Below are 51,413 nucleotides of genomic sequence, written 5' to 3'. Positions count from 1 at the left end.
TGACATGATACAGCAAAGATGCAGGATTGAATCAAAAAGTTGAAGTTGGAGCGTTTTACTTCAATAATAGTAGAACGTGGTTTAAAAAGATAGCCGTTGTATTATTAAGCGCTTACTTTTATGTAAAGATTATATTACCGCAAAATAGTGAAGTGCATCCTTTATGGCTTCTACTTTCTCCGGTGTAGGATGCTTTCTGGCCTGTTTCAATTTTTCAACTGCATTGGGAGCATCATACATAGGCAGTCCTAAACTTCTCTTTACCTCTGCAATATAAGCGGTATGAACCTTAAAACCATACTTTTCAAGAATATATTCCTTGATTCTCTTGTAGGTAACACGTTCTTTTGGCTTATATTGCTCCGCTCTCTGGACAATTTTATCCACTGGAATCTTGCCTTCGCCCTTGCCAAACTCCACGTCAATGTGGATATAACTATCTGGTTTTTTGTGGGATAAAAGAACTACCGTCTCCACATGCGGTGAAAGTTACTTCTTATACTAAATAGCGAAATCGTCATCTTTTGCGAAAAGGTTTATACCCCTCTTATGGGGATAGCCTTTACCCCCACTTCTGTATCACTTATCTGTGATTCTGTTCTTTAAATCCATATCATTCATCCAGTCTTGAAAAACTGAATAATTTTTTACATCTTCTCCAGCAGCCTTTATTCTATCCTCTGCTTTCTTTTGTTGTGCTACACTCATAGCTTCAGATGCTTTCTTTGCTGTTTCCATGATATGTATTAACTCATTTCCAAAAACACTCTGTATCTGCTGATCTTTCGCTTCAATACGCCCCACGCCATTCAAAATCTCTGTATTATTCCATACTTCTCTTTGCCCTTTATGATAAAGAGTAACAAGTATTACTCCCATCATATTTGTTAAAGTACCATAGGTCTTTTCATCTTCGTAACAAAAAGTGTAACTACCTATCCCTCTATGAAAAATCGCATGCGGTTTCAAATCTGCAAAATTGCTCGCACCAACAGATAATTCTTTTATGTCATCAAAAAAGAAAATGTGATTTTCTATTTTCCCTAAATCATTACGTTTTCCTCGCAGGAATTCATTCATTATTTTTTCAGATTCAATCAAACATTCCAACGCATCTATGCCAACCACTGAATTCTCAACAAAATCTAAAATATCCAAATAAAGACTTCTCCAATTAACAGAAGTTATAAAGTAAGCCAAATTCTCATCGTAGTCAAAAATAGTTTTCTCCTTTTTTAAATAAGGATGAAATATTTTGTTAGCAAACCAAGTTTCTTTTTCACTAAATAAATCCTCGCAATCTCCACACAACATGTACAACTTCTCGCTATCCTATATGGTTTTGTTAGGGTTCTCTGTACTCCGAATATTACCTATTGCTGTTTTCTTTAATGTCCTTACAGCCATCTTTGGCACTGTATGGCTCAATTCCAATTCTGCTTCATTTCCACACAATGCACATTTTGTTAAGTTATACATTTAAATCACCTCTAAGCATACTCGCACATTTATCATACCATATCCAACATCTTTCACTATCATAGAAGATTAAGTAAAAGCCAACCAGAAATTGTGACTCCTATTAGTATCCTTTCTTAGTAGCACGTCATCAGTTAGCCTTTATCAATGTTTCTTCATTAAATATTCAGTAGCAAAACACTTCTTTTGAATTCTTATTAATTATATCAGATATGTCGAATCCAATTACATCCGATATCCTCGACATGGTTCTTTTGAGTTCCTTTTCTATTTCATCTATGTGTTGAACTTTGAGTGCAAATGGTGCATCCGTCTCTAACAACACATGATCAATTGGTATAGCTTTTATCACTTCCATTCCCGATTTTGTTTTCAACATTCCCGGATTTATTGAAAAGTAGCATCCCAATTCAATCGCTTTTTCTAATTGTGGCATAGAACCTGTAAACCAATGAAATATATATTTATTACTCTTTTGTCTTTTGTATGTTCTTAAAATTTCAATTACCGTACTTGTCGATTTAAGTGAATGAATAGAAATCACTTTTTCACTGTATTGTTCACATAACTTAACAATCTCACTAAAAATATTTATTTGTAATTCTTTGGTCTGAATATATCCTTTACTAAAATCCAATCCCACCTCACCAATATAATGGCTTTTTTCAATGAGAGATTTAAATAACTGCATATCATCATAGCCACTAGATACTAATTGCGGATGCATCCCTAAACCAACATGAATATTTCTAGCATTCTTGCAAAATTGTATTTCTCTACTATATGCCTTCGGTGTAGTTCCAACCGCAAATAAATTCATATCAGAATTCTGTATTTCATTTATAAACTCTAGTATATTATCCATTAAATCTAAATGACAATGTGCATCATAAATCATTATTCTCATCCTCTTGTGCTAAATTATCCTGTATAAAAGCATCTACTTCTAATAATCCTCGTATATATGTATCAGCTAATTCTCTCAAATACTCATCATCCTGCGGTAATGGACCTGGCTTATGTATATAAAATAAAGCACGATTTCTATCCTGTTTTATTTTATCTATTGCATACTGGAAAGAGCGCAATTGAATTCCCATTCCTTCTGCATTTTTATTCTGCATTTCATAAATAGACGTTTCGGTATACACTGTTCCATCATCCCCAAACGCTTTATGCATTGCAGCTCTTCTAATTAAACAAGGAACACAATAACCACAATGTTGTTGACTGAGTTGTTTCCATCTTGCTTTTCCTGGTGAAGAACATGAGAATGATAATTTCATCGTCTCATAAAGAACATCCTTGTTTTTACATTCCCCTGCCATTTCTCCCTTTGTTTTATTCCAATAAGGATTTTTTACTGATAGATTTAACCCTAATCCCACTAATAATTCATTCCACAAAGAAAGATAAAATGGATGCGTTGTTCTTGTACTAAATGAACCTACTCTTGTTTCATCCAATGGTACATTCAAAGCAATCAGACCATTTTCCGGAACTAACAGTTCATTGATATTATCCATGCCAGTCATTGCAAAAAGGGCATAACCGATAAATAGAAATGATCTACTCCTTGTATTGTTATCATTACCACCTGCCGGAATATAATCACGTGGAAACACCATCCACAAATCTAACCATGTATGTAAAACATCTGGATATAACAAGTCAAATTTATTCACAATATTTTTTTGAGCATTTTTAGTAAGTCCTTCTCCAGCATGACTTATTAACAAGGTATTTTTCTTATTCTCCATCAAATTAATGGTACTTATAAGACTATCCATTCCACCAGAGAATAATGATACTTCATCATATTTATTTGATTTTTCTCTTACTTCCTCCAAATTATTAAACTGCCATGCTCTACTCGACAACGTAATTTTCCATAAATCTCCTGTAAGAAATTTTAACATACGTTCAACCGTACGAATCTGTGAGTCCCATATCTCTACATTTGATACCGGTATTTCTAGTTCAATTTCTCTCGTCCAAGAGTCCTGTCCATGCACCACTCTCTCAATTCGCGTATCAGCCATATAAACCATTGTTGCAAGCGACATGATATCAAATCCAATTTCAGAGGGATACACATTTTCTTCATATAATTTTTTCTTAATGTGGCTTAATCCATAGTTTAGTTCGCCATTAGAAAGCATAGGGACATCAACAATAACTGTGCCATCCATTTTCTGCGAATCTATATTTTCAATATCATAATTTGCTCTTAATTTATATCGACTCATTCATTTTCACCTGCACTTACCATAATTTCAAACGCTGCCTTATACACCCGGTCCACTATTCTTAAAGAATCACCTTGTCGAATATTTCCAGCCTTGATATCTAAATTGATAACAGCATCCGATACAGAACCCTTAACAAAATCCTTCATTTGAACAATTAATCTGTCTGATATAGCTCGTTCTTGCGGCAACAATATAATCTTGTTACCAATATCATTCGTGATTCTATTAAATATCGCATTTGCCATGGTGCGTTCCACAATCACCATAATCTGCTCTGAAGTCAAATCCTCAAATTTAATTGTAGCTATTTCTGGTGATTCTTCGATTGCGGAAATATAAGCCGACCTCGCAATGCCTTCATCTTGTGGTCCCCCATCTGGACAGATAAAGTCTGTAATAGCTATAAATGCGTCACTAGCTGTCTTATGTGAGAGATTCTCTATAGAAAGATACTGTTCAACAGCCCTTGCACCACCTGAAGCAAATACACCTGCAACATTTAATAATCTTGCAGAACTGCTTCTAGCAGCTCCCATTCTCTGTGTCGCATTTGAACTACCACCCAAAGAATTTCTTATGTAATTAGAGACACTTTTACGGCCTAAACTGCTATCCCGTCCTCCTGAATTTATATACCTCGTGAACTCTCCTCGTGGTGTTCTAAAGCGATCCACATCACCCACTGGTGGAATTTGACTACCATCGGGACCAAGTCCATTTTCATTTTGTGGATTTACATCTGGTTGCTCTAACCATGACGGTACCAAAGGTGTTCCACCTTTTTGTCCTCCATTATGTGTTGATGTTCCCATTTATTAATTACCTCACATCTTCTTTAAAGCTGCTTTAACAATTGCCGTCCCACTGCTTTTCAATTTATCAAAATATTGATTTACTCCTTTTCTTTCATCACAATCTTTTGGAATTGCTTTATCCCAGCCATGTATAATCCACACTCCAGCCTTATCTACAGGAATAGCATCTATAAAATCAACTAAACTTTTACGGAGTTCCGGCTTATTCTGTACCAATACAATCAAACCATCAATCCCTTTTGGTTTCATATCAAATTGCCCTTTTTCCATAATTTTTTGAGCAACAATTCCGAACACTTGATCTGATTCTTGATTTGTCAAATTTTTCAAATCTTCAACACGACCTACAATAATCATTTCATCTCTAAAAAGTAGCTCAACTATTTCTGATAGATCATTTTTAGAAGTTTTACCTGAAAAATAATCCATTTTTTCTTTACATGCATAATAATACGGTCTTAAGTCCTTATCTGTAATTTCTGGTTCTGTAGTAATCCACTTCCAAATCTTGTTTAAATCATACCATCGCTCTTTTGCTTCTACTGTTTTCTTATCTTCGACCATAGTTTTTATATCAGCTAGTATTTCAGGAACTTCATCCCATTTCCCTTCAGAATCCAAATGATTAGGTAATGCCTTATAAAAATCTGGTTCATAGTATTCTGCCAACATCATCTTTGCCAAAATCGCAAGTTCCAGTTCGTCTCCAAAGCCACGATTCTTAGCAATCTCATAACGTAACAAGAGCATATTTACAAACCTTTTTATCTTTCTAGGATTTCCATCTGTATTTTGTGCTAATAAATGGCATATTTGAGTGGCAATTAATACTTCCTTCGATGACTTTTCATAATCATTTCCAAGAATTTCTTTCACGTCATCAACCGTAAGACTTTCTACATTCCAAGGCTTTCTGATTCTAGATAATCCCTCTTCTCTCAGCTTTTTATAGTTTTCATTTTCATCTGGCAAAACAGAACCCACCATAAGAAGCATTATGTATATACACGCTTCTACCTCACCTAATGCTGGAATTCTAAACGGAACTTGAATCAACTTTTCCAAATACTTATTTGCAAAGGCCTCACCTGCATTAAACTTATTTTCATCTGTTGCATCGGGAAAATGTTTTTTAACCGCATAGCGAATCATTCCCTCGTCTGCTGCAATTACAAATGCTGTTTTTTCCGTAAACATAAACAGTCTTACAGCCTCTAACGTATTAATCGCCACATCAGGTAAACATCTGTCAAGATCATCAATTAAAACAATAAGTTTCTCAATAGCTGCATCTTCTAGCAGTTCGGCAAAATTTTCCTGAAACTCTGAAAATTCTTTATTACTTGATATGTCCTCTGTGATTTTTGCGTCACTTAAATAACCTCCAATAGATTCAATTGCTCCAGCAATTCCCTCTTCTGTAGTTACGGTTGATTTTAAAATATCCATTGTTGAAGATAATAACGTAAGCGGTGCTGTACCTGTCGCAATTCCTAAAGCGGTTTTACCCGCAGTCTTAGCAACAGTCATCCAATTAATATTTTTCCACAGTTTTTTTAATATTTCCCCAGACTTAACGCCAAGTTTCTCTTTCTTCTCAAGCTCTGAAATAATAGAACTCATCAAAGCTACTTTTGAGTCTTCAAATCCCTGATGTTTCCAACCGTTAAATCGGATACAAGAATACTTCTTTCCTGACACTGAAGAAGCCAGTTTCACTTCATTTTCTACCATTTCAAGAATGCTGGATTTACCAGCACCCCAGTCCCCATGAATACCGATAGAAATCGGTTGTTCTTTACTATCCTTAATAAGAGAAACTATTGTCTTTGCTATTGCTTCATTATTAAGTAAATCAACTTTGGTTTCATTATCAGATAAAATCATATCTTCAACCCCTTCATTAATTTCAATTCATATCCTCACTAATAACTGTAGCAAGTAACGGTTTGTATAATTATATATATTAAAAATACTCAACACCTTAATTTCTACATTATTTTACCATATTCCCATTTATTTTACCATCTTCAAAAGAACAAGAAAAAAGCCGATCAGGAATCGCAACTCCCAATCGGCATCTTTTCTTACTCTTCTTCATTTTTACATTCAATCTCCGTTCCGTCCAGGAACACCACCAACAATGTTCCATCCTCAAAAACCTTGATGTGGTCCAGTGTTTTCAGCATGAAGTCCGTATCCATCTCTGTCAGAGGTTCTGCTCCATCGGTGTATTCTATGAACTTCTCTGCCCGATAACCTTCCAATAGGTTCTCGCTCTGCAGCTGTTCTGTCCACTGCTCCATGAAATCCTCTCGGTTCTCCACCAATGCGTTCCAAGCCATCAGATAAGCCTTTATCAGCGTTTCTTCCTCCACATGGCGGTTGACACATCCCATGACTCCTTTGACCTTGTACCGTTCACTGCATTGCCATACCTTACGGTCAACACCCGTGCTGCTCCGCCAGCCTTTCCGTGCAAAAACCTTATTGCAGTCTCCGCAAATTATCTTGGATGCAAATGGATTGCTTTCCGGCCGGTGGGAATAGGAGTTTGTCCCATGCTCCTCCAGATACTTTTTCCTGCGTTTTATTTCAAGCTGTACACATTCCCATATCCGCTTTGAAATGATGGCATCATGGTCATCCTCCACATAAAACATCTGAATTTCCCCTTTGTTCTGCGTCCGTTTCTTGGTGAGGAAATCCACCGTATAACTTTTCTGCAGCAAGGCATCACCCTTGTATTTTTCATTTTCCAACATACTCATTAAGGTTGTGGACTGCCACTTCGTACCGCCATCCCAATTTTTCACGCCTTCTCGTTCAAAAATCCTCTTGATGTAATCGGTTGTTTTTCCGTCCAGGAATTCCTGATACAACCGAATTACAATCGGCTCCTGTGTCCTGTTGATTACCAGCTTCCCCGTTTCATCCGTATCGTAGCCAAGAAAACGCTTTGTACTCATTTTGTGTTTTCCTGTTTCAAACCTTCTACGGATTCCCCATGTGCAGTTCTCTGAAATGGACCGGCTCTCATCCTGTGCCAGTGAGGAAAGAATGGTCAGCAGCACTTCGCCCTTTGCATCGAGGGTATTGATATTTTCCTTTTCAAAAATAATCCCTATCCCTAAATCTTTCAATTCTCGCACATAGTTCAAGCAGTCCAGCGTATTTCTTGCGAATCGGGAAATGGACTTGGTAATAATCATGTCTATTTTCCCCGCCCTGCAATCAGCAATCATGCGGTTGAATTCATCCCTCTTTTTGGTATTGGTTCCCGAAATTCCTTCATCCGCATAAGTCCCTGCATATTCATAAAGAGGATTTTCGCTAATATAATTTGTGTAATAATTGACCTGATTCTCATAGCTTAATAACTGTTCTTCTTGGTCGGTTGACACTCGGCAGTACGCTGCCATCTTCAATTTCTGCACTGACTGTGCTGTTCCTGATTCCGCAGTCTAAATCTGCTTTGCTGGTATAACAGTAATGCTTCTTGCCATTTTTAACCACCTCCTCAATCACTGTCTGTTCCGTAATGTTCAAGCCTTGCAATTCGGCATCATCAATCCTTATCCCTTTGCATGCCTTGACTCCCTTTTCAATGTAGGTGCTGCAAAGCCATTGGATTTTCTTCTTGTAAACCTGTCTGCGCCGGAGCGTTTTTCCGCAGTAAGGGCAAATCAGCATTCCGCTTAAGGGATAGCGGTTTTGGAACTTCATTGTGTTGTCCTGTCCAATATTCCTGTCACGCTTTCTCTGCTCTCTGACCTTCTGTACCTGTTCCCACACCTCTGGCGATACAATTGGTTCGTGATTTTCCGAAATGTAATAACTCTGTACTTCCCCGTTGTTTTTCCTTGTATGGTTTCTTTTGTTTTCAGGGGTGTAATACTTCTGCAGATGAAAATCTCCTTTGTACTTTTCATTGCAAAGCATCCCATTGATGGTCCCGCTTTCCCATATTGTTCCCGTCACCGTTTTCACGCCCAGGTAATCAAGCAGCTCCCCAATCCTTGACGAACCGACATTCATCAAATAAAGGTCGAAAGTCAGACTGACAATTTCCGCTTCCTTTCTGTTCACAATCAAATCTCCATATTCGTTTTTGTCATAACCGAGGAAGCGGGATGTGGTAATCATCACTTCTCCTCTCTCAAACTTCTTCCGAATGGACCATTTATTGTTTTCACTCATGCTTCTGCTTTCTTCCTGTGCAAAAGAAGCGAGGACGGCAAGCATCATCTCACCGTCCCCTGATAGAGTGTTAATGTTCTGTTCTTCAAAAAAAATACCGACACCCAGTTCTTTCAGTTCCCTTGCGAACTTTAGAACGGTGACGGTATTTCTTGCAAACCATATGCAATAGATTTTCAAAGTGGGGTAACAATTTTATCCCTCACTTTTCACATTGAAAACCGAATCACATTGTATAATTTCATGTTCACAAACTCTCTAAGCGCCAATATGCAAGTTCACTTAAACTGAGTTCCCCATTAACATCTATTGCTTCATCTGGGACCCAGTATGCATCCCCCTCATGAGTAATATGATAATCTGCTCTATAATGCTCATCTCCACAGTCATACTTGGCTATTCTAATTTTCATCTCATCAATAACATATTTAGGGTTTACAACAGGATATCTCACTGTAACTAAAACACTAACATTGGTCGAAATATCTAATAGACTATTTTCAATATCATCTCTATAACTTAATCCACGCAATTTTTCTAATATTTTTCTATAGTACGCTCGTAATACACATTCATGATAAATCGGAGAATAATACTTTTTATTGTCACAAGAAAATAATTCGCATGCTGCTGAGTATAACCAATACATCGTATCAATATCAATACTCAACCCATCAAAGTCTACTTTTTCATTTCCAATAATGTTTATGGTACTACTATTATGAATCACAGTATTTCTCAATTTTCTAAATATACGATATATTTCTTTAAAGATTATTTCTTTATCACTATTCACCGGCAGTGCTTTGTATCTCCTAAGAAAATTCACGCCTTGTAAATGGGGATAAACTAAATCTATATGTGTGTCCAACATTGAAAATATTGTCATAATTTGTATTGTAATAGGGATTTCTTTCTCACGACTTGAAAACCCTATATGCTCAGAAAAAGTTATTTGGACAGTTGATTTGTTCCCCTCTCCTAATGTAACTGGTCTTTGTTCAATTACTCTTTGATTTAACCCCTGAGCATTTAAAAATATTTGTGTTGCCTCAATAATATTAGGTATCATACAATCACCACCTTATTTTCAATTAATCCATCAACATCTTAACGCTTCATATTTTTGCGAAAAAGTATCCTTTCGCCAAAATGTATATTTCCCGTTCTCCAAAGCCTATCCCCTGGGGTAAACCTCCAGTTATATCATCACTCTACGGAAACAGAAACACACATCTATTTTATTCCCAAAATGGCGAAGTCCTTTGATTTATTGAGCTTTTCTTGACAGAAGGCAGACTGTTTCAAGAGTTGTCCCGGTTTCCAAGGGCAATTCTTTCACTTCCTGTCCGTTCACTGGCACTGGAAAATTAAACACAATGTTCCTGATCCAGTTGCCGTCCTCCTGCTTTTCCGGGTACAGATCAATCCGCTCAATGAACGCCTGCATAAATTCTTTCTGTTCAAATTCCGTAGCGGCTCCATACACCTCATCGAACATCAGTAGAAGTTGGTAGATATTATCACCGGAGATTTTCTTCTGCCGGATGCTCTGAATCTGGCTCTTTACTTCATCCATCTGCGCCTCGATTTCCTCTATCCTGCCATACTGCTCGTCATATCGCCGCTGTAAATCCAGAATTTTTCGGTCAAAGTGCGGATCGTTGATGTCCATTGTATCCATCTGCCGTTCCAGTCTTGTCTTAATGCCCAAAGTCTGTCGGAGCTGTGCCTGCAATGCAGCAAGCTGCTTCTCCAAATCCTCCGTGTCAACAGACGTGCCGATTTTCTCTTTAATCGCCTTTGAGAACTGCGAATCATTCACCATAGCGGATATGATTGCCGCCACCATGCGATTCATTTCCTGCTGTTCGATGTTCACACGGAAGGTGCATTTGTGGCCGGTAGCGCCCACAGTGTTTTTGCAATAGTAGTAATAGCGGGTCTTTTTGTCCTTGCTGTGCGCCTTGGCGATATTCCCGTACAGGCTCTTGCCGCAGCAGGGGCATTTGAGAATACCGGACAGGATGTGTGCGTGTTCCGGGTCATGTACTTTTTCCCGCTTAAAGGCGTTGATTTTCCGTTTCTCCTGGGCTAAATTCCAATCTTCCTCTGAAATGATGGCCTCATGCTGGCCCTCATAAACCGGAAATTCATCCTTCTCAACCACATGAAATTCATTTCTTGTGCCCAGCTTTTTTTCTGTTCTGCGTCTGCCGTAGGCGATCTTCCCCATATACACCGGATTGTCCAGAACATCCTTTACAAAGTTGGAAGAAAAGCTGGGAATCGTGCCATTTTGACGGAGCTTCTTTGTGTAGCCATGGTTATTCAAGTAATTCGCTACAGCAGACAACCCCTCGTTGGTGTGGATATAGCGGTCATAGATGATTCTGATAACCTCCACCTCGTCCTCTGCAATCACCAGATTTCCATTTTCAAGGCGATAACCATAAGGAGCAAAGCCACCGTTCCACTTTCCCTCACGGGCTTTCTGTTCCCGGCCCGCCATAGTCTGTGTGCGGATGTTCTCACGCTCAATTTCCGCAACAGCGGAGAGGATGGAGATCATCAGCTTGCCGGAGTCTTTGGAGGAGTCGATACCGTCCTCCACACAAATCAGATTTACACCGAAGTCCTGCATAAGCTGCAAGGAATTGAGGACATCAGCGGCGTTGCGACCGAAGCGGGACAGCTTAAAGACAAGCACATAGGATACCCCGTCTTTGCCCTCCTGAATGTCATTTAACATCCGCTGAAATTCTAAACGACCCTGTATATTTTTTCCAGAAAAGCCCTCGTCAGAATACTCAGCCGCTACAATCATATCCTCATATTCCGCATATTTACGCAGCTTATCTTTTTGGGCATCCAGACTGTATCCGTCCACCTGAATAGCTGTAGATACCCTCGTATAGATGTAACATTTAGTCCGTCTTTTCATGGCAGGAACTCCTTTCTCCGGCGTTTTCTATATCTGCCGGTAGCTTTACCAATCCCTCTTTGCGAATGTAATACTCCAGCAGTCGCAAGACATATTCCGGCGCATGACGATTGTCCAATTCCCATTCCGTCACTGTCCGATAGGGGATATTAAAATATTTGCAAAATTCCTTGCGGTTCATGCCGGTCAATTCCCGCAATTCTTTGATTTTGGTTTTGCAGTCCATCACATCATCTCCACAAACAAAAAAACACGTTGCGTAACTATTATAGCACAAGCACAATAATTACGCAACGTGTAAATTCTATCTTTAAGCGGCTTGACCGAAAATACCGGCTTCTTTCTTGTCAGGCTGTCCATCTGGAGAAAGGGGAGGTATGCCCTCCCGCTTCTCCAAAACCTGATTGCCATATTTCAACATCAATTTCGCCATTACATCAATACAGCGGTCAAATGCCGCATTATACTTCGGATTTTCATAAACTTTGCTCAATAGGCCGCTCCTTTCTCCCGCGACTTCCACGAGCATACACATCCAGCACTTCCTTCGGAATCCGCTCCAGCACCACCACAGCGTCCTCATAGTCCCGTCGCAGCTTCGCATCAGCAAGCTGCTTCAAGGTGCTTTTCTGATTGGCTTTATCCAGCGATTCCTCCAGCTGTGCGTTCTCATTTTTCAGCTTCTTGTTTTCCTTGGTGGTTTTCGTGAATGCTATCTGATACTTCTTCAAAGTGGTGTGCATCTGTTCCACCGCTGGGATATACTGATCCAGCAGTTTCTCAATCTCCGCTGCCTTGCTTTTCGCATTGAAGGCGTTGACGCCAGCCAAAACCTCCTCGATTTTGGCTTTCTGCTTACTCAGCCGGGTCATTTCCTTAAACACCCTCGGAGGGATATGGTCACGCCCGGTCTTGCTGGCGCTCTCACCACGCTCCAGATCGGGATATTTCCGTACCATGTGTTCCCAGAACTGATCCTGCCACCAAGTCATCTTTTTCCTGTTCCCAAGGATTTCCTTGGCACACAGCCGCCCATCCTCGGTCAGTGGGACAAAAGAAAGGTGCATATGGGGCGTTTTCTCGTCCATATGCACCGCTGCGGAAACAATGGTCTTGGGGTCTTGATGCTGCTGGATAAAGGTGACCGCTTCCTGGAAAAAGGCTTTGATTTCAGCCTTTTTCTTGCCTTGGAAGAACTCCGGTGAGGCGGTCACAAGAGCCTCCACCAGCCGCACACTGTCAGAGCGGGTGCGGCATCCGGCCTCCTTGATCTGCCGCTCTGCCTCCGCCCGGTATCTGTGTTTCGGTTCAATCAGATGGAAATTGAGGTGGCTGCGGCTGGGATCAATGTCCGGGTTGCTGGCGTACTTATCCTTCGTGCGCTCGTTGTGGGCTTCGATATTGGCAATCTCCGGGCCTTTATACTTTGCAAAGCGTAAAATAGCGTGCTGCGGTTTCATCATCGTTCGTCCCTCCTCTTTACCCAGACAATGTCATAGCCCAGCACATCAGCCAGCTCCTTGACCTCTTTATAGCGGATGCTCTCCCGTTGCAGCTTGGCGGACAGGTTGGAAACGCTGTCCGACCAGCCGTATTCGTCATGCAAAAGGTCAACAGCCTCCTGCATGGTATAACCGGCACGAATGATCTGTGCCTTGACTTCGTTGCGTACACTCATATTCAAATCCTCCATTTCTGAGATAACGAAACAGCGAAGCCAATGCGCTCAATGGCGTATCTGCTTCGCTGTATCGTGAAATATTTGCTTTTCATAAATTGCATTTTCCTTGGCCGGTATGATGCTCTGCCCATAAGTGCCACCTACCGACTTTCCTGTTTCATGTGACTTTGGTTGCAATCGTGCATTTCCCCATGATTCCAGAAATCTGTTGCACGATTCAGAGAAGCACGTTTCCGTGAACAGATTTCTGTATCGGGTCAAATAGTTTCCTGTTTTCATTTGACCTGATTTCCAGCACCCAAAACAGGGGACAGGCAGCACGAGAAAATCATACTATTGGTGTTTTGGGGTAAATCGCTGCGTACATACGTACACGAAGTTGGAGCGTGAATCAATCCCGCCATTCCTCCGGTACGTACGTTCCGAAACTTCAAAAAAACCGTTTATATTGGGTCTGGCGACCGCTTCAATCCCGTAGAAGCCCCATACCCGCCGCCCGGCGGCGTTGGTGATCTTGTTGCAGTATTCCAAATGGTACTTGCCCTGACTGGCAATCACCGCATCGCTGAAGCTGCGCCGTTTCAAGGCGGTCAAACTGTTTTCATCACACCACATCCCATAAATTTCATACAGCTCCTTGGAACTGATGCTGCTGTCCGCTTTCAGCCGGATATAACCCGCGGATTCCAGAAAATCATACACATTGTTGTTATCCCGCTTAACAGCCTCCCGGTTTTCCTTGGTGCGCTGGCTCTCTGTGAATTTGAAGTTGTTCGTTACCAGCCGCCGCAGACCCTCATATGCCCAAAGGAAGATGCCCTCTACCTCGGCCTTCATCTTCTCCGCAAGATCTGGATCGTCTTTCCTGTCCGCTGGCTTCGCCTTGGTGGTGAGAATGAGCTGACGGCGGTAAAAGCCATCGCTGCGGTCAAAAAGCGCTTGCAAATCGCCGTTGGAAAAGGCCAGCAGCCGGGCGGTCATCCATCCCTGATAGCTCTGCTTGCCTTTACGCTCCAAATCCATCTTGCCCTGGGCGGTAACGATGGATTTTACATAGTTGGTCTGCCGCAAGGCCTCCATCCGCATATCATCATCCACACACAGGAGGATATGCTCTAAATCGGCACGAGCAAAGCGGTTCTCAGAGATTTTCCCGATGCTGCCATCCTTCATATTGGAGCCGAACAAAGCAGACAGCACAGCGCCGATCTGGGACTTGCCCTCGCCGCCCTCGCCCTTAATCACCATCATCCGCTGCCCTTTGTTGCTGGGAATCAGGCAGTAACCGATGAACTCCTGCAGGGTGGGGATATCCTCTGGATAGAGCAAGCCATCCAGAAATGCAAGCCACTGAGAAGGGACAGGCGCACCAGTATTGTAGGCCACCGGCAACCGGCTTCGCACAATCTCTGGCCTGCCCTCGGTGAACGTACCATCCAGCTTCAAGGTGCCGTTGGTCAGATGGATGCGGTCTGCCTCCGGCGGGAAGTCATCCACATGAGCTGCCAGCTTCAATACCTCCAGAATGTTGGTGATCTTCCGGGGGATGTTGTTCACAGCGCAGCACTTCAATTCCTCATAAATCTCTCCACGCAGAGGAAGAACATCCGTCACTCTGCCGTCCGGCGTGAAGAAAGCGCCGTTGGCAAAGATGATTTTGCGATGGCTCAGAAACTCATCACAGAACAATGCCTCGTTGATATTGGTGCCGTCAAACCAGACGGGGCCATCAGCAAATTTCCGGTTCTTCATGGGTTCTCGCCTCCTTTTTCAGCCGCTCCAAGCGTTCTTCCAGTTTCTCAATCGTGCCGTCCCGATGGAGCATATCCACCGTTTTTACACGGATTTCCAGCTCTGCAAAGGCCAGAATATCCGCCAGATACTCGATACGGTCAAGCATCTGGCAAGCCTCCACAAAGTGATCGTCTAAGACTTCTTCCGGTGCTTTTGGTGCATACTGCACCTTCCAGCTCTCCAGAAGGTGCAGATAATCGCACAATACCCGCTGACAGTGCAGCTCCTCTTGTCGGAACGCCCTTGCCAGCGGGTATTTCGGTTTTGATAGCGCCGCCGCAGCGGGCGGCTTGTCCGGGTCAATGCCGAAGTCGTAAGCCAGCTTCTGTGCTGCCTCGTAGCTGCTCAGGCCAAACAGCCTTGCAACGAAGTCGATCACATCGCCGGTAGCTCCGCAGCCGAAGCAGTAGAAATAGCTCTCGTTCAGCTTCATGCTGGGATGACGGTCATCGTGGAAAGGGCAGCGTATCATGCCGCTACGTTCCACTTTCAAACCGTAGTGTTCGGCGGCTTGCCGTACCGTGACAGCCGCCTTAACTGTTTCAAATAGATTCATGCGTCATACCTCCGTATATTTTTTGACGGTTTCTGCCCGTCTGCCTGAATATACGGAGAAAATAGCTCTCAGCCGGAAAATCCGGCACTTTTGCAAAAAAGAAATTTTCGCCCGGATTTTTTTGCAAAAATGCAATGTCAAAATAGAACGTATGTTCTATTTCATCTTGATTTTATTCCAGTAATCGACTATAATATATTTGAGTTACCAAGTCACTTAGTCAATAACATTCTTTGTTGTTTATTTTTAGATGGAGGACCGGGAAAATGGACAGCTTATCTCAAAAAATTTACGACCAGGCATTGCGCTGCGGATTTGATAAATGCGGAATCATATCTATTTCTGCACTGGACGGATTTAAACAGTTATATCAACAAAGGCTTAATGATGTTCCGGTAAGCCAATATTTTTATAAAGGCGTTGGAAATTTAACAGAAACAAAGTCGAGATTTCCATGGTCCAAATCCATCGTAATTCTTGTATTTGACTATGGAAAGTATAGGTTCCCAGAATCTTTACAGGGAAAATACGGAAAAGCTTTTTTTCTGGAACCAGAGAAAAAAAGTAGGGAACGCTTCGATCTGGAACGCTTGGAAGTCTGGTTTTATGAAAATGGTATCCAAGCGAAAGGCGGAGAGCAGTTTGGCTCACTCAGCGTTGGCCCTCTCAGGTATATGGCAATGAAAGCCGGACTGGGTATTATCCGTAAAAATAATTTCTTTTATACGGAGAACGGCTCCTATAACAATTTATTTGCTTACGTGATTGATCAGGAGTGTGAACTTATCCATACATGCAGCGCTCCGCCTTGTTCTGAAAAATGTGATTTGTGTCGACGTGCTTGTAAGACGAAGGCTTTGGAAGCACCATACACAATGAATCCGTTTAAGTGTGTTTCTTTTCTGACTACATTTGGAAATAGCGATACACCGGAAGGACTTTCTGATGAGATGTATGAGCAGTGGGTATGCGGCTGCGATAATTGCCAGGATGCCTGTCCTTATAATCGGCGGCATGATTGGAAACACGGATTGCCATTAAACAAATTAGAAGAAATTGCTCCAGCAATTTTACCAGAGAACTATGAAAATCTGACGGACGAATTTCTCATCAAAAATGTCATTCCTAAAACTGCGAATCATTTGCAGGATAAAGATATCCCGGCATTAAGAAAGAATGCAGCCAGATCAGCAATAAATGCTCAAAGAGCTGGAGCCAAATAATCTTTTCTATGTTGCTAGTTTCAAACGAAGGGGACGAGAATGAAATACCTATCAACCTTTGAAGTTGCGAAGAAATGGGGGATTTCTCACCGGCGTGTGGCCATCCTCTGCAATGAAAACAGAATCCCCGGCGCACAGCGGGCGGGGAGCCGTTGGATTATCCCGGAAGACGCAGAAAAACCCGCCGACGCCCGGATCAAAAGCGGGAAATACAGAAAACTCAAGTCAGAGGAAGGAGGGACACCCTAAATGGAGAAAACCTTTTTGCCCGGTGACGTCCGCCAACGGCTTACCGATTTGATGAAAGACCAAAAGGTAACACAGACGGAACTTGCCAGAAAAATCGGCTGCGGAGACAGCGTTCTCAGCCGTTTCATCTCCGGGCAGACTGATAAACTCAGCAATGAAAATATCATTCGCATTGCCAGAGTGTTCAACGTGTCCACCGACTTCCTGCTGGGCATAACCAATGTTCCCGACCGGAAGAATTATGCCATTGACGAGTTGGGCTTATCCGCAGAAGCAGCACGCAATCTATTCACAGAAAAAGTCAATACAGCGGTGCTGAATCGGTTGCTGGAAAGCCCCCGCTTTGCGGAGCTGACCTACACGCTGGAGCAGTATTTCAATGACACCATTGCCGCCGGATTCGCCGCACAAAATCAAATGTATGCCACTCTCAGCGCATTGACCCGGAAAACGGTAAAATCCAAATCCGGAGAAAAAACTGCAAAGGACATCAGCCGCCTGCGGACATCTCCCTATCAGGCAGACCTTGCTACCATAGAAAATCAGTTTATGCTGGCGGTCAAAGAAATAAAAAAAGAAATCGGCCATGACTTTTCTGTCCAGCAGGCATTCACCAAGGAAATCGCCCAACAGATGTTTACGGAGCTGACGAAAGGGCAGGATATGGAGAATCCCCACATCACGCCGGAACAGATCACAGAAGCCGTTCTGGACAGCGTTTCCTGCATGGAGGAGGCTTCTTCAGATGTGTTGGAGAAATTCGGTCAGGCATTGACTGACCTGATATATGGTATAGCACAGGGAGCAAAACAGGAGAACAAGAATGAAGACCCGGAGCAATGAGCGGCTTTGCGCTCAGGCTCAAAAAGGGGACGAAAATGCCCGCAGCCTTCTTCTGGAAAAGAATTATGGTTTTATCTGCCAAACTGCTGCAGAACTATATCGGAGTATGAATCTGGGAGAAAGTGACCTTGGAATTGAGATGGATGATCTGACGCAGGAGGGCAGCATCGGCCTGCTGGATGCCATCTCACACTTTGACAGCAGCAAGGGCATTAAGTTTCTGACCTATGCTGCGCCCTCTATCAAAAACGCCATGACTGACCTGGTGCGCTCTGCCTTTGCACAGTATGAACAGCGAATGACCGACAAGAAAAACGGGCCGGGACTTCAGAAAGTCCGGCTGGATGAAATCCTGCCTGACGATGAACGGATGCTGAGGATCGAGGCCATTGCCAATTCCGCAGCCAAATCCCCGGAGCAGATTTACATTGACCGGGAGACAATGCAGGAGCTGTATGAGGGCTTGGGAAAACTCTCCGAGCGAGAGCAGGTATATCTCCTGTATCGCTATGGCTTTACAGACGATACGGAGCATACGCTGATTGGGACGGCAATCCATTTCAGCCTCCGGGAGAGCCGGGCAAAGAAGCTGGAGGAAGAAGCCATGGACAATCTCTGGCTGGAGCTGCCGTGGTGGTTTTAGGGCGTGACGCTGTGGCGGGACAAGGTGCTTCATCTGATGTACTGAATGGGTAAAATTTTTCTTCTGTGAGGTATTCAAAGGATATTTCCCTTTGCCGCCGCCTGCTCCGTTCCCGCCATGCGTTGATAGCCGCATAGCGTATCACGACTTTGCAAAAGCCGTTAAAAGTATACATGATGTGTTCCTTGTATGCTTTTGTGTAAGCCATAGAAAACTCCTCCTTTCTCCCACAAAGAGCATTGTGACTGGTTGATATTGCCTAAAAGCAAAGACAGGCGGGGCTGTCAATAGCGGACGTAGCCCGTTCATTTTACTGTGGACTAATATGTGTTGCATTTTTTTGCTTTCTTAATTCTGTTCCCACTAACACAATAGATAGCACAAACGCTGAAAAATCAGCAACAGGCCCCGCTAGCAATACTCCCATAATTCCGAAACGGAGCGGGAGCAGCAGGGTAAGCGGAATCAAGAAAAAGGTCTGCCTTGTTAATGCCAACAGAGCACCTTTTAACGCTTTTCCTATTGCGGTAAAAAAGCTGGAAGAAAGCAACTGCACACCATTTACCAACACCATGAAAAGATAGGTACGCATGAACAAAACAGCAAATTCAAAATACAGCTCGTCCCCGTCTCCGAATAGTGAAATGATAGATTGCGGGAAAAATTGAAATGCGATAAAAGCAATAATGGAAACAACGAGATTCCACTTTACTGCAAGCAGGTAAGCCTCCCGTACCCGATGATATTGCCTTGCTCCATAGTTGAAACCGATAATCGGCTGTGTCCCTTGCGAGATTCCTACAACAATCGCAAGGATTATGGCATTTGTTTTCATAACAATTCCGCAAGCTGCCAAGGGAATATCCGTTCCATATTTTGTTAATGCGCCGTAATAAGTCAACGAATTGTACTGAATGATTTGAATCACGGTAACTGCAATCTGATTTGAGCTGCTGCTTATCCCCATGCTGCAAATTTTCAGGCTTTCTTTAATGTCCAATAAAAACGACTCTTTTTCAAAATGGATTGTTTGGAAACGCCATAGATAACGGAGTGCGAGTATGAAAGAAAAAATTTGCCCAATAACCGTTGCCCAAGCTCCGCCGGCAATTCCCCAATCGCAAACAAAAATAAAAATGGGGTCAAGAATGGTATTGATAATAGCTCCCGCAACCATGCAGACCATTGAATACTTTGGTTTTCCATCTGCTCGAATCAAATTGCTCATACCATTCGTTACAATGAGAAACGGCATTCCAATCAATGTTATGCTGGCATACTGCTTTGCATATGGAAATACATCTGTCGTTGCCCCAAATGCCTTTAGGAGCAAAGACAGAAAAGTTTCTCCAACCAGCAAATAAATAATTCCGAAAATTCCCATCAGAACAATACCATTTCCCGCTGCTTTGGCGGCAGCTTTCGGCTCTTTGCGTCCAAGACAGAGGGAAACACGGGAAGCACTGCCAATTCCGACCAGTAGTGCAATGGCAAGGCAGATGGTAGAAAACGGGTAGGCAACATTGGTTGCTGCATTTCCCAAATAACCGACCCCTTGACCAATAAAAATCTGATCCACAATATTGTAGATTGAGCCGACAAGAGACGCCACAATACTGGGAACAGCAAAATTTTTCAACAGCTTTGAAATTTTTTCATAGCCTAGCGGATTTTCAGTCATTGAACTCCTCCCCCTTTCTCTCTATATGGAGTTCCGATGTGATATTTTTGCCCGCCTGTATTAAGAAATCCATAAAAAGATTCTGATCGGATTCGCTCATGCCCTGCAATAAAAGAGCTTCTGTCTTTTCGCATATCGTCTGTATCTCGTCAATAATAGACAATGCTCTTTCTGTAGGATACAATTTACATGTCCGCTTATCCTTATCATTGGGAGAGCGTGTAATCATTCCCTGCTTTTCCAATGTCGCAACCGTCCGTACAATATTGCTTGGATGAACATAGAACATATTCAACAAAGAATCTTGTAGAATACCGGGCGAACGACAGATTTTGATTAAGAACATATATTGACTGTTGTTGATTCCATAGGGGGCAAGCTGTTTGTCCAAATAGATTTTGTAAAATCGGTCTGTTACGGAAAGCCATTTTAATAGTTGCATAGATATATACCTCCAATCAGAAAGCATTATAGATCAATATGCTTGCGCACGCAAGTATTTTTTGAAAGTGCAAATATCAATACTTTTTTCGGTCAACAAATATTTCCAAATTAAGGTATTGAATCCTTATCATGTTTTTGCAGATAAGTATGAGAGGGATTCCGCAGTAGTCGGCATTGTGGGAATGTGTATAACTGGCTGGCTTATGGAGTTGTGGGTAACTCTGTTTGCAGAATGTGGGAAAGCTGCACTTTAGCTTTTCCATGTTCTGTGAACAGAGTTATCCATGACGGAATAGCCTGTTATGCACATTTCCATAATGCTTTTCTTTTGGTCTTGCTCTTTGATTCTTTTGTTCGGAATAGTGTGGTGCTGGCGGTCTATCTCTTATTTTCGATTTCTTGCTTCTTTACCGTACATGAGCACTGGTGCTGGGCACAAAACAGCAGAAAACCACTGAACAGGGGCTTTATGACAAAGGCGAGCGCCCCAATGCCCTCATCGACTGGCCGGTGGATGCCCTGGACTACGAGCTGGTGGACATCTTCAACTGGCAGGAAGAAGCCGCCGGAATGATCTCCCAGATGGAGTTTGTCCGCCGGGTGGATGTGCAGACAGAGACCATCGAGCGGTATGTCCGGGACGGAATGCTGGTGCCCGATCTGGTGGTGCCCATGAGTGAGCACCGGACCTTCAAGTATTTCAAGGAGGAAACTTTACAGAAGTATGCGGAACAGTACGGCTGGACGCTGATCGACGACTCCAACCGCAAGGATTTGTTTTTGGATATGGTGCGGCAGATGGATATGAGCTACTCCTACAAACCGGTACTCCTCAAGGCGGTGCTGCTGTTTGCCGATGACAAGGGCCGGGTAAAACTCAGCGACATTGTCACCTACTTCCGGGAGTTCTACGAGGCCCGTCGGGCTGCTGGTCTGGTGGTGGAGAAGGCCAACAGCATCTACGCCAAGGGCAGCTACACCGATGCCCAGGCTCAGCGGAATATCCTGTCCAACCCTTTCAAGCGGTTTGAGGATATGCAGATGCTCCATCACACCAAGACCCTGGGCGTGATCCAGGTGGACGAGTCCGTCTGGAAGAAGCTGACCCGGGAGGAAAAGCAGGAGATTGAGCGGATCTGCGATGAGAAGCTGAAAGACTATTACCGGCGGTTTGAGTAATGCAAAGAGAGGGAATGAGCGATGAATGTCATCTGCTATGTATGGCGACTCCTTCACCTACGGCTATGACCCACGGAGCTATTTCGGTGGACGCTATGATGCAGACAGCCGGTGGGATGACATCTTGGCTACGAAAATCAGCTGGATAATCTACCGAGAGGGAAGATTCCGCCCATCTCTCCCGCCTTTCTTACCGGTACAGATCTGCTGATTGCACGGCAGCCGATAATCCGGGATATACACATGGTCAGCCGCCATCTCAATTTTTGGGTGTTGAGATGGCGGCCTTTTTGTGCCGAGAGATTTGGTTGTTATTGCAAAGCTATGTTTTAGTGAGCAGATTATATATCCCTTTTGCTCCCTCCGGCGGCACGAGAAAATCCTGCGCTTCACTTCGGATTTCCTCTCACCGCCTACATACGGACAGGCAGATTTCGCTCATGCTTCATTCAGCTTTTGCGTATTCAATTCGGCAAAATCCGCCTGTCCTGCTGTCACTGGAAAGTGTCTGTGCGGCCACAAACGCAGCCCCTTTCCAGCGCCAGCGGGAGCAAAAGGTATAACACACTAGACTTTCCGTGGAAAGTCGTGTGCCAACAGGGATGCTCTCGCCCCTATTGGAAACCCAGAGCCAAAGGAGCTGCGCCCCTCTGGACACCCGCATATTTTCCTCGCAAATGGTACCCAAACTGTAAAAATGCAGTTTGACGCCCTTGCTCAGAAAATACAAAACCGCTGCAACTTCATCCTGCATGGGGATGAAATTGCAGCGGTTTTTCTTTGTTGCAGATATCACTTCTTAATATTCACTGCAACATTTTCTGTAATACCTTCTTCGCCGGGCGATGACCTCCGGAAAATCCAGATCATACCAGAGCACACCAGATGCCCCGACACGATGTACACGGCTGTCCAGGCCGCACTCAATATGCAATACGAGAACCTCGGAATCCATTGCAATCAGCTTTCTGACCCATTCGTCAAAAACCCTTGCCCGCATTGCCATAAAGTAAGCCAGCCATTTTGACTTTGATTTTCTTCCCAACTGTACCGCATTTTCCGCCCATATCTTTTCAGCAGTCCTATCCTCAAGAATAATCCCCATTTGGCTGACCTTTGCCTTGCCGTACAGCGGAATATATAAAGTTTTATTTACATGATCCATATTGTCACAGGTTAATCCTTTCAAAATCACGCATTGCCCTCTGCATGGACATCAAGGTAAGTGCGGCATACAAACTCGCTCCAAGCAAAAGAACGCATATCTGCAAGTCAATATATGCAAATCCGAACGCATTCAGAGCCTCCATCCCTGGAATATGAAACAGCGTCTCTGCAATTCCTACAACCAAAAAGGCCGCAACAATAAAGATAACAAAGGGCTTTGCCAGTCGATAGGCGGTTTTGAAAAAGCCTCCAACAAAAATCCCGTTGAACAGCCCCAGAATCAGCAGCACGAAGCCAAGGTAAACTAGATTGGCATTCATCAGCGGATTGCTCCTGTAAACCGCCGCTTCAGATAGTACAGTCATACGAATCAGAGTGACAGCGGCAGTCAGCGCAAAATAGCAAAGTTGGACAAATCCGCAAAAGAGGTATTTCGCTCTGACCACATCTGCCTTGGCCACTGGCAGGAGCGCCGTATAAGTGATATCGTTTGCTTCTCTCGCCGCCTGGAAAGACTGGAACAGGCCGAGGCATAGGAAAAAGGCGCTGACCAGGATGGGATAACCAGGAACAAACGCCATCAAGCCAAAGATAATAAAAAGATAGGAAAGCGGCGAAGCTGCCAGCTTCATTTCTTTCTTCAACAGTCGTATCATACGCTGGCACCCCTTTCCATTCGCAAAATCGCTTGCTCTATGGTTTCGCCTGCTTCACAGCAGTTTTTCCGAAAATCCTCTTTTGGGTAGTTGGCTACAAGTTTTCCATCCCGAATATACAGAATATCGTCAGCACATTTCTCAATATCCGAGGTAATATGGGTGGAAAACAGGATAGAAACGCCCCGCTTTTTTAATTCTTCAAATATGTCAAGCAACTCATCACGGGAGAAAGGGTCAAGGCCGCTGGTTGGCTCATCCAAAATGAGAATCTCCGATTTATGAGATAGCGCCAGCAGCAGATTAAACTTCACCCGCATCCCTTCGGAGAGCTCAGCGGGCATCTTGTTCTCGTCCAGCGCAAACAAGGAGAGATATTCCCGATAGGTTTCTTCGTTCCATGTGTCAAAGAACATCCTTGTAACAGCAACGATGTCTTTTATTTTTCTCTTTGGATAGTAGTTGACTGCTCCCGTAGAATACCCGATCTGCTGCTTGATCTGCTTCTCGTGCCGGGCAAATGGCAGCCCGAAGTAACGAATCTCGCCGCCATCCGGATGGACAAGGCCCAGCATAGATTTGATGGTTGTGGTCTTACCGGCTCCATTTCGGCCAATGAATCCCACAATCCGTCCAGCATTCAACTGAAAAGACAGGTCAGACAGGGTAAAAGAAGGATAGGTTTTTCTCAGATTATTGATCTCACACAGAGGCATCTAATCTACCTCCTGTTCCGTTTCAAATACGGCTGTGGCAAATTGTGAAAACATGGTTTTTGGAGGGATGGCAATCCCCCGTTTTTCATCCCCCAGAAGCACCAGTGTATCTCCCGGATGAATATCAAATACTTCTCGTGCCTGTTTCGGTATCACAATCTGCCCCTTTTCTCCCACTGTGGCCGTCCAGGCGTATTTTCCTTTTGGCTTACCCATTATATTTCCTCCTCAAAAGTATGATTTGTATAACAAATTATACTTTACAGTCATGGCAGTGTCAACAGGCAACATAGCGTTTTCTCCACATGACAGAGAGGGCGAAGACACCTCACAAAGCGTCTTCACCCTCTCTGTCATAATATTCATATTCTCAAATCATCCCAAAATGCTTTAGCGCATCCATAATCGCCGCTTCCTTCTCCGGCGGGCACTTTGGCACTTTCGCATTTTCCTTCTTGGATAGATTATAATTCTGTCCCACATCCAGCCCGCACTTCCGCTTGACCTGGGAGATATACAGGCTGGACACCTTCAACTCACTATGCTCCAGCACATACGCCTTGATCTGCTCATAGGTAGCGCCCTTCTGGAACCCGGACATATCCATACCCTCCAGAGAGAACTCCACACGAACCTTCTTCGAGTCGATTTCTCCCTTGGAAAGCAAGACAACTGTCTCAACATGCCCCGTCCCCGGAAACATATCCACACCAACAGCCTTTTCCACCTGATACCCTCTGCCCTGCAGCATCTCCAAATCTCTTACAAGGCTCGTGGGCTTGCAGCTAATATACACAATTCTTTCCACCCCAAAGTCTATAATCTTCTGCAGTGCCTTGGGATGAATCCCATCCCGGGGCGGGTCAAGGACAATCAGGTCCGGCTTGTCCTGAAGTTCATCTATCACTTTCAGCACGTCACCGGCAAGGAAGGAGCAGTTCTCCAGGCCGTTCAGCTGCGCGTTTACACGCGCAGCTTCCACGGCCTCTTCCACAATCTCCACGCCTGCTACCTTCTGCGCCACTGGCGCAAGGATCTGTGCAATGGTTCCGGTTCCGCTGTAAAGGTCAAAGATGACCTTATCCTTCGTCTCCCCGATATAATCCCGGGCTGTGCTGTAAAGCACCTCGGCTCCCAGTGAATTTGTCTGGAAGAAGGAAAAGGGGGAAATTTTGAAGCGCAGGCCGAGAAGCTCCTCATAGAAATAGTCTCTTCCCCAGAGAATCTCTGTTCTGTCATTCTGCACCACATCAGCCAGGCTGTCATTATAAGTGTGCAGAATACCGACAATTTCACCTTCCAGCTTCAGAGCACGCAGCTGTTCCGCCCAGGCTGCGTCTGTCTCCTGAATCTGACTGCTTTCACTTCCAGTCCCGCCGGGCAGCCTCTGTTCTCCGTCAGCCTTCTTCTCTTCCATTGCTCCGTCAGATGAGGATGCCTGTACCCGATTCACTCCCTGGCTTTCTCCCTGATTTTCATTTTGCTCTCCTTCCAACCTGGCCTGAAGAACAGAAGCTTTTTCTTCCTCCAGCTGGGTCGTTGTCACCAGGTCCACCAGGATCTCCCCGGTCTTCGCGCCTTTTCTCACCAGCAGATGGCGCAGATAGCCGGTGTGGCGCAGCCTGTGGTAAAAGGGAAGACCCTTTTCCTGAAAGTACTGGAGGGTGCAGGTCAGAATCTTCCGGTAATCCTCGTCCACGATCTGGCACTGATCGGTAGTGACAATATCATAAAATCCGCCCCTCTTGTGCATTCCCAGAGCCAGAGGTCCGTCTTTTACCTCATCACCGAATGAAAATTCCATCTTATTGCGGTAAGCAAATCGGCGGGGGCTCTCTTTCACGCCCTCAAAGACATAGGGCTTCTCTATGGCTCCGTCCAGCAGTTCCCGAAGCTGGCCCTCCTTCAGTCGGATCTGCTCTTCGTAGGGCAGATTCTGATAGGCGCAGCCGCCGCACTGGCCGAAATGCGGACAGGCGGGACTGACTTCCAGAGGCGAGGGCTCCAGCACTTCCAGAAGCTGGCCCTCGCCTGTTCCCTTGCGCAGCTTTTTCAGCCGGTAACGAATCTTCTGGCCCGGCAGCGTATTCTTTATGATAATGCGGCGGTCCTCCGCCCTGATAATTCCCCGGTTCGGAAACTCGGTCTTCTCAACGATTCCCTCGTAAATCTCTCCCTTTTTCATGAATACTCCTCTTCTTCAGATAAAGCGGGGCCCCGGGCTCCGCCTTCTTTTTACTTTCTTTTATTTTTTACTGCTTTCTGCTGTCTTTCTATGATCTTACTTTTCCATTTATCGTTCTGCTGCTTTTCCTCTCGACTCGAAATACATGTGCATCTCTAATTATCGTCCTTATCCTTCGGCCAGCGGAACAGAACCTGCCCCACGAGAGCCGCGCCGCCGAAAATAAGAATCAGCATAATCAGGTAGGCGTACAGGCTCACAGAACGGAATACAAACCGGATATTGGAAATGATGGATGCCAGAATGATGACGATTCCGAGAACGGTCAGGATCTTTGCCCCCACAGAGTCCACATTCAGGAACAGCCAGATGATTCCGGCGATAAAGGGCACTACCACAAGCCCGGCCCCGAAGCGGAAGCCCCAGAGGCTTAAGCCGAAATAGGTACTGACTGATACATTAGAAAGGAACCAGTATAATCCTGCCGCCAGCATCACCATGCCGATTACAAATTGTGCCAGCGGATTGCGCTGCTTTTTCAAATTTCTTTCCTCCTCTTTTTTCTGTCGGAACATGCGGGCATGTTCCGGCTGCCGCGCTCTAAAAAAGAGCGCCTCAAAACATTTCTTCGTCTTGAGGCACTCTTTTTGTCAGGTGCTACTCTTCTTCTCCATCCTCAAAAAAGTCGTCATCGAAATCATCATCGAAATCGTCTTCAAACTCATCCGGATAGGACGGAGTAAAGAAACGATACACAGCGTATGCGATTCCCGCGATAGCCGCTACAGCTCCGATTATCGCCAGAACCCAGAGCAGTGTATTCTTGCTCTTTTCATCCTCTTCTTTTTTGCGAAGCAGGTCGTTCAGCCGGGTGGCTGTTAAAAAATCTTCCATTTTATTCATGGCTCATACTTCCTTTCTGCGTCATGGGACATCCACGCCTGTTAATTGCTCATATTATATCACAAAGAGGACAAAATTACTATCATTTCCTAAATCTTTTTCAGTTTCGCGAAAGAAGCAAAGAGTTTTTTTACGCCGGCTGTGTCGAATTCGACCCGCACTTCGTAATCTTTCCTGCCCTCTGTAATCTCCAGCACGGTTCCTTCTCCGAACCTGAGATGACGCACCCGGTCTCCCACGCCGTAATCCAGATGATCGGCTTTTGACACGGTGACCGGTGAGGTCTCGAAAGGTTTGGAGCGCAGGCTTCTGCGGGCCTCCAGCACGGCTTCCCTGCGTTTCTCCCGGCGGCTCTCCCATTCTTCCTTTGCGCGCTGCCCCGGAGTCTCGTTTTTCACATCCAGATACTCTTCCGGAATCTCCCGAAGGAAACGGGAAACCTGATTATACTGTATTTCTCCCCGGACCATCCGCTGTCTGGCCGCCGTCAGCGTCAGCTCCTTTTTCGCGCGGGTGATTCCCACGTAGCAGAGACGGCGTTCTTCCTCGATCTCTTCTCTGGGATTTTCAGCCATGATGGACATGTAGCTGGGGAAAAGTCCTTCTTCCATGCCTGCCATATAGACGTAGGGGAATTCCAGTCCCTTGGCGCTGTGAAGGGTCATGAGCACCACATGGTTGCTCTCTTCTTCCAGATTGTCGATATCCGCCACCAGCGCGACTTCCTCCAGAAAGCCGCTTAAGGACGGCTCTTCCGCCGTATCGTCATAATCCTGGACCTTGCTGATAAGCTCGTTGATATTTTCAATTCTGGCCCTGGACTCCTCTGTGTTCTCAAGCTCCAGCTCCTTTACATAGCCTGTTTCTTCAATCACGGCCTCCAGGAGCTCATGGACGCTGATCTGCTCCTGCTTTGCCCGCAGAGTCTGAATCAGCACAGTAAAAGGCAGCACCTTGGAGCTTCCCCGGCCGATTCCGGGGATCTCATCCGCCTTCAGAAGGGCATCGTAAAAACTGATTCCATAAGCCGCCGCGTAATCTCCCACCCGGATGAGCGTGGTGGCTCCGATGCCCCGTTTCGGGACGTTGATGATGCGGCGCACCGCCAGCTCATCCCGGCCATTGTCAATGGTTTTCAGGTACGCCAGCAGATCCTTGATCTCCCTGCGGGCATAGAAGTTCACGCCGCCGATCAGCTTGTACGGTATGCCGGCATAAATCAGCTTCTCCTCAAAAAGGCGGGACTGGGCGTTGGTCCGGTAGAGGACCGCGTGATCCCGGTAATCTCCCTCTCCCTTCTGTACATGGCTGCGGATATTTCCGATGACATATTCCGCTTCTTCAAAACCGTTCTGGAACTGCCGGAAATGCACCGGAGCCCCCTCTCCGTTTTCCGTCCAGAGCCGCTTGTCCATGCGGCCTGCGTTATTCCGGATTACGTCATTGGCCGCGTTCAGGATATTTCCTGTGGAACGGTAGTTCTGCTCCAGCTTGATTACCTTTGCGTCCGGGAAAATCTTCTCAAAATTCAGGATGTTTCCGATATTGGCTCCCCGGAACCGGTAAATGGACTGATCGTCGTCGCCCACTACGCAGAGATTCCGGTATTTGGACGCCAGCAGACTCACCAGCCGGAACTGGGCCGTATTCGTGTCCTGATACTCGTCCACCATAATATAGCGGAAACGCTCCTGGTAACTGTCCAGCACCTCGGGGCAGTTCTGAAACAGCTCCACTGTCTTCATGATCAGATCGTCAAAATCCAGAGCGTTATTTTTCCGGAGCTGCGCCTGGTATTCCTTATATACCGCCGCAGTCCTCTGCTGCTGAAAATCCACTCCCGCGTTCAATTCCATCTCCGCCGGGCTTATCAGCTCATCCTTGGCCCTGGAGATGGCCCCAAGCAGTGTCCGCTCTTTGATGATTTTCGTATCTATATTCAGCTTCTTGCAGACATCCTTCATCACCGATTTCTGATCGTCTGTGTCATAGATGGAGAAAGACGTATCAAAACCCAGTCTGTCTATGTAACGGCGCAGGATGCGCACGCAGGTAGAATGAAAGGTGCTGACCCACACGCTCTCACTGCCCATCCCCACGATCTGGTCGATGCGCTCCCGCATTTCTCCGGCCGCCTTATTGGTAAAGGTGATGGCAAGAATATTCCAGGGATTTACCCCCTGCTCGATAAGATATGCGGCCCGGTGCGTAAGCACGCGGGTCTTTCCGGAGCCGGCTCCTGCCAAAATCAGAAGCGGCCCTTCTGTATGAAGCACCGCTTCCTGCTGCTCCGGATTTAAAGTAACCTGGTTTAGAGTATTACTGTCCATAATCCGTTGTCTCTTTCTAATCTATAATAATCATCTGCACTTTTTCAGTGCTTTTCCTCGAACGCAGCTTATACCAGCTTCCGTCCGCAGTTGGGGCAGAAATTGGCGCCGTTCGTCTTTGTGCCGCAGTCCGGGCAGAAGTTGGGCGCCGCGCTGCCGGAAGTCCCGCTCCCGGTTCCGCCTGCCGCTGCGGGAGCGGCCTGCAGTCCGCCGGCCACGTTCTGATTCTGGCCCATCTGCGCTGCCATCTGCTGACCCATAGCCATTCCCATGGCAAGGCCCGCCATATCCGCGGCCGTCCCGCCGCCCTGTCCGTTTGCCATGGCTTCGCCCATAGCCACCTGCTGGAAACGTCCCACGTCCCCAATCATGCTCTGGGCAGCCGCCTTCTCCGCCATCTTCTGTACCTCCGGCGGATAGTTGAAACTGGAGACGGCAAAGCTTGTGATGCCGATGCCTATTTTCTGCATCTCCATATCCAGATCTTCCTGAATTCCCCGTCCGATCTCCCTGGCATTGACCTGAAGATTGAACATATCCTTTCCTTCCTGGACGATCCATTTCATCAGAAGCTGATCCAGCATGGAAGTGATGCGTTCTTTCACCTCTTCTACCGTAAACTGCTGGCGGATGCCGGCTACCTTCTCAATCAGCGCGTCGTAATCCGCTGCCTTGCAGGTAAAGGTCCCGAAAGAACGGATGGGCATTCCGCCCGGAAGCCCCGGCGCCGGGATCAGAACCGGGCTTTTGGTTCCCCATTTCACCAGCACTTCCTTCGTATTGATAAACAGAACCTCAGCCCGCAGACCGCTGTTAAATCCAAATTTAAAGCCTTTCAGCGTAGACAGAAATGGAATGATATCGGACTCGATATCATAACTTCCCTCATCCCGGAAAATTCCCTCTACCTTGCCGTTATAGAGAAAAATGGCATCCTGTCCCGGCCGTATAATCAGCCGGCTGCCTTTTTTGATTTCTTTGTTGCTCCATTTCCAGAACAGCATGTCGTCCCGGAATTCCTGCCATTCGACTACGTTGGCAAACTGTCCTCCAAATAAACCCATGGAATCTCCTCCTCATTTTCCAGTTCTGTCTCTGACTCCGCAGTCCAGGCCGCAGTCCATACTCCGCCCAGATCCGCGTGTCTTCTTCCGCTTCCACCTTCACTGAACCAGTAGACCAGCGCCACGATCACCAGGACCGCCGCCGCGATCGCCGCAATTCTGGCCGGACTCTTGGGATAATCACCCTCCACCCGGCCGCTCTGGCCATTGATGAGCACATGGTACTGTTTTCCCTTATATGTATAGGCCGTCGTATAGACAGGCATCATCACATGTTTGTAAGTCTCATCCCGGTATTCCGTCCGAATCCGTATATCCCGCGCGTCGTCAAAGCGTCGCAGCACATCGCTTCTGGCCATTTCCGTCAGCTGCTGCTCCATAGTCTGAACTGCTTCCCTGTGGGCGTCGTCCAAATCCACTGTATAACATTCCGCTCCATAGCCGGAAAAATACTCCGGCGAATAGGAAGCCATCTGCCGGGTTCCGAAGACTCCCGCTCTTCTCAGAAGATCGCCGTCCAGCTTATGAGACGCCGGCACCAGCACATCGTCAAAGGCATGGCGCAACGCCCCGGAGGTAGGATACCAGTCTGTCACCACATGGTGAGTGGTCTTCCCGTCCGGCCCTTTTCGCGTCACTGTTCTGCGGCGTCCGCCCATAGCCGTATATCTGGCGTCCGCCTTTGCGTCAAAGGTCCAATAGGGCAGATAAATCCCCTGGAGACGCTCCCTCTGGTACAGATGCTTCAGTTCTCCGGGGGCCAGCCACCGTCCCTTCATCCATTGCCGGAACAGTTCTCCCACCCGGTCTTTGTCAATCTGAAACGGCAGCACACCGTCCGGAATAATGGCGTCCTCCTGCTTCTCCGCCAGCACATAGCTGGAACCGCAGTAAGGACACTCCACAGACGTGCTCGTGGGGTCCACCTCGATCTTCGCGCCGCAGCCCTTGCATTCCATGGTCTGGGTCGTCTTTTCCTCCGCCCGTATGGTCTGCATGGCATGCCTGGTCAGACTGTGCTCCACGATGCGCTCCTGCTCGTTCAGAATCGGAACCACCGTGTCACAGTTAGGACATTTCAGACTCTGGGTCTCCACATCAAACTCCATGACACCGCCGCAGTTTTCACAATAGTATATTTGATTGTCCATCTTGTCTCTTCCCGGTTATCTATAATCCCATTTTGGCCTTCAGGGCCGCCAGCTCATCGTCCACAGATGAAGAACTCTCATCCATATCATATTTCTTTGCCAGATCCTCAATGCTGTCTCCCCGGGCGTTCAGCTGAGACATGGCGTTCGCCTCGTCCAGCATCCGGTTGGCCTTTTCCTCCATACGATCAAAGGCAGCCATAGCCTCTCCTGCTCCGGAAATACTGGAGCCCATCTTATTCATCTTCTCCTGGGTCTTCGCCACCGCCACCTTGGCCTTAACCGCGTCGCGCTTCGCCTGCAGATTCTCCAGGTCTTTTGCCAGCTTATCGTGCATCTCCCGCATCTTCGCCGCGTTGGCCGCCGCCAGATCATAGGACTGCTTCAGGCTCTCCTGCTGCTTTACAAGCTGCGCCTTCTTTTCCAGAAACTGCCGCGCGTCATTGTCGTTTCCAGCCATCAAAGCCTTTTCCGCATACCGCTGCATTTTCGCAATGCCATCCGTACACTCGTCAAGCTCTCTCTTGGCTTTGGTCTCGGCCGCCATAACCGCAGCGGTCTCAGCCTTTACCTTTCCCAGATCGCTCTCAATATCCCGCAGATACTCATCGATCATCTTCTCCGGGTCTTCCGCACGATCCAGAAGCGCATTGATGTTTGCCGACATGATATCTCCAAACCTCTTTAAAATATTTGCCATTCTTTTCCTCCTTGTATGGACGGCTGACACTGCCGCCGGCACGTGTTTTCTTCGTCTTATTATATTACATTTCCACACCTCCGCACAAGAGGAAATACGCCTCTTTCCGGCTGCGGATAAATCCCCGTCTCCCTACCGCAGAATCTGCGAGCGGCTTGCTTCCCGGCTGGAATCTTTAAAGAAATTTAAATATTTGCCACTTGTCATATAGTTTTGAATACTATATAATGAATTACTAAGAGGTGAATGATTATGACCATTGACAGTCAAAATCTTCTGGAGAGTATTTTAAAGAGTCTGGATCGGATCGACTATATCCGCCCGGAAGACATTCCCGGCATTGATCTGTATATGGATCAGGTGACAACCTTTATGGACAGCCAGCTGAGTTCCTCCAGACGGTACGAAGACGATAAGATTCTTACGAAGACCATGATCAATAACTACGCAAAGAATCATCTGCTTCCGCCTCCGGAAAAGAAGAAATATTCCAGGGAGCATATGCTGCTTCTGATTTTCATTTATTATTTTAAAAGCATTCTGTCCATAAATGATATTCAGAGTCTCCTGGCTCCCTTGACGGAACGGTTTTTCCACACAGAGAACGATCTCCAGCTGGACCGCATTTACACAGAGGTATTCAGTCTGGAAAAAAGCCAGATCGAAATCCTGAAGGAGGATCTGATTCAGAAGTACCGGCTTTCGGAAAACACCTTTTCCGACGCTTCCGGGGAAGACAGGGAGTTCCTTCAGCTTTTCGCCTTTATCTGTATGCTGAGCTTTGACGTATACATGAAAAAGCAGGTAATCGAAAAACTGATCGATCAGTTCCCGGAACGGGACAAGCCCTCCAAAAAGAACCACAAAGAAAAAGAGGCCGAGTAATGACCGGTCTCTTTTCATTTTCTTCAGATTTCTCAGAACTTGCCGGACTTTCCGGACTCAAGCATCCCAAAAGCCTCAGCCTTTTTTGTTTCTCAATTGGAAAGCCTGTCCAGATATTTCATGTAGCTGGCTACCATGAGAGCGATTTTGAAGGTCATCGCGTCTTCAAATACACGGATATCCAGCCCTGTGGTCTTCTGCAGCTTTTCCAGACGATACACCAGCGTGTTCCGGTGGACAAAAAGCTGCCGGGCCGTCTCGGATACGTTCAGATTATTGTCAAAAAATTTCTCAATGGTGGTAAGAGTCTCTTCATCAAAAGTATCCGGCAGATTCTCTCCGAAAATCTCCCTCATGAACATCTCACAGAGGGGCTGGGGAAGCTGATAGATCAGCCGGCCGATTCCCAGCGTATGATAGGCGGTCACCGTCTTTTCCGGGTAGAAGATCCTTCCCACCTCCATGGCCATTTTTGCTTCCTTGTAGGACTTGGACACATCCTTAATCTGGCTCACCATGGTTCCGTATGCTACCCGTACCCGGTCTGCCTCATCTGTATTCAGCATTTTCGCCAGCATACCCGCGATCTCTTCCAGGGTCTCGTAAGTGTCCCGCTCCCCTACCGTCTTCACTACCACGATATTCTTCTGATCCACTGCTGTGATCACATCCTGGGACCGGGGCGCAAATACGCTCCGCACAGCCTCCAGCGCCAGAGCATCCTTTTCATCTCTGGTCTCCACCAGAAATACTACGCGCACGGCCTCCGTATCCATATGCAGCTTTTTGGCCTGGCTGTAGATATCCACCAGCAGCAGGTTGTCCAACAGCAGATTCTGAACAAAATTGTTCCGGTCAAAGCGTTCTTTATATGCCACGATCAGATTCTGGAGTTCGCTGACGGCTACCTTTCCAATCATGTAGGCATCTTCGCCGCTGCCCTTCGCCAGCAATATGTATGCAAGCGTCCCCTCATCATATACCTTGAAAAAATGACATCCCTGCAGGCTCTGTCCCTCCGCAGGGGACTGCGCAAAGATACGAACCATCTCCTGAGAAATATTCTCCGGCTCAAATGTCGAAGCCGCCGTGCTTCCGTCCGTCTCCAGCACGCAGAGATCGATTTTAGTAATGGAATGCAGTTCTTCCATTGTCATCTGAATTACCTGATTGGAAATCATGGTACTCCCTCCTCCAGCGCTTATTCTTATTTATTATAACACGCTTTCCTGAATAGTGACTACCGTTTTATTTACTTTTTAAAAATACATTACCTCTTACACTATTCTCTGTCGTTTAAATATGCTTCAAATTTTACAAATTATCCAGATACAAAAATGCCTGAGACATTCTTCCGTAAATGTCTCAGGCATTTCATTCGCAAAGCTGCTGACGGGAATCGGACCCGTGACCTCCGCACTACCAATGCGACGCTCTACCGACTGAGCCACAGCAGCATCTTGCGCAACGCGCTAGATTATATTAGCATTTATACCGGGAATTGTCAAGGATAAAATAAAAATTTTTTTGACAAATTTTTTACCCGCCGTTACTATTCCCGGCCGTCCGATTTTGCGTGTTGGAATTGTAATGTTTTTACTTTTTATATGGCTTCGCACTGGCAGAAGAGGGCCCTGGGTCCGGGAACTCCCGGACCCAGGGCCCTCTTTTTCCTGCTGCCTGTTATTCTATGGTCTCTCAATTTCTTCCGGTCGGCTTAATTGCTAGAAGCTGCCGCGGCATTTTCATTGACTCCCAGTGTGACGGAGACTGTCTGCTCCACATATTCCCCGTCAGACACTGCGCTGTAGGTTACATCCACGGTTTCTCCAGCACTGTAATAGGAAATCAGATCCTGCAGTCCCGACAGTGATGATACACTCGTACCGTCAAATTTTGTGATGATATAGCCCGTCTGCAGTCCTGCCGCTTCTGCCGCTGATCCTTCCGATACAGAGGTAATATACACGCCTCTGGGCATTCCGTAAGCCTCTGCCACCTCGCTGGTCACATCCTGGCCTGTGATTCCCAGATAGCCCTGCTGTCCTTCCGGAGCCTTCTCTGTACGGACCGTACGGTTCATCAGTTCTTCAATGATACCCTTCACATCATCTACAGGAATGGCATAGCCCATGCCCTCTACATTCGTGTCTGAGAACTTGGCGGAATTAATGCCCACCAGCTGCCCTGACATATTCAGAAGCGCGCCGCCGCTGTTGCCGGGGTTGATAGCCGCGTCTGTCTGAATCAGCTCATTTGTAACACCGTCGATAGTAACCGGCCGGTTCAGTGCGCTGACAATTCCTGTGGTGACAGACTGTCCGTAACCAAGCGCATTTCCGATGGCAATGACCTGCTCACCGACTTTCAGTTCTGAAGAGCTGCCGATTTCAATCTGCTTAATACTGGAAAGGGTGTCCGATGATAAATCGCTTAAATTCACGGAAACCACCGCTATGTCATGATCGGAATCTGCGCCCTTAAGCTGTGCTTCCGCGACCGTCTCATCCACAAAGCCCACGCTGATCGTCTGGGCCCCATCTACTACATGGTTATTGGTAACAATCAGAAGCTCTGTATCCGTCTGGCCAACGATGATGCCGCTTCCGCTGCTCTCACTCTCATATACCTGACTCTGGCCAAACCAGTTCTGCATCTCCTGCACACTCTGGTTGGTAATAGCCACCAGAGAAGGCATGGCCGCTTCCGCGATAGCAGATACATCCGAAGCGCTGCCGGAGGAAGAGGATTCTGCCGTATCGGAAGAAGATGCAGAAGTCTGTGCCACATTCAGCTCTGCCGTCTGGCTCTCCTCCGTTCCGCTGTCAAACTGATTAAATAAATAATTTGTACCCTGAAACGCCATGCTCGCCACTACACCAAAGGTAAGCGCCACTGCGATAATCTTTGCTCCTTTTCTTATTTTCAACATATCTAAGACCTCCTTAGGTTTATCTTTTTTCTTTTGATACTGTCATTATAAGAAAGGTCTGTGATGCAATTATGGCGTTTCTATGGAGAATTTGTGGTATTCCTGTGTTTTTTCTGTGTCCTTCCGGGCATACTGACTGAGAAAGGAGATTTTTCAGATGAGCAGAAACAAAGAACAGGCGAACGGAAGGAAAACAACGGTAATGTCCAGAGTAAAGGCGGATTCCGAAAATCAGGAAGTCATAGACGGATATGACTATCTTGGAAATTCCAGTTCAGCCACGGATTGTACCGGCCTGATTCCCAGCGCTCCAAAAAACCAGGCAGAACGGGATTCCTACGAAGAAATCTATCACTACCAGCCCAAGCCGTCCGGGAAGGATGAACGGCAATAACGCGTTTCATAAAAAAGGCGGGAGTCACCGGTTCCAAGGTGTCTCCCGCTTCTGCATTTTCTATAGCTTTTAAAACTTTTACAGTTTATACAGCTTTTCCAGCTTCCATAAATTTTTCAGTTATGCAGCCTATTCTTCCCCGGAGGCATCCTCCGCTGTCTCGTCAGAGGAAGAGGTGTCAATGGACGCTTCTTCTCCCTCTCCTGTGCCGGCCACATAATCAAAGAGAGTCTTCGCGTCCGCGTAGCGTCCGGTATCACTGCCCTGCATAATAGCCGCCACATAACTCTTTCCGTTAATCTCGGCAGAAGCCACCAGGCACTTCAAATCGTTGTAGCTTCCTGTCTTCAGGCCGTTGGCTCCTTCGTAATAACTGTCGCTGGAGGGCTGAAGCAGCTGATTTGTATTCCGGTAAGTCACATCCTTGTTGTCAAACAGCGCCCGGTAAGTAGACGCGCCGCACAGCCTCATGATGGTTTCATTTTCCATACAGGCTCTGGCAATCCGGACCATATCCCGGGCTGTCGTATACTGGTTGTCCGCCTGATCGCCGTCGGGAGTTACAAAGCTGGAATTTTCCAGATTCAGTTCTTCAGCCAGATCCGCTTCCGCCTGCATAAAGGCTTCTACCGCATCCGCTGTAGAGGCTTCTTCATTTCCCAGAATCTTGTGTCCCGCATAGTTTGCCAGCGCGTAGGCCGCGTCATTTCCCGATGGAACCAGCAGGGCTCCCAAAAACGTCTCTACTTTTCCGGAGGTTCCCACCTCCAGGCTGGCTGTAGACGCTCCCTCGCTGATCAGTTGAATCTCCTCGCCCGCGGTCATGGTCTCGTCCAGACTGCAGTACCGGAGCACCGTCAAAGCCGTCATCAGCTTGGCTGTGCTGGCCGGCGTCACCTGCTCCGTGCTGTTCTTTTCATACAGAATCAGATCGTCGTCGATGGAAAACAGGCAGACTGCCTCCGATTCCACAGACAGTTCCGGCATGCTCTCTGCCGTCTTCAGCTTTTTGGCCTCCTCTTCCGCAAGTCTCTGGGCTTCCGCTTCCGCCGCAGCCTGGGCTGCCGCAGCTTCTTCCTCTGCCTGCTTTTCCTGGGCCGCCTTTACTTCCCGGACCCGGGCCGCCTCCAGCTGCGTGCCGCGTCCCATCACGGCAAGCAGCATCAGCAGAACCAGAAGCTCCATCTCATACCGCACCGGAACAGGTACGTTCTTTCTCCTGGAGCGCTTCACAGTTCCCATCCTCTCCGCCTCCCGGAAATACCGGCAGAGCAGACAGAACAGAAAATATCCGATAAAAGTACCCAGAAGAGCCAGAATCACATCGTCAAGACGGCAGTCCACAGCCGGAAGAAACAGCTGAAATACCTCTATGAACAGAGCCGTTCCTCCGCAGAGGGCCAGCACCTTGGCAAAATGGCGGTACCTCCGGAACAAAAACGGAATCAGGAAACCGAGGGGCACATATTTGAGCGCCGCCCCCAGGACTGCTCCGAAGCCTTTGTCCAAAGCCAGATCTATCATTCCTTTTATGGGAATCAAATCCGTCCCCGGAAATGTGGGTTTGATGGAAAATTCAAGCGCCGGGGTGACGGACGATGAAAAAAGCGTCAGAAACCAGAACGCCAGCAGCAGGAATCCCGCCTCATGAAGAATGGGGACCCGCATCTGGCCGCGGTAATACATCAGCCAGATGAAAGCCCGGAATATCAGATATACGACAATTCCGGTCAGAAGATAAGGCGTAACGCTTCCAAAATAATTCGACAAAAAATTACCTCCTTTCCCTTTTTTCAGTATAACATGAATATGGAGAAAAGTGGATGCTATTTTGATAAAAATTTCTTTAATTTTCTTCGAATTCTCTGAAGTGCATTATCCACTGACTTGGGCGATTTATTCAGCCTGGAGGCCGTTTCCGTATAGCTCTCCCCGTCCAGATAGGAACGCAGGATTTTTTTCTCCATGGGACTCAGGAGCTGCCAAATCTCCTCCTTGAGTTTTTCCATATTCTCTCTGTCAATTAAAAGCTCTTCCGGACTTTTACCCTGGGGACCGTCGTCCTGAGCGTCCAGCTGGTCCGAAAGCTCCACATAGGTATTCAGCGGCACATGCTTCTGCCGTCCCGCCGCCTGCACCGCGCTGTACAGCTGCCGGGATATACACAGCTTCGCGAAAGCCTCAAAGGAGACCTCCTTCTCCGGCCTGTAATCCCGGATTGCCTTGAACAGTCCCAGCATTCCCTCCTGTATCAGATCATCGCTGTCTCCTCCGATCAGATAGAGGGTCCTTGCCTGATTTCTCACCTGACGCTTATATCGCTCGATCAGAGTGTCCATGCAGGAGGTCTCTCCCGCACGAATCCGCTCTACAAGCTCCTCGTCTGTCAGTTTCTCTAATCTGCACATCTGTCTCTTATTCTTTCATTCTCTGCCTGACTATCTCATAGGCCAGCACGCCTGCCGCCACAGAAGCATTCAGAGAATCGATATTTCCTTTCATGGGAATCGATGCCGTAAAGTCGCAGGCCTCCCGGACCAGACGGCTGACGCCTTCCCCCTCGTTGCCAATCACCAGGCCGATGGGGCCTGTCAGTTTCAGCTCATACATGGTCTCTCCGCCCATATCCGCGCATACGAACCAGAGGCCTTTTTCCTTCAGCTCCTTTATCGCCGCCGTCAGATTTGTTACCTTGGCCACCGGCGTATAGTTCAGCGCCCCGGCGGAAGCCCTTGCCACCACCGCCGTCAGCCCCGCTGCCCTGCGCTTGGGAATAATCACGCCGTGCGCGCCGGCCAGATTGGCCGTCCGGATGATAGCGCCCAGATTATGGGGATCTTCAATATTGTCCAGAAGAATCAGGAAAGGGTCTTCTCCCTTTTCCCTGGCCGTCTCCAGCATCTCCTCCACCGTGGCATAGGAATAGGCTGCCGCCTGGGCAATCACCCCCTGATGATGTCCGGTGGACGAAAGCTGATCCAGCCGCTCTTTCGTCACAAAATTGATGATGGTATCCTGTCTGCGGGCCTCCCGCTTGATATTGCTTATGCTTCCATCCTGGCATCCATCCAGAATATAAAGCTTGTCTATGGTCTTTCCGGAACGGAATGCCTCCAGCACCGCATTTCGTCCTTCTATAGTCTGTTCTTTATACCGCATGGTTCCTCCCTCAGTGTTCTGTTCCGGCCACGTCATCTTCCAGTCCCAGGCGGATCAGCTCAAGCATCCGCTCCGTCTGCCCGCTCAGATAAAGCCAGCCCATCAACGCTTCAAAACCTGTAGCTCTCCGGTAGTCTGTCATGGTGGCGTGCTTTGCCATGGTAGCGGAATTGGCATTGCGCCCCCGGCGGAATACGTGGAGCTCTTCCTCTGTCAGCGCTTCCCGAATCCGTTCCAGAGATTTTGACTGGGCGCCCGCATTGACCAGACCGCTGGCTTTTCTGTGAAGCCGGTTCACCTGCGCATTTCCCCGGCCGGCCAGCAGGGAGCGGATCACCAGCTCGTAAACCGCGTCCCCCACATAAGCCAGAGTCAGGGGCGAATAGGTCCGGATATCCATTTCCTCCAGACCGAAGCTCTCCCGTATCTCCGCCATCAGATCCTTTACGCTCTTTTCCATTTTACGCCCTCACGGGTATCTTCCAGAACAATACCCTTTTCCAGAAGCTCGGCGCGGATTTCATCCGCCCGGGCGAAATTTTTTTCCTTTCTGGCCTGCTGGCGCTCTGCGATCAAAGCTTCTACATCCGCATCCAGCAGTTCTTCCTTCTTCTCAATCACAAGACCCAGAATATCGCAGAGGGTCTTCAGACGCTCCAGGCATTTCTGAAGATATTCTTTTGAATTATCTGCTCCCGTATGGGTATTCAGATATTTTACCAGCTCAAAGATGGCGGAAATGGCGTCAGCCGTATTAAAATCGTCATCCATGGCCTCCTCAAACTTCTTCACAAACTCTTCGGAAGCGTCGTAATGCGCCAGCTCGCTCTCCGTCATGCCTCCATCCTTGGCAGAGGCGGCCAGATGCTTCAGATTATCCGCAGCCGTCACGATACGGTCCAGACCTGCCTTGGAGGACTGCATCAGCTCCGCGCTGAAATTCAGCGGGCTTCTATAGTGGGCGTTCAGCATAAAGAAGCGCAGCACCTGCAGATCGTATTTCTCGCTGATCTCCCGGACAGTAAAGAAGTTTCCAAGGGATTTGGACATTTTTTTATTGTCAATGTTCAGGAACGCGTTGTGCATCCAGTATTTTGCAAATTCTTTGCCATTGCAGGCCTCACTCTGGGCAATCTCATTTTCGTGGTGCGGGAATACCAGATCCTCTCCGCCCGCGTGAATGTCGATCTGCTCTCCAAGATATTTTTTAGACATGACAGAGCACTCGATATGCCAGCCGGGGCGGCCGTCGCTCCAGGGAGAACTCCAGGCAGGCTCTCCCTCCTTTTTCGGCTTCCAGAGCACGAAATCCAGGGGATCTTCCTTTTCATCCTCACCGGACACCAGGAGGGAACGGTTTCCGCTTCTCAAATCGTCCAGGTTCTTGTGAGAAAGCTTGCCGTAGGGGCCGAATTTCCGGGTGCGGAAATATACGGTGCCATTCACCACATAGGCATAATCCTTGTCAATCAGTTCCTGAATCATCTCGATCATGCCGGGAATCTCCTGAGTCGCCAGCGGATGGGTTGTCGCCGGCTTCACATTCATCATTTCCATATCCTTTTTGCACTCGGCAATATAACGTTCTGAAATCTCCTGGGCGGACACTCCTTCCTCGTTGGCCTTCTTGATGATCTTATCATCCACATCCGTGAAATTTGATACGTAATTGACGTCGTATCCCTTGTATTCCAGATAGCGGCGCACGGTGTCAAAGACAATCATGGGTCTTGCGTTTCCAATATGGATAAAATTGTACACGGTAGGACCGCAGACGTACATCTTGACCTTTCCTTCCTCCAGGGGAACAAACTCTTCTTTTCTCTTTGTGAGCGTGTTAAAGATTTTCATGAACTTTCTCCTTTTTCTCCTTATTTTCTTTGTGTTCCTTGTTTTCTCTGCTTTCTTTCTCTTCTCTGTGTTCTTTGTTTTCCTTTTTTTCTTTCTTATTCTTTTTCGTCTTTTCCAGCTCCAGCACCTGAGCGCGCAGCATGTCGTTCTCCTGCTGCAGCTTTGTCAGGCATTCCATAACCGGATCGGGCAGATCCACCTGATTCATATCGCTGCGCGGTACTTTTACGTCATTCCGCTTCACGATGCGGCCCGGCACTCCCACCACCGTACAGTTAGGCGGCACCTCCTTGAGCACCACAGAGCCTGCGCCGATTTTGGAATTTTCCCCGATTGTGAAGGACCCGAGAATCTTGGCGCCCGCGCTGACCATTACATTATCCTTCAGGGTCGGGTGGCGCTTTCCCTTTTCCTTTCCAGTTCCGCCCAAGGTCACTCCCTGATACAGCGTCACATTATCGCCGATGATCGTAGTCTCTCCGATAATAACGCCGGAACCGTGATCGATAAACAGTCCCTTGCCGATGGTTGCTCCGGGATGAATCTCGATTCCCGTCTTGCGCACCGTCCGCTGGGAGAGCCATCTGGCCCAGAAATAATGTCCTTTCAGATACCACTTATGCGCCAGGCGGTAGCTTAATATCGCCCGGAAGCTGGGGTACAGAAGCACTTCCGCCGGCGTCTTGATGGCCGGATCGCGCTCTGTAATGACCTGAAACTCCTCCTTGATATATTTGATGATTCCCATACTTACTCCCCTTTATTTTCAAAATAAAAAGGATACCTTCCTCTCCAAGAGACGAAAGTATCCGCGGTTCCACTCTTCTTAAAAGGCAGTCTGCCTTTCCACTCTGGCGCGTAACGTGCGCTTTCACGTATTCAGCTACCGGATTCTTCCGCTCACCGAATCAGCTCCCGGATGCACTTCATCTGTTCATCCACCGGAACAGCTTTCAGCCGGCGGCTGTTCCTCTCTGATGCTTCTGAACCAGATTACTTTTCCGTTCTCTGCCTTTTTCCTTATGCCAAAAACTTCTTACGTTAATAGAATATGCAATGGGAAGGATTTTGTCAAGTGCTGTCTGAAGCCGTTTTCTTATACGGTTTCATTAATATAGATGCCGTCTATCACCCGGATCTTCTCCAGCTTTTCCCGCACAGTTTCCGGATCTTCCGCGTCTTTTAAGCCCGGAAGCTCTTCCGGTCCCAGCATGCCGCAGAGAAAGCTTCCCAGATCCGCAATGGAGATCCGAATCTCCGGTCTGGCCTTTACCGGAACCAGGGCGCTCCGTTCTCCGGAAAACTCCCAGAGGAACACTCCGTTATTCTCCGAAAGGATCGGGTCCTCTATCTCCACAAGCAGACTCTGATTTTCTTCCGCTCCGATATTTTTCACAAAGGCCGGCAGATACAAAAGCCGTATCATCATGGGCGTGCTCTCCCACTCAGGCCAGAAAATATGGCGCCTTTCATAATCTGCGTTCTTTTCCGTAAAAATCTCATAGTCCTCTGCCAGTGTCTCCCCGTCCGCATCCGCAAGCCCCTCTTCGTCGTCATTTCCCATCAGCCGGAAATCAAAGGGCGTATAGATGGCCTCATCCGCCGGCATCAGAAAGGTGAAGGGCCGCTCCTGCTCTTCCATATCCCGCAGGGCCTTCGTCAGCAGCGCGCGCATCAGCCCTCTGTGCCGGAAAGTCACCTTTGTGGCCACCGCCACCAGATAATCTGCCGGAACGCTTTCTCCGCGGAAGCAGAAAGTATAGGGATTCCGGTGCAGCATGGATATAATCTGTCCCTCATCCTCCGCTACCAGGATTTCATTGTCCGCCGCTTTAATCCGATAATAGGCGTCTACAAATGCTTCCTCATCTTCCACAAAAACCTCTTCGTAAAGAGCTCTGGAACGTTCGTGCTCTTCTCTGTCCAGATACCGAATTTCCATTTTGCACACCTCTTTCCGACTTACAGACCTGACTCTGCATGTCTTTATCCAAGATTTTCTGAAGTTCCCGGGCAGCCCATACAGCCGCCGCAGCCTTTCCCGGCTTCCATCACATCGTCATACACATACTCTGCGGGAATCAGAAGGCAGACAGCCTGTGAGGAAATTCCCTCGCCGTTTCCGGTAAAGCCAAGGCCTTCCTCCGTGGTTGCCTTGATATTAATCTGGTTTTCCTCTATTCCAAGAACTCTGGCCACATTCGCCCGCATAGCCGGAATGTGGGGAGCCATCTTCGGCTTCTGCGCAATGATTGTCGCGTCAATGTTGCCCACGGTATAACCTTCCTTTTCCAGAAGATCTCCCACATGTTCCAGAAGTTTCAGGCTGGAAATGCCCTTATACGCCGGGTCCGTATCCGGGAAATGCTTTCCGATATCCCCCAGGGCCGCCGCTCCCAGAAGCGCGTCCATCACCGCGTGCAGAAGCACGTCCGCATCCGAATGACCCAGAAGTCCTTTCTCATAGGGAATCTTCACGCCGCCAAGAATCAGTTCCCGGCCTTCTGTCAGTCTGTGCACATCATAACCCATTCCTACCCGCATCATACACCTCTTTCCTTTACGGAGCCTGCCGTAAAATGTCTGAATACTTTTTATATCACTTTATCACTTTATTACTGCCGCTTCAACGCTTTTACCATCGTCAGTGTACAAGGGGCGGTACGCCCTTGATACACCGGCGCTATCTTTCACCAATGAGAAATTCCCGGATCACGCTCCACTGCTCCGTAAGCTTTTCCAGGGAACAGGCCGCATTGGCCGGGCTGGTAGAAGGCAGACGGACTGCTTCTTTTCCGACCGCCGGATACGTATATTTCCGATACAGCCGGAAGGCTGTACCGCCGTTTGCGTAGATCTGCCGGATATCCGCTTTCCTGAGAATTTCACTTAAGTCATTGGGAACTACATTCCGGATACTGCTGTCACTGGAACCCTGAATATCACAGCTGGCAATCACATCCCAGAGCGCAATCCCGTTTCTCAGAAGAAATTCCTTTTTCTCCGGAATCGTCCGGGGCGTCTCCTGATCCGTCACAGCCGCCAGCACCTTCCAGAAACGGTTCTGGGGATGGCCGTAGAAAAAACGCGCCTCCCTGGACTTTACGGAAGGAAAGCTCCCCAGAATCAGAATCCGGGAGTGTTCATCAAAAACCGGTGGTATCTCATGCAGTTCGTGCGTCATTTCCTTCTGCCCTCCTGACGCAAAATCATCGTCAAAATAAAACTCTGCATATTATGAAAAAAGCCCAAAAACATTGCTTCTACAACGTCTTTGAGCTATTCATCAGTAGCGAGGAAGGGACTTGAACCCCCGACACTGCGGGTATGAACCGCATGCTCTAGCCAGCTGAGCTACCTCGCCGTAATGGGACCTATAGGGCTCGAACCTATGACCCTCTGCTTGTAAGGCAGATGCTCTCCCAGCTGAGCTAAGATCCCATTCGTGTGGGCCGTTATCTCCGACCCGCTTTGCTATTATACTATTATGTTCCGACAAAAGTCAAGCACTTTTTTTATAATTTTTCAAAAAAATTTTACCGCAGGTTTATTCCCCGTTTTTACGCCTGTGACGCCGGCAGAAGCCGCTTTGTTTTCTCGCCGAAACTCAGACCTCGCCATTCTTAAACTTCCAGATCATTTCGCTGGTCAGGCTGATATTCAAAGGCTGGGCCGGCGCTTCCTCTCTGGTAAACCAGCCTGCTGTGGCCAGCTCCTCTGTGTCCAGGGTAATGGTGTCTTCTCCATCCAGCTCGGCAAAGAAGCCCATGAGCAGCGTCTCTGAAAAAGACCAGGGCTGGCTTTTATAATACCGCAGGTTCTTTACATGAAGTCCTACTTCTTCAAAAACCTCTCGTTTCACTGTCTCTTCCACGGTCTCCCCTATCTCCGTAAAGCCTGCAATCAGCGCGTAATATGTAATATCGCCCCTGCCCGCGTATTTGGACATCAGAATCCTGTCGTTGTGGATCACCCCGATGATCACCGCCGGAGAAATCTTCGGATATTCCGTCTGTCCACATTCCGGACACTGAAGCATCCGTTCTTTTTCCGAATGTACCATCGGGCAGCCGCAGTGGCCGCAGAACACATGGCTGTCATACCAGTGCCAGAGCTGATGCGCTGTAATTCCCGCAAAAGAAAGCCACTGGGGCGCGGCCGTGCGGAAATTGCGGATGCTGTCCAGGCGGTATCCCTTTCTTTCCGGAGTCCGCAGCTCTTTTGCCAGATAAAAATGCTGATCATCAATGGAAAAAAGATAAATCAAAGTCCCGGAAAGCTTCCGCTCCACTTCCGGATAATCCCGGAATCTGGGAAATGAAAGCTCCTCTCCGTCCCAGTCCGCAAGCGCTCTTTTTTCTTCAAAATAAAGAAGAAAGCTGTCCTCCTCAGGCTGTACCGGCTTATATTCGTTGTGATAGATGTGCGGCGCAATGTCCTGAATCATCTTCGTATCCTCCTCAATTTCTTCTCTTTCGCTCTTCACAGTACCTTTTTGTGCTTCTCTCAGTTCTCCTGCAGAGGCTCCTCTGCCGCGTCTCCCCGTTCCATGCTCAGTTTCCAGCCTGCGGCCTCAACGCGTTTCTTCAGATCTGCAAGACTTTCCGCAGCCTCAGCTCCGGTGCAGAGCTTATTGTCGTAAAGTTCGTACTGCTTTCTGTTTTCTGCCGGAGACAGATTCGGCATCACCACATTGGCTCCTGCCGCGAATCCTTTTTCTCTTCCCAGCGGGTCCATGGTCCCCAGAGCCGTCGTAGCCGGAAGCAGCACCTTCGGCAGCAGAATCCGAATGATGGACAGAAGCCGCAGGGTCAGATCCACGCTTCCCGCCGGTTCGTCTTTAAAAGGGGTGCTGTGATGGGGGACAAAGGGGCCGATACCAGCCATCTGAGGCTGAAGCTCCCGCAGAAAGATAAGATCCTCCGCCAGCTCCTCATAGGTCTGTCCAGGCGATCCCACCATAATCCCCGCTCCCACCTGATATCCAAGCTCCTTCAGGCTGTAGAGACACTGTTTCCGATGACTGAGACTCATCTCTGCCGGATGCAGTTTCCGGTAATGCTCTTCTGATGCTGTCTCATGACGGAGCAGATAACGATCCGCACCGGCCTCCCGGAGCCTCCGGTAACTCTCAAAGGAACGTTCCCCGATGGACAGCGTCACCGCGCAGTCCGGGTACCTCTCCTTGATGGAGCGCACTGCCTCTTCCATGCGCCCATCTGTGAACCAGGGATCTTCTCCTCCCTGGAGTACAAAGGTCCGGAAACCCAGACCATATCCGGCTTCACAGCAGGACAGAATTTCTTCCTTCGTCAGCCGGTAACGCTCCGCCTCCCGGTTTCCATGGCGGATTCCACAGTAAAAGCAGTCATTTTTACAGTAATTTGTAAACTCAATCAGGCCCCTCACATAGACGGTGTCCCCATAGTACAGCCTTCGAAGGCGGAGCGCCTCCTTTTTCAGCCGTTCCCTGCCCTCCGAAGACTCAGATGCCTGCAGAAGCTCCGCATACTCTTTTTTCCCCAGCTCCGGATGCTCTATAAAACGCTCAATAATACCCATTTGTCTCCTCCGCAGCCCATATGCACTCCGGCGCCGGCATGCAGAGGCAGAATAGCCCCTGCGCCGGCGCCAGCCCAGTCTCTTCTCTGCAGTCTTCATCCTGCAGTTTCATTTTCGCTGTCTTATCTTTATTGCCTTATATCTATTATCTTATGTTTCCTGTCTTATCCTTACTATCTTATGTTTATTACTGTCTTACCTTTTCTTCTATCTCTTTCAGGATGTCCGCTGTAAATTCATCCAGAGATTTTGCTCCCTGGTCTCCGCCAGCGCGGGTTCTTACGGACACAGTGCCCTCTTCCTCTTCTTTCTGGCCCACTACCAGCATGTAAGGAATCTTGGCCGTCTGCGCCTCACGAATCTTATAGCCGATTTTCTCGGAACGCTCGTCCAGTTCTGTGCGGATACCGGCATCCTGAAGCTTCTTCTCCACATTCTTCGCATAATCCATGTACTTCTCGGAAATAGGCAGCACGCGCACCTGTACCGGAGCCAGCCAGGTGGGGAAGGCTCCCGCAAAATGCTCAATCAGGATTCCGATGAAGCGCTCGATGGAACCGAATACCACACGATGGATCATGATCGGGCGGTGCTTCTCGCCGTCCGCTCCCACATACTCCAGTTCAAACCGCTGGGGCAGCTGGAAGTCAAGCTGAATGGTTCCGCACTGCCAGGTACGTCCGATGCAGTCCACCAGATGGAAGTCGATCTTCGGGCCGTAGAACGCTCCGTCTCCCTCGTTGATCACGTAAGGAAGGCCCAGCTCATCCAGCGCTCCCTGCAGAGCGGAGGTAGCCATCTCCCAGTCCTCGTCGCTTCCCATGGAATCCTCGGGACGGGTGGACAGCTCCACATGGTACTGGAAACCAAACAGTGAATAGGTATCGTTGATCAGAGCCACTACGCCCTTGATCTCATCCTTGATCTGCTCCGGAGTCATAAAGATATGAGCGTCGTCCTGGGTAAAGCAGCGCACACGCATCAGGCCGTGCAGCTGTCCGGATTTCTCATGGCGGTGCACCAGGCCCAGCTCACCCATGCGGATCGGCAGGTCGCGGTAGGAACGGGGCTCGGAAGCGTATACCAGCACGCCGCCCGGGCAGTTCATCGGCTTAATGGCATAGTCCTCTCCATCGATAACCGTCGTATACATGTTGTTTTTATAGTGATCCCAGTGTCCGGAAGTCTCCCAGAGACTGCGGTTCAGGATCACCGGCGTGGAAACCTCCACATAGCCTGCTTTCTTGTGGATCTCTCTCCAGTAATCAAGAAGCGTATTCTTCAGAACCATCCCCTTGGGCAGGAAGAACGGAAATCCCGGTCCGGCTTCGTGCATCATAAAGAGTCCCAGCTCTCTTCCAAGCTTTCTGTGGTCACGCTTCTTGGCTTCTTCCATCATGGTAATGTAAGCTTCCAGCTCTTCCTTCTTCGGGAACGCCGTCGCGTAAAGGCGGGTCAGCATCTTGTTGTGCTCATCGCCGCGCCAGTAAGCGCCTGCCAGGCTCATGATTTTGAATGCCTTGCCTACTTCCTTTGTGCTCTTCAGATGCGGGCCGGCGCAAAGGTCCACGAACTCACCCTGCTGATAAAAGCTGATCTCCTCTCCTTCGGGCAGATCCTCGATGAGCTCTACTTTGTAGGGCTCGCCTTTTTCCTTCATAAAAGCAATCGCTTCGTCGCGGGGCTTTGTAAACCGTACGATCTCCAGATTTTCTTTGATGATTTTTTTCATCTCCGCCTCAATCTTCTCGAAATCGTCGGAGGTAAGGGGCGTCTCAAACTCCATATCATAATAGAATCCATCCGCAATGGAAGGTCCGATAGCCAGCTTCACGCCCGGATACAGGCGCTTTACCGCCTGGGCCATCACATGGCTTGCCGTATGGCGCAGCACCGGCAGAGCCTTCTCGTCCTTCAGCGTCAGGATATTCAGCTGGCAGTCCTTATCCACTACCGTTCTGATGTCTACAACCTCGCCGTCGATCTCACCGGCACAGGCCACGCGGGCCAGTCCCTCGCTTAAGTCAAGGGCAATGTCGTATACGGATTTGCTCTCTGCGTACTCCTTTACGGAGCCGTCTTTCAGGGTAATCTTCATTTTCTTTTCTCCTTCTTTTATTTTCATCTTTTTATGTGTCAGTCTGTGCAGGCACAAAGACTCGGCTGTACATGCCTTTGCACGGCCTGTAATACTTCTGCCCATGAGCCGTGCGCACCCGGATTTTATCCTAAAATCCGGGTCACGGGCTTCGCCCTATAAAAGCATGTCCATCCCCGTTCTTCCGCGCAAGCGCGGAAAACGTGTCTGTCCATGCTTTTGCACGGCTCATGGCTTACGCGCAAAAAAGTCCCTTCCTGCCACTGCTGACAGAAAGGGACGATATCTATCGCGGTTCCACCCTCTTTGCTTCATCCTCCGGCCTCTGCCGGCGACGAAACCACTCCATTCAGACGATAACGGGGTCACCGGGCCGGATTAGGGCCGCTCTGAGCTGGTCTTCAGTATGGATTCCTTCTTCGCGCCTCCGCATTCCCTGCTGCGCGGTCATGAATCCTCTGCTTCCTATGAGGATGCTCACAGCTTCCCGCATCCCTCTCTGGCATATTCCACAGCCTACTCGTCTCTTCATCGCTTTATACAATATCTGTTTTATCTGATGGAACGCGCCGTTACTGCCGTCTCCACCTGAAGTCCATTATAGCATTGAAATGATTTTTGTCAACCGGGAAAAGCCCGGTTTCTTCTGACTTTTCCCGGACTTTCCGCAGACTTTTTCCGGAGCTTTTCCCGAACCGCTTTTCCCGGACTTTCCGCAGACTGGACGCTTTTGAGGACAGGGGCTATTTCCAGATCGCATCCGCCTTCTTTCTGGGAGCCGTCCTCCTGTACGACACAGCCGGATATCCCAGCAGCATACAGCAGGCCACCGGCTTGTCTCCGATTTCCAGCCATTCCCGGAGCCTGGGGCTTGCGGAAACCGCCCGCATCAGATAGCCGCTGTAAAGGGCTCCTGCTCCTTCGGCCACGGCCTGATTTTCCATATTGGCCGCCGCCAGTCCTCCGTCCAGCGGGTTTTCCGCGGCTGTCAGCAGAAAGCAGGGTGCGTTAAAGAAAAAGGTGTCATCCTGCGGATTTCTCTTCCATTTTTCATAGAAAAGCCGGAAGGGCCGCACATAGGCGGGCGCCACCTCCTGCAGCGTCTTCAGAACAGAAGGAAGCTCCTCCCAGAAAATTGTTTTGAATTCCGCAAGCTTCTCCTGAACCACCACAAAAGTAGATGCCTGGGCATTTTTTGCCGTGGCCGTATACCGGCCTGCGTCTATTATCCGTTCCAGCTTCTCTTTCTCCAGAGGCTTTTCTTTAAAATTACGGATGCTTCTGCGGAATTTTACCGCATGAAGAAAGGTCTCCGGAGAAAGACGGAAGGTCTCCGGATCATATTCCTCCACATCCTCCATGTCGTATTCGGGAATCGCCGCCGCCCGCACCGGACAGACTGCCACGCAGTGGCCGCACTGAATGCAGGAGTGAATCACCTGCGCCTTTCCTTCCTTCACCACTATCGCATGTCCCGGGCAGTCCTTCGCGCATATTCCGCAGCCGATACACAGTTCCTGATCTATCGTTACCATATCTTATTCCTCCTTTTTCTCCGGGGTAGTGTCAAAACTACCTTCTTTTTTTATTGTAAAAGTTACGCTTTACCTTGATTTTTCGGAGATTTGCAAATAAAAAGAGCATTGACCTCCCTTTTCTGGTATAATGTCAATCGCC

Annotated in this window: 50 protein-coding genes, 3 tRNA genes, 2 pseudogenes and 1 other annotated feature; of the genes and pseudogenes, 7 read left to right on the top strand and 48 right to left on the bottom strand. The window is 47.7% G+C overall.

The annotated features are described in order from the left end of the window. Positions 1-129: 129 nt before the first annotated feature. The 16 genes and pseudogenes from B5E82_RS15270 to B5E82_RS15190 form a co-directional block, all read right to left on the bottom strand. A pseudogene (locus B5E82_RS15270) lies at positions 130-480 on the bottom strand (23S rRNA (uracil(1939)-C(5))-methyltransferase RlmD); the annotation flags it as partial. Positions 481-579: 99 nt separating this feature from the next. After that, a complete protein-coding gene (locus B5E82_RS15265; protein ID WP_087308397.1) occupies positions 580-1,314 on the bottom strand; it encodes a hypothetical protein in 735 nt (244 codons plus the stop codon). A gap of 331 nt (positions 1,315-1,645) precedes the next feature. Then, the gene (gene qatD / locus B5E82_RS15260) at positions 1,646-2,377 is read right to left on the bottom strand and encodes a Qat anti-phage system TatD family nuclease QatD (RefSeq protein ID WP_162610799.1); all 732 of its coding nucleotides are present in this window, start codon (positions 2,375-2,377) and stop codon (positions 1,646-1,648) included. Continuing rightward, on the bottom strand, positions 2,367-3,728 hold the full coding sequence (gene qatC, locus B5E82_RS15255; RefSeq protein WP_087308395.1) for a Qat anti-phage system QueC-like protein QatC: 1,362 nt from the start codon (positions 3,726-3,728) through the stop codon (positions 2,367-2,369). Before qatC ends, qatD begins: the two co-directional genes overlap by 11 nt. Then, complete coding sequence (gene qatB, locus B5E82_RS15250) at positions 3,725-4,543, bottom strand: Qat anti-phage system associated protein QatB (RefSeq protein ID WP_140393162.1); 819 nt, start codon at positions 4,541-4,543, stop codon at positions 3,725-3,727. The genes qatC and qatB overlap by 4 nt, the downstream gene beginning before the upstream one ends. Before the next feature lie 12 nt (positions 4,544-4,555). Continuing rightward, entirely contained in the window at positions 4,556-6,433 is a 1,878-nt protein-coding gene (gene qatA, locus B5E82_RS15245) for a Qat anti-phage system ATPase QatA (RefSeq protein ID WP_087308393.1), read from the bottom strand. A 200-nt stretch (positions 6,434-6,633) separates the two neighbouring features. Continuing rightward, the gene (locus tag B5E82_RS15240) at positions 6,634-7,950 is read right to left on the bottom strand and encodes a recombinase family protein (RefSeq protein WP_330398388.1); all 1,317 of its coding nucleotides are present in this window, start codon (positions 7,948-7,950) and stop codon (positions 6,634-6,636) included. Beyond that, complete coding sequence (locus B5E82_RS15235; protein ID WP_275533169.1) at positions 7,913-8,926, bottom strand: recombinase family protein; 1,014 nt, start codon at positions 8,924-8,926, stop codon at positions 7,913-7,915. Before B5E82_RS15235 ends, B5E82_RS15240 begins: the two co-directional genes overlap by 38 nt. Positions 8,927-8,993: 67 nt before the next feature. Then, positions 8,994-9,818: a hypothetical protein gene (locus B5E82_RS15230; RefSeq protein ID WP_087308391.1), complete on the bottom strand. Its 825-nt coding sequence runs from the start codon at positions 9,816-9,818 to the stop codon at positions 8,994-8,996. 198 nt (positions 9,819-10,016) lie between these two features. Further along, complete coding sequence (locus B5E82_RS15225; protein WP_087308390.1) at positions 10,017-11,690, bottom strand: recombinase family protein; 1,674 nt, start codon at positions 11,688-11,690, stop codon at positions 10,017-10,019. Next, entirely contained in the window at positions 11,674-11,916 is a 243-nt protein-coding gene (locus B5E82_RS15220; protein WP_087308389.1) for a helix-turn-helix domain-containing protein, read from the bottom strand. Before B5E82_RS15220 ends, B5E82_RS15225 begins: the two co-directional genes overlap by 17 nt. Before the next feature lie 84 nt (positions 11,917-12,000). Further along, on the bottom strand, positions 12,001-12,183 hold the full coding sequence (locus tag B5E82_RS15215; protein ID WP_087308388.1) for a hypothetical protein: 183 nt from the start codon (positions 12,181-12,183) through the stop codon (positions 12,001-12,003). Further along, entirely contained in the window at positions 12,167-13,153 is a 987-nt protein-coding gene (gene mobV, locus B5E82_RS15210) for a MobV family relaxase (RefSeq protein WP_087308387.1), read from the bottom strand. Before mobV ends, B5E82_RS15215 begins: the two co-directional genes overlap by 17 nt. Then, positions 13,150-13,368, bottom strand: coding sequence for an LLM class flavin-dependent oxidoreductase (locus tag B5E82_RS15205; RefSeq protein ID WP_206415727.1), 219 nt, complete (start codon positions 13,366-13,368; stop codon positions 13,150-13,152). The genes mobV and B5E82_RS15205 overlap by 4 nt, the downstream gene beginning before the upstream one ends. Before the next feature lie 336 nt (positions 13,369-13,704). Beyond that, on the bottom strand, positions 13,705-15,123 hold the full coding sequence (locus tag B5E82_RS15195; protein WP_087308384.1) for a DNA primase family protein: 1,419 nt from the start codon (positions 15,121-15,123) through the stop codon (positions 13,705-13,707). Then, the gene (locus B5E82_RS15190; protein ID WP_087308383.1) at positions 15,101-15,721 is read right to left on the bottom strand and encodes a CHC2 zinc finger domain-containing protein; all 621 of its coding nucleotides are present in this window, start codon (positions 15,719-15,721) and stop codon (positions 15,101-15,103) included. Before B5E82_RS15190 ends, B5E82_RS15195 begins: the two co-directional genes overlap by 23 nt. Positions 15,722-15,987: 266 nt before the next feature. Here B5E82_RS15190 and B5E82_RS15185 point away from each other — a divergent pair, with 266 nt between their 5' ends. Genes B5E82_RS15185 through B5E82_RS15170 form a run of 4 tightly spaced genes read left to right on the top strand, consistent with a single transcriptional unit; the run spans position 15,988 to position 18,679 of the window. After that, the gene (locus tag B5E82_RS15185) at positions 15,988-16,944 is read left to right on the top strand and encodes an epoxyqueuosine reductase (RefSeq protein ID WP_087308382.1); all 957 of its coding nucleotides are present in this window, start codon (positions 15,988-15,990) and stop codon (positions 16,942-16,944) included. Positions 16,945-16,983: 39 nt separating this feature from the next. Next, positions 16,984-17,193: a helix-turn-helix domain-containing protein gene (locus B5E82_RS15180; protein WP_087308381.1), complete on the top strand. Its 210-nt coding sequence runs from the start codon at positions 16,984-16,986 to the stop codon at positions 17,191-17,193. Beyond that, positions 17,194-18,036, top strand: a complete 843-nt coding sequence (locus tag B5E82_RS15175; protein ID WP_087308380.1) for a helix-turn-helix domain-containing protein — start codon at positions 17,194-17,196, stop codon at positions 18,034-18,036. Then, positions 18,017-18,679, top strand: coding sequence for a sigma-70 family RNA polymerase sigma factor (locus tag B5E82_RS15170; RefSeq protein ID WP_087308379.1), 663 nt, complete (start codon positions 18,017-18,019; stop codon positions 18,677-18,679). Before B5E82_RS15175 ends, B5E82_RS15170 begins: the two co-directional genes overlap by 20 nt. A gap of 28 nt (positions 18,680-18,707) precedes the next feature. Here B5E82_RS15170 and B5E82_RS18890 read toward each other — a convergent pair. The 3 genes and pseudogenes from B5E82_RS18890 to B5E82_RS15155 form a co-directional block, all read right to left on the bottom strand. Beyond that, a pseudogene (locus B5E82_RS18890) lies at positions 18,708-18,887 on the bottom strand (sigma-70 family RNA polymerase sigma factor); the annotation flags it as partial. Between the two features lie 102 nt (positions 18,888-18,989). Next, complete coding sequence (locus B5E82_RS15160; protein ID WP_087164273.1) at positions 18,990-20,360, bottom strand: MATE family efflux transporter; 1,371 nt, start codon at positions 20,358-20,360, stop codon at positions 18,990-18,992. Next, positions 20,353-20,802: a MarR family winged helix-turn-helix transcriptional regulator gene (locus B5E82_RS15155; protein WP_008980718.1), complete on the bottom strand. Its 450-nt coding sequence runs from the start codon at positions 20,800-20,802 to the stop codon at positions 20,353-20,355. Before B5E82_RS15155 ends, B5E82_RS15160 begins: the two co-directional genes overlap by 8 nt. A gap of 428 nt (positions 20,803-21,230) precedes the next feature. Between B5E82_RS15155 and B5E82_RS15150 the strand changes: the two genes are divergently transcribed. Then, positions 21,231-21,983: a hypothetical protein gene (locus tag B5E82_RS15150; RefSeq protein ID WP_206415724.1), complete on the top strand. Its 753-nt coding sequence runs from the start codon at positions 21,231-21,233 to the stop codon at positions 21,981-21,983. Between the two features lie 799 nt (positions 21,984-22,782). Here the strand turns inward: B5E82_RS15150 and B5E82_RS15140 are convergent. The 11 genes from B5E82_RS15140 to B5E82_RS15090 form a co-directional block, all read right to left on the bottom strand. Further along, entirely contained in the window at positions 22,783-23,172 is a 390-nt protein-coding gene (locus tag B5E82_RS15140) for a class I SAM-dependent methyltransferase (protein ID WP_140393161.1), read from the bottom strand. After that, positions 23,153-23,806: an ABC-2 transporter permease gene (locus B5E82_RS15135; RefSeq protein WP_087164275.1), complete on the bottom strand. Its 654-nt coding sequence runs from the start codon at positions 23,804-23,806 to the stop codon at positions 23,153-23,155. The genes B5E82_RS15140 and B5E82_RS15135 overlap by 20 nt, the downstream gene beginning before the upstream one ends. Further along, positions 23,803-24,522 (bottom strand): ABC transporter ATP-binding protein, encoded by a 720-nt coding sequence (locus tag B5E82_RS15130; RefSeq protein WP_087164276.1) that lies wholly within the window; start codon positions 24,520-24,522, stop codon positions 23,803-23,805. Before B5E82_RS15130 ends, B5E82_RS15135 begins: the two co-directional genes overlap by 4 nt. After that, a complete protein-coding gene (locus tag B5E82_RS15125; RefSeq protein ID WP_087164277.1) occupies positions 24,523-24,738 on the bottom strand; it encodes an AbrB/MazE/SpoVT family DNA-binding domain-containing protein in 216 nt (71 codons plus the stop codon). Between the two features lie 154 nt (positions 24,739-24,892). Further along, positions 24,893-26,707 (bottom strand): 23S rRNA (uracil(1939)-C(5))-methyltransferase RlmD, encoded by a 1,815-nt coding sequence (gene rlmD / locus B5E82_RS15120; protein WP_087308377.1) that lies wholly within the window; start codon positions 26,705-26,707, stop codon positions 24,893-24,895. A gap of 155 nt (positions 26,708-26,862) precedes the next feature. Further along, the gene (locus tag B5E82_RS15115; RefSeq protein WP_140393160.1) at positions 26,863-27,249 is read right to left on the bottom strand and encodes a hypothetical protein; all 387 of its coding nucleotides are present in this window, start codon (positions 27,247-27,249) and stop codon (positions 26,863-26,865) included. 115 nt (positions 27,250-27,364) lie between these two features. Then, positions 27,365-27,610: a DUF4366 domain-containing protein gene (locus B5E82_RS15110; RefSeq protein ID WP_087308375.1), complete on the bottom strand. Its 246-nt coding sequence runs from the start codon at positions 27,608-27,610 to the stop codon at positions 27,365-27,367. A gap of 89 nt (positions 27,611-27,699) precedes the next feature. Beyond that, entirely contained in the window at positions 27,700-29,940 is a 2,241-nt protein-coding gene (gene pcrA, locus B5E82_RS15105) for a DNA helicase PcrA (RefSeq protein ID WP_087308374.1), read from the bottom strand. A 68-nt stretch (positions 29,941-30,008) separates the two neighbouring features. Continuing rightward, positions 30,009-31,004: an SPFH domain-containing protein gene (locus B5E82_RS15100; protein WP_087308373.1), complete on the bottom strand. Its 996-nt coding sequence runs from the start codon at positions 31,002-31,004 to the stop codon at positions 30,009-30,011. Beyond that, complete coding sequence (locus B5E82_RS15095; RefSeq protein WP_191416421.1) at positions 30,971-32,155, bottom strand: hypothetical protein; 1,185 nt, start codon at positions 32,153-32,155, stop codon at positions 30,971-30,973. Before B5E82_RS15095 ends, B5E82_RS15100 begins: the two co-directional genes overlap by 34 nt. A gap of 19 nt (positions 32,156-32,174) precedes the next feature. Next, positions 32,175-32,855 (bottom strand): PspA/IM30 family protein, encoded by a 681-nt coding sequence (locus tag B5E82_RS15090; protein WP_087308372.1) that lies wholly within the window; start codon positions 32,853-32,855, stop codon positions 32,175-32,177. 252 nt (positions 32,856-33,107) lie between these two features. Here B5E82_RS15090 and B5E82_RS15085 point away from each other — a divergent pair, with 252 nt between their 5' ends. Continuing rightward, complete coding sequence (locus tag B5E82_RS15085; protein WP_087308371.1) at positions 33,108-33,740, top strand: DUF1836 domain-containing protein; 633 nt, start codon at positions 33,108-33,110, stop codon at positions 33,738-33,740. 92 nt (positions 33,741-33,832) lie between these two features. On the opposite strand, the gene B5E82_RS15080 is transcribed toward B5E82_RS15085, so the two are convergent. From B5E82_RS15080 to B5E82_RS15070, 3 genes are all read right to left on the bottom strand, one after another. After that, positions 33,833-34,921, bottom strand: a complete 1,089-nt coding sequence (locus B5E82_RS15080) for a PucR family transcriptional regulator (RefSeq protein WP_087308370.1) — start codon at positions 34,919-34,921, stop codon at positions 33,833-33,835. Between the two features lie 203 nt (positions 34,922-35,124). Continuing rightward, positions 35,125-35,197 (bottom strand) — tRNA-Thr (locus B5E82_RS15075). A gap of 260 nt (positions 35,198-35,457) precedes the next feature. Beyond that, complete coding sequence (locus B5E82_RS15070) at positions 35,458-36,672, bottom strand: S1C family serine protease (protein WP_087308369.1); 1,215 nt, start codon at positions 36,670-36,672, stop codon at positions 35,458-35,460. Between the two features lie 157 nt (positions 36,673-36,829). Between B5E82_RS15070 and B5E82_RS15065 the strand changes: the two genes are divergently transcribed. After that, positions 36,830-37,066 carry a hypothetical protein gene (locus B5E82_RS15065; protein WP_330398387.1) on the top strand — a complete coding sequence of 79 codons (237 nt, stop codon included), beginning with the start codon at positions 36,830-36,832 and terminating at the stop codon, positions 37,064-37,066. Positions 37,067-37,195: 129 nt separating this feature from the next. On the opposite strand, the gene B5E82_RS15060 is transcribed toward B5E82_RS15065, so the two are convergent. The 15 genes from B5E82_RS15060 to B5E82_RS14990 all read right to left on the bottom strand — a co-directional run bounded on the left by B5E82_RS15060 (position 37,196) and on the right by B5E82_RS14990 (position 51,271). Next, the gene (locus B5E82_RS15060) at positions 37,196-38,836 is read right to left on the bottom strand and encodes a VanZ family protein (protein ID WP_087308368.1); all 1,641 of its coding nucleotides are present in this window, start codon (positions 38,834-38,836) and stop codon (positions 37,196-37,198) included. Positions 38,837-38,892: 56 nt separating this feature from the next. Then, positions 38,893-39,474 (bottom strand): RNA polymerase sporulation sigma factor SigH, encoded by a 582-nt coding sequence (gene sigH, locus B5E82_RS15055; RefSeq protein WP_087308367.1) that lies wholly within the window; start codon positions 39,472-39,474, stop codon positions 38,893-38,895. 7 nt (positions 39,475-39,481) lie between these two features. Beyond that, a complete protein-coding gene (gene rlmB / locus B5E82_RS15050) occupies positions 39,482-40,225 on the bottom strand; it encodes a 23S rRNA (guanosine(2251)-2'-O)-methyltransferase RlmB (RefSeq protein WP_087308366.1) in 744 nt (247 codons plus the stop codon). A gap of 10 nt (positions 40,226-40,235) precedes the next feature. Then, on the bottom strand, positions 40,236-40,685 hold the full coding sequence (locus B5E82_RS15045) for a Mini-ribonuclease 3 (RefSeq protein ID WP_087308365.1): 450 nt from the start codon (positions 40,683-40,685) through the stop codon (positions 40,236-40,238). Then, on the bottom strand, positions 40,670-42,076 hold the full coding sequence (cysS, locus tag B5E82_RS15040; protein WP_087308364.1) for a cysteine--tRNA ligase: 1,407 nt from the start codon (positions 42,074-42,076) through the stop codon (positions 40,670-40,672). The genes B5E82_RS15045 and cysS overlap by 16 nt, the downstream gene beginning before the upstream one ends. Further along, a complete protein-coding gene (gene epsC, locus B5E82_RS15035; protein WP_087308363.1) occupies positions 42,063-42,824 on the bottom strand; it encodes a serine O-acetyltransferase EpsC in 762 nt (253 codons plus the stop codon). Before epsC ends, cysS begins: the two co-directional genes overlap by 14 nt. A 44-nt stretch (positions 42,825-42,868) precedes the next feature. Then, positions 42,869-43,094, bottom strand: a binding site (T-box leader). A 78-nt stretch (positions 43,095-43,172) separates the two neighbouring features. Continuing rightward, on the bottom strand, positions 43,173-44,018 hold the full coding sequence (locus B5E82_RS15030) for a GNAT family N-acetyltransferase (RefSeq protein ID WP_087308362.1): 846 nt from the start codon (positions 44,016-44,018) through the stop codon (positions 43,173-43,175). Positions 44,019-44,062: 44 nt separating this feature from the next. Next, positions 44,063-44,620: a 2-C-methyl-D-erythritol 2,4-cyclodiphosphate synthase gene (gene ispF / locus B5E82_RS15025; RefSeq protein WP_087308401.1), complete on the bottom strand. Its 558-nt coding sequence runs from the start codon at positions 44,618-44,620 to the stop codon at positions 44,063-44,065. 139 nt (positions 44,621-44,759) lie between these two features. Continuing rightward, positions 44,760-45,260: a DNA-deoxyinosine glycosylase gene (locus tag B5E82_RS15020; RefSeq protein ID WP_087308361.1), complete on the bottom strand. Its 501-nt coding sequence runs from the start codon at positions 45,258-45,260 to the stop codon at positions 44,760-44,762. 106 nt (positions 45,261-45,366) lie between these two features. After that, a tRNA-Met gene (locus tag B5E82_RS15015) sits at positions 45,367-45,440 on the bottom strand. Between the two features lie 4 nt (positions 45,441-45,444). Further along, positions 45,445-45,517: transfer RNA gene (locus B5E82_RS15010), tRNA-Val, on the bottom strand. Positions 45,518-45,683: 166 nt separating this feature from the next. After that, positions 45,684-46,523 carry an NAD(+) diphosphatase gene (gene nudC / locus B5E82_RS15005; protein ID WP_087308400.1) on the bottom strand — a complete coding sequence of 280 codons (840 nt, stop codon included), beginning with the start codon at positions 46,521-46,523 and terminating at the stop codon, positions 45,684-45,686. 59 nt (positions 46,524-46,582) lie between these two features. After that, on the bottom strand, positions 46,583-47,638 hold the full coding sequence (gene hydE, locus B5E82_RS15000; RefSeq protein ID WP_087308360.1) for a [FeFe] hydrogenase H-cluster radical SAM maturase HydE: 1,056 nt from the start codon (positions 47,636-47,638) through the stop codon (positions 46,583-46,585). 187 nt (positions 47,639-47,825) lie between these two features. Beyond that, positions 47,826-49,736: a threonine--tRNA ligase gene (gene thrS, locus B5E82_RS14995; protein WP_087308399.1), complete on the bottom strand. Its 1,911-nt coding sequence runs from the start codon at positions 49,734-49,736 to the stop codon at positions 47,826-47,828. A gap of 743 nt (positions 49,737-50,479) precedes the next feature. Next, positions 50,480-51,271 carry a nitroreductase family protein gene (locus B5E82_RS14990; RefSeq protein ID WP_087308359.1) on the bottom strand — a complete coding sequence of 264 codons (792 nt, stop codon included), beginning with the start codon at positions 51,269-51,271 and terminating at the stop codon, positions 50,480-50,482. Positions 51,272-51,413 lie beyond the last annotated feature (142 nt).

The organism is Lachnoclostridium sp. An138 (assembly GCF_002160765.1).
GTDB lineage: Bacteria > Bacillota > Clostridia > Lachnospirales > Lachnospiraceae > Laedolimicola > Laedolimicola faecalis.
Note: the sequence above shows the minus strand (reverse complement) of the source record. Positions and strands in the feature narration are given on the sequence as shown.

What these genes read in the sequence shown, in the direction of transcription:
- B5E82_RS15110 (WP_087308375.1), bottom strand. Translation starts at nt 27,610, where the DNA reads ATGAATAAAATGGAAGATTTTTTAACAGCCACCCGGCTGAACGACCTG.
- nudC (WP_087308400.1), bottom strand. Translation starts at nt 46,523, where the DNA reads ATGATTCAGGACATTGCGCCGCACATCTATCACAACGAATATAAGCCG.
- B5E82_RS15190 (WP_087308383.1), bottom strand. Translation starts at nt 15,721, where the DNA reads ATGAATCTATTTGAAACAGTTAAGGCGGCTGTCACGGTACGGCAAGCC.
- qatB (WP_140393162.1), bottom strand. Translation starts at nt 4,543, where the DNA reads ATGGGAACATCAACACATAATGGAGGACAAAAAGGTGGAACACCTTTG.
- hydE (WP_087308360.1), bottom strand. Translation starts at nt 47,638, where the DNA reads ATGGGTATTATTGAGCGTTTTATAGAGCATCCGGAGCTGGGGAAAAAA.
- B5E82_RS15185 (WP_087308382.1), top strand. Translation starts at nt 15,988, where the DNA reads ATGGACAGCTTATCTCAAAAAATTTACGACCAGGCATTGCGCTGCGGA.
- B5E82_RS14990 (WP_087308359.1), bottom strand. Translation starts at nt 51,271, where the DNA reads ATGGTAACGATAGATCAGGAACTGTGTATCGGCTGCGGAATATGCGCG.
- B5E82_RS15265 (WP_087308397.1), bottom strand. Translation starts at nt 1,314, where the DNA reads ATGTTGTGTGGAGATTGCGAGGATTTATTTAGTGAAAAAGAAACTTGG.
- B5E82_RS15030 (WP_087308362.1), bottom strand. Translation starts at nt 44,018, where the DNA reads ATGGAAATTCGGTATCTGGACAGAGAAGAGCACGAACGTTCCAGAGCT.
- cysS (WP_087308364.1), bottom strand. Translation starts at nt 42,076, where the DNA reads ATGAAAATCTTTAACACGCTCACAAAGAGAAAAGAAGAGTTTGTTCCC.
- B5E82_RS15135 (WP_087164275.1), bottom strand. Translation starts at nt 23,806, where the DNA reads ATGATACGACTGTTGAAGAAAGAAATGAAGCTGGCAGCTTCGCCGCTT.
- ispF (WP_087308401.1), bottom strand. Translation starts at nt 44,620, where the DNA reads ATGCGGGTAGGAATGGGTTATGATGTGCACAGACTGACAGAAGGCCGG.
- B5E82_RS15225 (WP_087308390.1), bottom strand. Translation starts at nt 11,690, where the DNA reads ATGAAAAGACGGACTAAATGTTACATCTATACGAGGGTATCTACAGCT.
- B5E82_RS15045 (WP_087308365.1), bottom strand. Translation starts at nt 40,685, where the DNA reads ATGGAAAAGAGCGTAAAGGATCTGATGGCGGAGATACGGGAGAGCTTC.
- B5E82_RS15100 (WP_087308373.1), bottom strand. Translation starts at nt 31,004, where the DNA reads ATGGGTTTATTTGGAGGACAGTTTGCCAACGTAGTCGAATGGCAGGAA.
- qatD (WP_162610799.1), bottom strand. Translation starts at nt 2,377, where the DNA reads ATGATTTATGATGCACATTGTCATTTAGATTTAATGGATAATATACTA.
- mobV (WP_087308387.1), bottom strand. Translation starts at nt 13,153, where the DNA reads ATGATGAAACCGCAGCACGCTATTTTACGCTTTGCAAAGTATAAAGGC.
- B5E82_RS15090 (WP_087308372.1), bottom strand. Translation starts at nt 32,855, where the DNA reads ATGGCAAATATTTTAAAGAGGTTTGGAGATATCATGTCGGCAAACATC.
- B5E82_RS15195 (WP_087308384.1), bottom strand. Translation starts at nt 15,123, where the DNA reads ATGAAGAACCGGAAATTTGCTGATGGCCCCGTCTGGTTTGACGGCACC.
- B5E82_RS15180 (WP_087308381.1), top strand. Translation starts at nt 16,984, where the DNA reads ATGAAATACCTATCAACCTTTGAAGTTGCGAAGAAATGGGGGATTTCT.
- B5E82_RS15175 (WP_087308380.1), top strand. Translation starts at nt 17,194, where the DNA reads ATGGAGAAAACCTTTTTGCCCGGTGACGTCCGCCAACGGCTTACCGAT.
- B5E82_RS15095 (WP_191416421.1), bottom strand. Translation starts at nt 32,155, where the DNA reads ATGGACAATCAAATATACTATTGTGAAAACTGCGGCGGTGTCATGGAG.
- B5E82_RS15020 (WP_087308361.1), bottom strand. Translation starts at nt 45,260, where the DNA reads ATGACGCACGAACTGCATGAGATACCACCGGTTTTTGATGAACACTCC.
- pcrA (WP_087308374.1), bottom strand. Translation starts at nt 29,940, where the DNA reads ATGGACAGTAATACTCTAAACCAGGTTACTTTAAATCCGGAGCAGCAG.
- qatC (WP_087308395.1), bottom strand. Translation starts at nt 3,728, where the DNA reads ATGAGTCGATATAAATTAAGAGCAAATTATGATATTGAAAATATAGAT.
- B5E82_RS15205 (WP_206415727.1), bottom strand. Translation starts at nt 13,368, where the DNA reads ATGAGTGTACGCAACGAAGTCAAGGCACAGATCATTCGTGCCGGTTAT.
- epsC (WP_087308363.1), bottom strand. Translation starts at nt 42,824, where the DNA reads ATGGGAATCATCAAATATATCAAGGAGGAGTTTCAGGTCATTACAGAG.
- sigH (WP_087308367.1), bottom strand. Translation starts at nt 39,474, where the DNA reads ATGTGCAGATTAGAGAAACTGACAGACGAGGAGCTTGTAGAGCGGATT.
- B5E82_RS15170 (WP_087308379.1), top strand. Translation starts at nt 18,017, where the DNA reads ATGAAGACCCGGAGCAATGAGCGGCTTTGCGCTCAGGCTCAAAAAGGG.
- B5E82_RS15220 (WP_087308389.1), bottom strand. Translation starts at nt 11,916, where the DNA reads ATGGACTGCAAAACCAAAATCAAAGAATTGCGGGAATTGACCGGCATG.
- B5E82_RS15230 (WP_087308391.1), bottom strand. Translation starts at nt 9,818, where the DNA reads ATGATACCTAATATTATTGAGGCAACACAAATATTTTTAAATGCTCAG.
- B5E82_RS15130 (WP_087164276.1), bottom strand. Translation starts at nt 24,522, where the DNA reads ATGCCTCTGTGTGAGATCAATAATCTGAGAAAAACCTATCCTTCTTTT.
- thrS (WP_087308399.1), bottom strand. Translation starts at nt 49,736, where the DNA reads ATGAAGATTACCCTGAAAGACGGCTCCGTAAAGGAGTACGCAGAGAGC.
- rlmD (WP_087308377.1), bottom strand. Translation starts at nt 26,707, where the DNA reads ATGAAAAAGGGAGAGATTTACGAGGGAATCGTTGAGAAGACCGAGTTT.
- B5E82_RS15125 (WP_087164277.1), bottom strand. Translation starts at nt 24,738, where the DNA reads ATGGGTAAGCCAAAAGGAAAATACGCCTGGACGGCCACAGTGGGAGAA.
- qatA (WP_087308393.1), bottom strand. Translation starts at nt 6,433, where the DNA reads ATGATTTTATCTGATAATGAAACCAAAGTTGATTTACTTAATAATGAA.
- B5E82_RS15155 (WP_008980718.1), bottom strand. Translation starts at nt 20,802, where the DNA reads ATGCAACTATTAAAATGGCTTTCCGTAACAGACCGATTTTACAAAATC.
- B5E82_RS15070 (WP_087308369.1), bottom strand. Translation starts at nt 36,672, where the DNA reads ATGTTGAAAATAAGAAAAGGAGCAAAGATTATCGCAGTGGCGCTTACC.
- B5E82_RS15085 (WP_087308371.1), top strand. Translation starts at nt 33,108, where the DNA reads ATGACCATTGACAGTCAAAATCTTCTGGAGAGTATTTTAAAGAGTCTG.
- rlmB (WP_087308366.1), bottom strand. Translation starts at nt 40,225, where the DNA reads ATGCGGTATAAAGAACAGACTATAGAAGGACGAAATGCGGTGCTGGAG.
- B5E82_RS15160 (WP_087164273.1), bottom strand. Translation starts at nt 20,360, where the DNA reads ATGACTGAAAATCCGCTAGGCTATGAAAAAATTTCAAAGCTGTTGAAA.
- B5E82_RS15065 (WP_330398387.1), top strand. Translation starts at nt 36,830, where the DNA reads ATGAGCAGAAACAAAGAACAGGCGAACGGAAGGAAAACAACGGTAATG.
- B5E82_RS15080 (WP_087308370.1), bottom strand. Translation starts at nt 34,921, where the DNA reads ATGATTTCCAATCAGGTAATTCAGATGACAATGGAAGAACTGCATTCC.